Annotated in this window: 48 protein-coding genes and 1 tRNA gene (2 of these 49 cut by a window edge); 32 read left to right on the top strand and 17 right to left on the bottom strand. The window is 47.6% G+C overall.

The annotated features are described in order from the left end of the window. Both WC647_02195 and WC647_02190 read right to left on the bottom strand, forming a co-directional pair. On the bottom strand, positions 1-677 hold the 5' portion of the coding sequence (locus WC647_02195; GenBank protein ID MFA6221105.1) for a YkgJ family cysteine cluster protein. It extends 115 nt beyond the left edge of the window; 677 of the gene's 792 nt are visible here — the first part of the coding sequence; it begins with the start codon at positions 675-677; its stop codon lies beyond the left edge, outside the window. 33 nt (positions 678-710) lie between these two features. Beyond that, entirely contained in the window at positions 711-1,250 is a 540-nt protein-coding gene (locus tag WC647_02190; GenBank protein ID MFA6221104.1) for an HAD family hydrolase, read from the bottom strand. Positions 1,251-1,743: 493 nt separating this feature from the next. On the opposite strand from WC647_02190, the gene WC647_02185 reads away from it, so the two are divergent. Then, positions 1,744-2,904, top strand: a complete 1,161-nt coding sequence (locus WC647_02185; protein ID MFA6221103.1) for a hypothetical protein — start codon at positions 1,744-1,746, stop codon at positions 2,902-2,904. Positions 2,905-2,935: 31 nt separating this feature from the next. Here the strand turns inward: WC647_02185 and thiS are convergent, their stop codons facing one another. The 5 genes from thiS to WC647_02160 all read right to left on the bottom strand — a co-directional run bounded on the left by thiS (position 2,936) and on the right by WC647_02160 (position 8,048). Then, a complete protein-coding gene (gene thiS / locus WC647_02180; GenBank protein MFA6221102.1) occupies positions 2,936-3,151 on the bottom strand; it encodes a sulfur carrier protein ThiS in 216 nt (71 codons plus the stop codon). Between the two features lie 195 nt (positions 3,152-3,346). Further along, on the bottom strand, positions 3,347-5,701 hold the full coding sequence (locus WC647_02175) for a molybdopterin cofactor-binding domain-containing protein (protein ID MFA6221101.1): 2,355 nt from the start codon (positions 5,699-5,701) through the stop codon (positions 3,347-3,349). 1 nt (position 5,702) lies between these two features. Beyond that, on the bottom strand, positions 5,703-6,185 hold the full coding sequence (locus WC647_02170; GenBank protein ID MFA6221100.1) for a (2Fe-2S)-binding protein: 483 nt from the start codon (positions 6,183-6,185) through the stop codon (positions 5,703-5,705). Between the two features lie 99 nt (positions 6,186-6,284). Next, complete coding sequence (locus WC647_02165) at positions 6,285-7,172, bottom strand: xanthine dehydrogenase family protein subunit M (protein ID MFA6221099.1); 888 nt, start codon at positions 7,170-7,172, stop codon at positions 6,285-6,287. Between the two features lie 153 nt (positions 7,173-7,325). Beyond that, complete coding sequence (locus tag WC647_02160) at positions 7,326-8,048, bottom strand: hypothetical protein (protein MFA6221098.1); 723 nt, start codon at positions 8,046-8,048, stop codon at positions 7,326-7,328. A gap of 198 nt (positions 8,049-8,246) precedes the next feature. Between WC647_02160 and WC647_02155 the strand changes: the two genes are divergently transcribed. After that, the gene (locus WC647_02155; protein ID MFA6221097.1) at positions 8,247-9,035 is read left to right on the top strand and encodes an IclR family transcriptional regulator; all 789 of its coding nucleotides are present in this window, start codon (positions 8,247-8,249) and stop codon (positions 9,033-9,035) included. Between the two features lie 36 nt (positions 9,036-9,071). Here WC647_02155 and mobB read toward each other — a convergent pair whose 3' ends face one another. Further along, on the bottom strand, positions 9,072-9,575 hold the full coding sequence (mobB, locus tag WC647_02150; GenBank protein MFA6221096.1) for a molybdopterin-guanine dinucleotide biosynthesis protein B: 504 nt from the start codon (positions 9,573-9,575) through the stop codon (positions 9,072-9,074). 184 nt (positions 9,576-9,759) lie between these two features. Between mobB and WC647_02145 the strand changes: the two genes are divergently transcribed. Next, on the top strand, positions 9,760-11,016 hold the full coding sequence (locus tag WC647_02145) for a glutamate-5-semialdehyde dehydrogenase (protein ID MFA6221095.1): 1,257 nt from the start codon (positions 9,760-9,762) through the stop codon (positions 11,014-11,016). A gap of 80 nt (positions 11,017-11,096) precedes the next feature. Beyond that, the gene (locus tag WC647_02140) at positions 11,097-11,612 is read left to right on the top strand and encodes a hypothetical protein (GenBank protein MFA6221094.1); all 516 of its coding nucleotides are present in this window, start codon (positions 11,097-11,099) and stop codon (positions 11,610-11,612) included. Positions 11,613-11,707: 95 nt separating this feature from the next. Here the strand turns inward: WC647_02140 and WC647_02135 are convergent, their stop codons facing one another. Genes WC647_02135 through WC647_02125 form a run of 3 tightly spaced genes read right to left on the bottom strand, consistent with a single transcriptional unit; the run spans position 11,708 to position 15,154 of the window. Continuing rightward, positions 11,708-12,442: an ABC transporter ATP-binding protein gene (locus WC647_02135; protein ID MFA6221093.1), complete on the bottom strand. Its 735-nt coding sequence runs from the start codon at positions 12,440-12,442 to the stop codon at positions 11,708-11,710. Further along, entirely contained in the window at positions 12,443-14,275 is a 1,833-nt protein-coding gene (locus WC647_02130; GenBank protein ID MFA6221092.1) for a branched-chain amino acid ABC transporter ATP-binding protein/permease, read from the bottom strand. It abuts the gene before it with no gap. Beyond that, on the bottom strand, positions 14,276-15,154 hold the full coding sequence (locus tag WC647_02125; protein ID MFA6221091.1) for a branched-chain amino acid ABC transporter permease: 879 nt from the start codon (positions 15,152-15,154) through the stop codon (positions 14,276-14,278). It lies immediately after the preceding gene. 439 nt (positions 15,155-15,593) lie between these two features. Between WC647_02125 and WC647_02120 the strand changes: the two genes are divergently transcribed. The 19 genes from WC647_02120 (at position 15,594) to yqeB (ending at position 39,963) form a co-directional block, all read left to right on the top strand. Beyond that, complete coding sequence (locus WC647_02120; protein ID MFA6221090.1) at positions 15,594-16,736, top strand: saccharopine dehydrogenase NADP-binding domain-containing protein; 1,143 nt, start codon at positions 15,594-15,596, stop codon at positions 16,734-16,736. A 20-nt stretch (positions 16,737-16,756) separates the two neighbouring features. Further along, positions 16,757-18,004 carry an aminotransferase class III-fold pyridoxal phosphate-dependent enzyme gene (locus WC647_02115; protein MFA6221089.1) on the top strand — a complete coding sequence of 416 codons (1,248 nt, stop codon included), beginning with the start codon at positions 16,757-16,759 and terminating at the stop codon, positions 18,002-18,004. A gap of 343 nt (positions 18,005-18,347) precedes the next feature. Continuing rightward, entirely contained in the window at positions 18,348-19,535 is a 1,188-nt protein-coding gene (locus tag WC647_02110; GenBank protein ID MFA6221088.1) for a CoA transferase, read from the top strand. Between the two features lie 49 nt (positions 19,536-19,584). After that, a complete protein-coding gene (locus WC647_02105) occupies positions 19,585-20,376 on the top strand; it encodes an electron transfer flavoprotein subunit beta/FixA family protein (GenBank protein ID MFA6221087.1) in 792 nt (263 codons plus the stop codon). Positions 20,377-20,474: 98 nt separating this feature from the next. Beyond that, positions 20,475-21,674, top strand: coding sequence for an electron transfer flavoprotein subunit alpha (locus WC647_02100; protein ID MFA6221086.1), 1,200 nt, complete (start codon positions 20,475-20,477; stop codon positions 21,672-21,674). Positions 21,675-21,710: 36 nt separating this feature from the next. After that, positions 21,711-22,844: an acyl-CoA dehydrogenase family protein gene (locus WC647_02095; protein MFA6221085.1), complete on the top strand. Its 1,134-nt coding sequence runs from the start codon at positions 21,711-21,713 to the stop codon at positions 22,842-22,844. Positions 22,845-22,931: 87 nt separating this feature from the next. Beyond that, complete coding sequence (locus tag WC647_02090) at positions 22,932-23,627, top strand: GntR family transcriptional regulator (GenBank protein ID MFA6221084.1); 696 nt, start codon at positions 22,932-22,934, stop codon at positions 23,625-23,627. Positions 23,628-23,654: 27 nt separating this feature from the next. Beyond that, positions 23,655-24,050, top strand: coding sequence for a cobalamin B12-binding domain-containing protein (locus tag WC647_02085; protein ID MFA6221083.1), 396 nt, complete (start codon positions 23,655-23,657; stop codon positions 24,048-24,050). An 11-nt stretch (positions 24,051-24,061) separates the two neighbouring features. Then, positions 24,062-25,690 carry a methylmalonyl-CoA mutase family protein gene (locus WC647_02080; protein ID MFA6221082.1) on the top strand — a complete coding sequence of 543 codons (1,629 nt, stop codon included), beginning with the start codon at positions 24,062-24,064 and terminating at the stop codon, positions 25,688-25,690. Positions 25,691-25,784: 94 nt separating this feature from the next. Continuing rightward, positions 25,785-27,887: a hydantoinase/oxoprolinase family protein gene (locus WC647_02075; GenBank protein MFA6221081.1), complete on the top strand. Its 2,103-nt coding sequence runs from the start codon at positions 25,785-25,787 to the stop codon at positions 27,885-27,887. 104 nt (positions 27,888-27,991) lie between these two features. Beyond that, positions 27,992-29,716: a hydantoinase B/oxoprolinase family protein gene (locus WC647_02070; GenBank protein MFA6221080.1), complete on the top strand. Its 1,725-nt coding sequence runs from the start codon at positions 27,992-27,994 to the stop codon at positions 29,714-29,716. A gap of 86 nt (positions 29,717-29,802) precedes the next feature. After that, positions 29,803-31,095: a phenylacetate--CoA ligase gene (locus WC647_02065; protein MFA6221079.1), complete on the top strand. Its 1,293-nt coding sequence runs from the start codon at positions 29,803-29,805 to the stop codon at positions 31,093-31,095. 70 nt (positions 31,096-31,165) lie between these two features. Beyond that, complete coding sequence (locus WC647_02060; protein ID MFA6221078.1) at positions 31,166-32,056, top strand: xanthine dehydrogenase family protein subunit M; 891 nt, start codon at positions 31,166-31,168, stop codon at positions 32,054-32,056. 172 nt (positions 32,057-32,228) lie between these two features. Further along, entirely contained in the window at positions 32,229-32,741 is a 513-nt protein-coding gene (locus tag WC647_02055) for a (2Fe-2S)-binding protein (GenBank protein ID MFA6221077.1), read from the top strand. 103 nt (positions 32,742-32,844) lie between these two features. Beyond that, complete coding sequence (locus WC647_02050) at positions 32,845-35,211, top strand: xanthine dehydrogenase family protein molybdopterin-binding subunit (GenBank protein MFA6221076.1); 2,367 nt, start codon at positions 32,845-32,847, stop codon at positions 35,209-35,211. A 29-nt stretch (positions 35,212-35,240) separates the two neighbouring features. Beyond that, positions 35,241-36,269, top strand: a complete 1,029-nt coding sequence (locus tag WC647_02045) for an FAD binding domain-containing protein (protein ID MFA6221075.1) — start codon at positions 35,241-35,243, stop codon at positions 36,267-36,269. Further along, positions 36,266-36,745, top strand: coding sequence for a (2Fe-2S)-binding protein (locus tag WC647_02040; GenBank protein ID MFA6221074.1), 480 nt, complete (start codon positions 36,266-36,268; stop codon positions 36,743-36,745). Before WC647_02045 ends, WC647_02040 begins: the two co-directional genes overlap by 4 nt. A 5-nt stretch (positions 36,746-36,750) precedes the next feature. Continuing rightward, complete coding sequence (locus tag WC647_02035) at positions 36,751-39,090, top strand: xanthine dehydrogenase family protein molybdopterin-binding subunit (GenBank protein MFA6221073.1); 2,340 nt, start codon at positions 36,751-36,753, stop codon at positions 39,088-39,090. A gap of 12 nt (positions 39,091-39,102) precedes the next feature. After that, positions 39,103-39,963, top strand: coding sequence for a selenium-dependent molybdenum cofactor biosynthesis protein YqeB (gene yqeB, locus WC647_02030; protein MFA6221072.1), 861 nt, complete (start codon positions 39,103-39,105; stop codon positions 39,961-39,963). Positions 39,964-40,050: 87 nt separating this feature from the next. Here yqeB and WC647_02025 read toward each other — a convergent pair whose 3' ends face one another. The 4 genes from WC647_02025 to WC647_02010 all read right to left on the bottom strand — a co-directional run bounded on the left by WC647_02025 (position 40,051) and on the right by WC647_02010 (position 44,912). Further along, on the bottom strand, positions 40,051-41,406 hold the full coding sequence (locus WC647_02025; GenBank protein ID MFA6221071.1) for a secretin N-terminal domain-containing protein: 1,356 nt from the start codon (positions 41,404-41,406) through the stop codon (positions 40,051-40,053). A gap of 413 nt (positions 41,407-41,819) precedes the next feature. Further along, on the bottom strand, positions 41,820-42,119 hold the full coding sequence (locus WC647_02020) for a hypothetical protein (protein ID MFA6221070.1): 300 nt from the start codon (positions 42,117-42,119) through the stop codon (positions 41,820-41,822). A gap of 44 nt (positions 42,120-42,163) precedes the next feature. After that, a tRNA-Leu gene (locus WC647_02015) sits at positions 42,164-42,249 on the bottom strand. Between the two features lie 107 nt (positions 42,250-42,356). After that, positions 42,357-44,912: a DNA internalization-related competence protein ComEC/Rec2 gene (locus WC647_02010; GenBank protein ID MFA6221069.1), complete on the bottom strand. Its 2,556-nt coding sequence runs from the start codon at positions 44,910-44,912 to the stop codon at positions 42,357-42,359. Positions 44,913-45,201: 289 nt separating this feature from the next. Here WC647_02010 and WC647_02005 point away from each other — a divergent pair, with 289 nt between their 5' ends. From WC647_02005 to phoU, 9 genes are all read left to right on the top strand, one after another. Next, the gene (locus tag WC647_02005) at positions 45,202-45,951 is read left to right on the top strand and encodes a RodZ domain-containing protein (GenBank protein MFA6221068.1); all 750 of its coding nucleotides are present in this window, start codon (positions 45,202-45,204) and stop codon (positions 45,949-45,951) included. Between the two features lie 34 nt (positions 45,952-45,985). Beyond that, the gene (locus WC647_02000; protein MFA6221067.1) at positions 45,986-46,324 is read left to right on the top strand and encodes a hypothetical protein; all 339 of its coding nucleotides are present in this window, start codon (positions 45,986-45,988) and stop codon (positions 46,322-46,324) included. Positions 46,325-46,609: 285 nt separating this feature from the next. Then, a complete protein-coding gene (locus WC647_01995; GenBank protein MFA6221066.1) occupies positions 46,610-48,145 on the top strand; it encodes a hypothetical protein in 1,536 nt (511 codons plus the stop codon). A gap of 54 nt (positions 48,146-48,199) precedes the next feature. After that, positions 48,200-48,979 (top strand): A24 family peptidase, encoded by a 780-nt coding sequence (locus WC647_01990; protein ID MFA6221065.1) that lies wholly within the window; start codon positions 48,200-48,202, stop codon positions 48,977-48,979. A gap of 171 nt (positions 48,980-49,150) precedes the next feature. Further along, a complete protein-coding gene (locus WC647_01985; protein MFA6221064.1) occupies positions 49,151-50,119 on the top strand; it encodes a phosphate ABC transporter substrate-binding protein in 969 nt (322 codons plus the stop codon). 145 nt (positions 50,120-50,264) lie between these two features. Next, positions 50,265-52,859 (top strand): ABC transporter permease subunit, encoded by a 2,595-nt coding sequence (locus WC647_01980; GenBank protein ID MFA6221063.1) that lies wholly within the window; start codon positions 50,265-50,267, stop codon positions 52,857-52,859. 10 nt (positions 52,860-52,869) lie between these two features. Continuing rightward, positions 52,870-54,591: a phosphate ABC transporter permease PstA gene (pstA, locus tag WC647_01975; protein ID MFA6221062.1), complete on the top strand. Its 1,722-nt coding sequence runs from the start codon at positions 52,870-52,872 to the stop codon at positions 54,589-54,591. A gap of 10 nt (positions 54,592-54,601) precedes the next feature. Next, positions 54,602-55,414, top strand: a complete 813-nt coding sequence (pstB, locus tag WC647_01970; protein ID MFA6221061.1) for a phosphate ABC transporter ATP-binding protein PstB — start codon at positions 54,602-54,604, stop codon at positions 55,412-55,414. A 91-nt stretch (positions 55,415-55,505) separates the two neighbouring features. Then, positions 55,506-56,183: a phosphate signaling complex protein PhoU gene (gene phoU / locus WC647_01965; protein ID MFA6221060.1), complete on the top strand. Its 678-nt coding sequence runs from the start codon at positions 55,506-55,508 to the stop codon at positions 56,181-56,183. Between the two features lie 55 nt (positions 56,184-56,238). Here phoU and WC647_01960 read toward each other — a convergent pair whose 3' ends face one another. Both WC647_01960 and WC647_01955 read right to left on the bottom strand, forming a co-directional pair. After that, entirely contained in the window at positions 56,239-57,288 is a 1,050-nt protein-coding gene (locus WC647_01960) for a prolipoprotein diacylglyceryl transferase family protein (GenBank protein ID MFA6221059.1), read from the bottom strand. A 73-nt stretch (positions 57,289-57,361) separates the two neighbouring features. Next, on the bottom strand, positions 57,362-57,671 hold the end of the coding sequence (locus tag WC647_01955; GenBank protein ID MFA6221058.1) for a phosphatidylserine decarboxylase. It continues 434 nt past the right edge of the window; only the last 310 of its 744 coding nucleotides appear in the window; its start codon lies beyond the right edge, outside the window — the gene reads right to left on this strand; its stop codon occupies positions 57,362-57,364.

Genomic DNA, 57,671 nt, shown 5'->3' with positions numbered 1-57,671 from the left:
TGTCCCTCAGGTAGATCGAACCTTGCCAGGAATGACGAGTTGAAAAGAAAGTCACGGAATTTAGTAAGGTTGTAACAGGCCATCATGAACATCTGCAACTGTTGGGTTGACAGTTCAACGGATCCCCTTCGGAATCCAAGCATGTACAATTCCATGAGCAAATCGTTAACCCTGTTATACTGGTCCAAGTCCTGGCCAGAAACCCATTCCTGGACATCCCAGGTCTTCGCCTGCTCGAATCCCTTGCAGTGATCTTCCTTCACCAGAAAAAAGAACTCTTCATTAAGATTGGTGGATCTATTCTTTGACGCGGCTCTCCCGAGAGGGTAAATACGGCAGGCTCCGGGCCGGTCCTCGTACACAGAGCAACCACTCGGTGAAACAAAAGGGCAGAGACGTTCTCCTTCGGCCTGCATTTTAAGAAAGACTTCAGGAAAGCCGTGACGAGATCCGGGTTTTATGTCTGTGTAATCTTCGAGGAATTCTTCAGGAGTCTTGCGCAGCCTTTTACAGAGCTTCAAGACATCATATGGAGTCAATGAGAGTTCAAGTTTTCTGCAACATTCCGTAAAACAAGGGACACTAGGGCCGCAGTAAAACTTGAAGCGGTCCTCTCTGGACATCCGATCATCCGTATTCAATGACATTCTAGGGTCCGAACCGCTACCTTCGGTCATGTAATCTCCATTATTTTTTATTCTAATATACTCCTAGTCATGACGGAACCCCTTTTTCTGAAGAAATTCCGCAAAATCGAGAAGAGAAGAAAAAACCGGCGCAATATCTGACGCTTCTCGAACCGGAGATATCTTCACCGGCTGTACTCCCGCGGTTCTTGCGGCTTCAACATCAGACAGGGAATCTCCAGCCATGAAGGACTTCGCCAGATCAATGCCCAAGTCGCGCTCGGCCTTGAATATCATTCCAGGGGCAGGTTTCCGACAATCACAATAATCTGTTTTGTCATGAGGACAATAATAGAGTCCGTCCAGCTCCATTCCATCGTTTCTGAATAGTGACCTCATAAAATCGTGTACATCCGAGAGATCGTCCTCGGTCATAATTCCTCTCGCTATCCCTCGCTGATTGGTAACAATTACAAGCAAATATCCTAATCCCTTAAAAATCCTCAAAGCTAAAGGCACTCCAGGTAAAAGCTCAAACTCGCCAGGATTTCGAACGTACCTGTCCTCAGGGAGTTTTCGGTTGATAACTCCGTCCCGGTCCAAAAAAATGGCTTTTTTTAGCATGCTATAGCCAGTCTCCGAGGCCTTAACAAGTCTTTTAGAATGTGAAGCAGAAAAGACCGCGCGGTCCAGGCTATTTTATCACAAACTGCCAACAAAAAGGTCAAAGAGCAAAAAATTATGGAATCAGTCCAAGCCATGACAAATCAGCCACATAACGTTTAACGAGCGCTACCTCTGCGTGGATACATATATAAAAATACGTGATAACTGAATGTTGTGACCGCGCGTTAGTGTAAAGTCTGCGATCATAACTAAATTTAATCTGAATTAAATCCAATTAGATAGTGTTTTAATTAGATTCTAAACACTAATAATAATAGTAGTTATATATCAATATGTTATGTAACATAAACCCCATTAGTAGGGTATGTTGATATTAACCACCTTAAAATTAAAACGAAAGTTTTTGCAATCATACTTAATAAATCACTTGACAGAAAATTCGTTTTGAATCATTAGGAGAATCCAGGACATTCAGTGAAGGAGGGAGGGCATGCTTACAATAAAGCGCCTGAAGGTATTGGTTTGTCAAATAATATTGGTTTGTGTCGCAACAACCGTGACCTGGGGTTACACGGGACCGGATATCTCCGGCCCGGGAGTTCAAGGAGACGCTCTTTCTGCAGACCCGACTTATCAAAATAGGTCGGTTCCAAAGCAGCAGACGTACCCGGCTCAACCTCAAACCGGCTCTTCTTACACCTCTCGTGGGCATAAGGGATCTGTTCGTTCAAATCCCAGCTATCCCGCCTACCGTGGGAATGCGCCGATGGTGTCACCAACACCACCTATATGTGGGCCTCAGGGCTGCCCTGTGCCAGGAGTGGCTGCAGGAAATCCTGTCCCTGTACCTGCGCCCGGGATGTTTGGCCTGTTTTCGCAGCAAGGTATGGGATTCGGACCTTGCGGAGGCGCATTTTTGCCTCACGTGGGCGCCAAACAGTTTCAGGTGAGCGCCCAGGTTTGGTACCCGACTCTGTATCGAAGTGACGTCATTTGGGGTACGAATGGGGCGTTCGGAGCAGGTACGCAATTGGACCTGAAAGACGATTTGGACCTGGGGCCAAATCAATATCTCGGGGTCTACGAGGGTAGGTGCCAGATAAAGTGCAATTGGGGCTTACGGTTCACTTTCATGCCTATCAATTACAGGGCCAACACCATGCCGAGAAACTTCTTTTATTTCGGCAACACGACATTCTCCGCTAACATAAACACTTTGACCATCTGGGATAGATACGTATACCGCGCCGAGTTGGTATATGACTGGTTTCACAGACCCAACGCCGTATCGAGTCTGTTCGCCGGATACGTCATGTATGATGACAAGCTGACTATTAGCCAGCCTAACTTTAGCCGGAGCCGCTCGCGCACTCAGGGATTGTACACGGCAGGCGCAAGTATTGAGCGGCTTATCAGAGATATAGGCTCAGCCACAGTTAGTACCGAATGCAGAGGGTCGGTGAATTTTGACAACGACCATTTCGGCTGGGATGGAGTATGGTTAGGCAGAGTATACATGCCTATGAATTGTGGACGGTATGGTTACCTGGAAGGTGGGTATAGATGGTACGTTATGGAGACTAGCCAACCTACCGACTATGACAAAATAAATTTGGCAGGGCCTACCGCTGGGATTGGTTTGATATTCTAAGGTTTACAGTCAACGAGGACGCCGGGTCCTGTTAACCGCCAAACGACGGATGGATGATTTCGACTCGGTCTCCCTCGTTAATGAAACGACTCGCAAAATCGTGTCTATGAATGAATTGACCGTTAAGCTCGACTATCACCCCAGGGTCATCTTCCTGGAGTGTTTCAAGAAGAATCTGGATGGTGAGAGTCGCGTCTTTAAAGTCTTCGGGGTATCCGTTCAATATGAATTTCAGGCTACCGTCCATGATTAACGTTAGTCTCCCACGAGCTCGGCGCTTTCATCAGATAATCCGGGCCCCCTCGTGGCTTCTGAGTGTCCTCCGGATTTGATTCTTTAGAGTTAAGTCACTGCATTCTTCAAAACAACCAAACACGAAAGCCGGATGTAGAAATAAATCGTTATTCTGCTCCGGCTTTCGAATTCCAGGGAATTTGTCGCCTCAGACGCCTTCCGACTTCTTTTTCAACGCCATAAACAATCTCTCCGATGTCACGGGGAGTTCGTTAACCCTGACGCCGGTCGCGTCATAAATCGCGTTGAGAATGGCCGGTATTGTGGGCATTATCGCCCCTTCCCCGACTTCTTTAGCTCCATAAGGGCCATTAGGCTCATTCGATTCGACAATGATCGATTTTACGTTCGGCATATCGAGCGCTGTCGGAATCTTGTATTCACCAAGCGACGGATTAATGACTCTGCCTCTGGAGTCGAATTTGACTTCTTCGAAGAGACATTCCCCAAGCCCCATAGAAAGTGAGCCTTGCATCTGGCCTTCAACGGACATCCTGTTTATAGCCAGCCCGCAATCGTGCGCATCCGTCATATTGTCAACCGTTATCTGTCCGGTTTCCAGGTCCACCGAAACTTCGACTATCTGGGCCGAGCATCCGTAAGCTGGAGATGTGCCCACTGCTGCTCCTTTATATGATCCGCCAAGTCTGGGTGGTTTGTATTTCCCTGTCCCAACGAGTGTTCCGGCTTTTAGATAAGCCACTCTGGCGGCTTCCCTGAATGTTAGGTATTCCCCCGATGGAGGGTCTGTCCAGCCTCTGTGCTCTTTTATGAAACTGGATCTTATCTTTTCAAAATTGCCCGGAGCGCCGTCGAATTTTACGAGTCCGTCCACAAAAGTTATGGCCGCTTTTTCTACATTCATTTCTTCCGCGAGAAAACCTGCAATTTTGTCTCTTAACTCTTCGGCTGCTTCCTTTGTAGCATGGCCTGTCATCAGAGTCTGCCTGCTCGAGTATGCGCCGAGATCCACGCTGTAATCAGTATCTCCAGAAAAGACATGGACATTTTCCAGAGGGATTCCCAAAGTCTCGGCCGCAATCATTGCCATGGCCGTATCTGATCCCTGTCCAATTTCAGCCGACCCTGTAAGGAGATTTGCCACTCCACCATCTTCACTCATTTTTATCACAACAGTTGAATGATAAGTGTCTGATCTGTAGATAGGGTAGCCGGCGCCGGAAACAAAGAATCCGCAAGCCATTCCAATACCTTTGCCTTTGGGTAGCTTCCCTTTCTTGTTATTCCAGTCGCTTCCCTCTCGAATGGCTTCGATGCACTCCTTCATTCCTAGACTCGACATATCCAGCTCGTTTACTGTCATGTCACCGGCGGTCATGATGTTTTTTAGACGCATTTCCACTGGATCAATCCCAAGCTTTTCAGCCGTCATGTCTATAAGCTGTTCAAAACATGCCCTGTGAGCCACACCTCCGTGACCGCGTTGGGCTCCACATGCCGGCTTGTTCGTGTACGCGCGATGACCGTCATATTTCATGGCCTTTAGCTTATAAGGGCCTCCCAAGAGCGAACCCGAGTAATAAACGGTCGCAATGCCGAAGCTTGTGTAGGCTCCTCCATCGAGCACCGCCTTGTTCTTCAGGGCCACCATTGTTCCGTCATTCATGACCCCAAGAGACATCTCGGCGTAAAACTGGTGCCTGGCCCGACTGTGCAAAAAGACCTGCTCTCTGGAATAGGTCATTTTGACTGGTCTTCCCGTGATCTTTGACAGGAGGCCGCAACTCATCTCAAGAGGGGTAGCTTCGCATTTTGGTCCGAAACCTCCACCAACATAAGGTTTGATAACTCGAACGTTTCCCACCGGAATTTGCAATGTCATGGCAACGGTACGCATTACGTAATGGGGAACCTGGGTGGAGGTATATAGAGTCAGCCTTCCCGCATGATCAAATACCGCTACACACGAATGAGGCTCGATAAACGCAGCGTCCTGACGCTTGTTGAGAAAAGTATGATCCACTACAAGGTCGCAAGACTTGAGCGCAGCTTCGGTGTCTCCGAACTCCTGATGAACCTCAGCGTTAATATTACCCGGAAATGCATCGTGTATTTGAGGAGCGCCGTCTTTCGTGGCCTCGAACATGTCAAACACCGCAGGAATTTCCTCATAATCCACCTTTATAAGCGACAGCGCCTCCTGGGCTGTTTCCAGATCCACTGCCGCCACCGCCGCAATTTCATCACCTACATAACGAACTTTATCGTGAGCGAATAGTGTTTCATCATACCTGGCGGGAGATACTCCATATCTGATCAACCCGGCCTCTTTTGATGTGACTACGTTTTTTACGCCTGGCAGTTTCTTGGCCTTTGATGTGTCAATGTGCAAGATTCGGGCATGCGCCACTGGACTTTGCAATATCGCGGCATAAAGCATTCCCGGCATTTGGAAGTCATCAGCGTACTTGGCCTGGCCTGTCGCCTTGGCCGCCGCGTCAACTCTCGGGGCTCTGGTGTTCAGAACTCTATAATTGCCCATCTTACGCCTCCTCTTTTCCTCTGATGACTTTCGCAGCCTCATCGACGGCCTGAACAATTTTCTGGTATCCCGTGCATCGGCATAAATTTCCTGAAATGGCGGTCCTTATTTCCAACTCTGAGGGGTTAGGCTTCTCGTCTAAAAGGGCCTTGGCCGACAGAATCATCCCCGGAGTGCAAAAACCGCATTGGATCGCTCCTTTATCCACAAAAGCCTGCTGCAACGGATGAAGGTTTCCGTTTTCCGCAAGGCCCTCGATGGTCATTATTGCCGTCCTATCTGCTTGGATTGCGAGTACGAGGCATGAATTAACAGCCTTGCCATCCATGAGGACAGTGCATGCGCCACAATCTCCGAGGCCACAACCGTGCTTGGTCCCTGTCAGACCCATATCTTCCCTCAAAAATTGAACTAACGTCTGATTCGTAGAAACAGCCGCTTCGACAGGTTCACCGTTTATAGTAAGCTGAATTGTTTTCTTCATTATTCATTCTCCGGAGATACAGGACTTCTTAATAAGAAAAATCCCGTAAATTTAAATCTGCCCGTATGGAACTGTGATCGACAGGCTCGGGATCAACTGTTATGGTTTCCAGGCGATCGCCCGCTGATATGCCTGGTTCAGCGCTCTGGAGGTCAGCGTCTCGATCATGAGGCATCTGTATTCCATTGTTCCCCTATGATCGGTTATTGGTTGGCACATTCCCACTCCGATTGCTCCAGCCTCAAGGAAAACCTGTTCAGAAGGTTGACGCCCGATAAGGAATTCTTCCGCCGCAAGCGCTCGGACTGGTGTAGGAGCCACAGCTCCCAAAGCGATTTTAACGTCGACTATTGGACCTTCGGGTTCCTGCAGCGCCAACATCACAGCGACGTTAACCATTGATATTTCGAGTGTTTTACGAGCGCCAAGTTTAATGTAGGCGCCTCCACTCCAAGGGGCAGGTCTCTCCATGAATACGCTTACCAAGAGTTCATTGGGCTCAATGACGCTTTCCCCGGGACCGACGAAAAAGTCTCCGACCAGTATCTCCCGTTCCGATGAAGCGCTTTTCAGTTTCAAGACAGCGTCAAGAACCATGAGCGCTGGAGGCAGATCCGCCGCAGGTCTGGCGTTAACAATGTTTCCCCCCAATGTGGCTCTATTTCGCACCCCCGGAGCGCCAAGCCTTCCGGCCGCTAGCGCAACCGGCGCAAATCTGTCCGAAATCAGTTCGTTTTTGGACAAATCAGCGGCTGTGACAAAAGGACCGACTGTGACGCCGTGATTTTCCCTAGGGATGATCGTGTCTAGCCCCGGAATTTTACGCAATGATATCAGGTGACTCGGCTTTTCAACTTTTAGTTTCATCCGAACCAGGAGATCCGTCCCTCCAGCCAGTATCCTTGCGTTTCCACCTAACTCCGAAAGCAGACGCAATGCTTCTTCCAGCGTAGTAGGCTCATGATAGTCAAACTTGGGCAGGATCATGCTTTTTTCCTCCCGTAAGAAATTAGGAATAATTTGTTAAAGATCAAGAAACTCGGCTATATCAAAACGATAACAGGAAACACCTTATTAAGGATATGGAACGCCTATCAAATTAGTCGCGCTAGCGCGACGGAATTTACAGATCGAGACCTCTCAACGTTTATGATTGTCGCGTTTCACAATCTTACGCGCTATACGACGGTAATAGGCCCCTTCACAAAAGGCTGGACACTCCTGAGTCGAAAATTCATAAGAGCAAAGACCCGGACACGCCGGTAAACCCGCCAGATTCTTGTTCACGAGCGGCTTTTTCATAAAACTGGAGACAGGTATTTTAACCTGGCCCCCGCAATTATGCTCAAATACGTATATTCCCTTCGAAAAATCGCTTACGCAAGCTCGATAGAATTTAAAAAACAACTCAGGATCCTGGAGAACCTTAACGATTTTGTTCCATCTCTTTTGACACTTTGAACAGACAAAATCGGCTTTGCGTAATTCCTTCCCGAAGTCTGTTTCATGGTCATCTCTGGCGGAAGCGGTTTCCTCAACAATCGCCTGGATTCCAAATCTTTCGAGTTTTTGGATCAGTTCTTTTGCATTTGATTTGGCTTGTTCTATTTTAACAGATTGGGAATCATTTGCCTCCGAAATAAAGGGAGGTATACGAAAATAGACCCATCCTCTATACCCCCCAAAAGGGGTTCCATCCGTTGGACGATTGCACGCCATAATCCCTTTCGCAATCTGCGTGTCAACCGGCGCGACAATGTGATAAGAGGATCCGTCAGGGGCAATCCCTATCCAACCTTCGTTACCTGATCTAAAACTCAGAGTGGCTCTCAAAATATCGCCCAATTTTATTTTAAGCGTCATTGAAAAAGAAACGTTCCGTATTCAGAACTCTCCAACATTAAAATAATCCGTACCCCAGGATAGTGTCAAGCTATAAAACATTACGATAATTCCGTTGACAAGATACACTCAAAAAGGTAAAAAATGTCAATATAGTTCATAATAATGAACATATTCACGTGTGAAAACATTAATCACCATCGAATGTGGGGCCTCGGTATGAATTCGAAGCAAAAAGCTGTTTCAGTATCTTATTCGGCGCCAATTGTTTCAAAAGCCATGCGTGTCCTAAGAATGATACTTTCAGAATCCGAGAATCCGGGAATAAGTGAAATCGCTTCCAAACTGAAACTGGCCAAATCCACCACCCATGGGATACTCGCCGCTTTGGAAGAAACCGGTTGGGTATTGCGGGATCCAATTACACGAAAATATACCTGCGGATTTACAACGAGAAAAATAGCCGAAATTGCGGCTGTCAGGATCCCTCTGGTTGAGATGGCCAGACCTTATCTGGAGACCCTGAGTATGCGACTCAATGAGGATGTTTTCCTCGGAATGTGTGGAGGGTCTAATTTATTGATTCTTGATCAGATTGAATCAGTCAAGGATCTGCGGATAACAGCTAGGCCAGGGACGCGTCTTTCACTCTTTGCGGGCGCAGTGGGGAAAATCTTTCTCGCGTATCACGACCCTGATGATCTTCAAGAAATCTTGAAAAAAAATCCTATCCCCCGTTTCACTCCTCATTCGGTAACCGACCCTGTATTGTACGTCGAACAGCTCAATGAAATCAGGGAAAGAGGAATTGCCTTCGATCATGAAGAATATCTTATGAATGTTTCCGCAATAGCGGCTCCTATATTCCATGGGAAGAAAAACCGCAGGCGCATGGTAGCCGGCTTCTGGCTGGTAGGTCTGGACTTGGCTCAATCTTCCGAGAAAATGGAGACGGCGAAATCCTTGGCGCTGGAGACCAGTGAAGCGATATCCAGAGCTATAAGCTAAAGTAAATCCTTCAGCCCAGAGTAAGGTCCCCAGAGATTAGCGGCAAGCCACAAGGAATTTGTTTTCTATAAAGTCGGCTAATGGGGCCGGATTATTAAGATCGAATATCGGGACACCGACTGGGGCGGTCTCAGGATCTCCAGCTATCGCAATCAGGTTATCATCTTCCGAGCACAGTAACTCCCTCCGCATCTCGCTTCTAAACACCTCTATTTTAGGGAGGGTTTCTCGCTTGAAGCCTTCGGTCAGGACAATGTCCACATCTTTGATAAATTTGTCGCGTAACTCAGTTAGTGTATGATCGTGGTCTGAATCCAGAACTATGGCTATCTTTGAAGGTGATGATATCAAGGTGATCGTGGCTCCAGCTTTTTTGTGACGCCAGGAGTCTTTCCCCTCATGATCTATTTCGAAAGAATGGGCGTCGTGTTTGATAGAACCAACTTTATATCCTCTATTAGCAAGTTCTCGTATCAATTTTTCCAGTAATGTTGTTTTGCCGGAATCTGATTTACCTACGACAGAGATTATTGGAATCATATAACAGCCCTTTCAAAGTCCTGAATTGTCGCCACTCATTTTGGTCGGTTCAGGATCATGTGGTATATCGGTTGATAAATCAATAACTCAGTGATAATCATAATCTTCTAAAAAACGAATGGTCTTTACAAGGTTATCATCGAAGATTAACCTGGATCAAGAGACAATGTAGTTGGAGACAGCCATGTCCATAAGAGAAGAAGTTTTTCAGTTGGCGAAAATCACTCATGAGGCGGCGGCAGACGCGGCTAGGCTTTCGATGTCGCTAAAGAGTTCAATTTTGAATGACGTAGCCGAAAAGATAAAATCCCGAAAAGAAACCTTGCAAAAAGAAAACCTGAAAGACGTCGAGTCAGCAAGAAGCGGAGGCTTATCCGCAGCTATGATAGATCGTCTTACACTGTCAGATAAAGTAATCACTCAAACGGTCGATGGTCTCCAGGAAATCGCCGCGTTTCCGGATCCGGTAGGAGAAATCACGGGGATGTGGGTGAGACCCAACGGAATGAGGGTCGGAAAGATGAGGATTCCTTTAGGTGTTGTCGGCATTATCTATGAATCCAGACCCAACGTGACTGCCGACGCTGCTGCGCTTTGTCTCAAGGCTGGGAACGCCGTGATTCTTCGAGGGGGATCTGAGGCTTTTAATTCAAATTTAGCCATCGTGAAGATCTTCAAGGAGACCCTGAAAGAATCAGGAGTCAACCCGAATGTTGTGAATTTAATGCCGACGACTGACAGGGAAGCCATCACGCATTTATTGAAGCTCGAAGAATTTATAGATCTCATAATACCCAGAGGTGGTGAAGAACTCATAAGGTTCGTTTCTCAAAATTCCAGGATTCCTGTAATCAAGCATTATAAAGGTGTGTGCCACCTCTACGTGGATCAATTCGCCGATCAGGAGATGGCGGTCAAGATAGCGCTAAACGCCAAGGCGCAAAGACCCGGAGTCTGCAACTCGCTGGAAACAATGCTAGTTCATGAAGCAATAGCTTCGGAATTTCTTCCGAAGGTGTCTGCTGAATTCAAGAAAGCCGCTGTTGAACTAAGAGGATGTCCAGACAGCAGGGCCATCGTGGAATGGATGGTCCCCGCCACTGAAGAAGATTGGTACGCGGAATATCTAGATCTTATTCTCTCGGTAAAAATCGTAAAAGACATGGATGAAGCAATTAGGCATATTGCCAAGTACGGGTCATTGCATACAGAGGCCATTGTTACCAAAGATTATGATTCAGCTCAGAAGTTTCTGCGGGAAGTCAATTCTTCAACAGTGTTGGTAAACGCGTCCACAAGAATGAGTGACGGTTATGTATTTGGGCTTGGAGCGGAAATAGGTATCAGCACTACCAAAATTCACGCTTATGGACCTATGGGAGTCCAGGACTTAACCACAACGAAATTCATAGTGCTTGGGGAAGGGCAAATAAGGGAGTGAACAATTCTCACTGATCTTTAGTCCGAATATTCTCAAACCTTGCCCGCCTGGTGGGATCAGTAATATTTCGAGGTAACGAATTGACAGAGATTCGCAGCACAATTGATATCATGATGGAACGAACGAGGGGCATGCTCCTGTCCGACGAAGAAAAAAAACGGCTAAAGAATGAAGAACTTCAAAAAAAGGCTAAAGGCTACGCCGTGAAGTTTCTTGAACCCGCAGGCTCTAGGCAAGCTGCGCTTTCAAGCTTAAATGGGGAACCTCAGGAATACAGGTCTCTTCTCGAAAAGCTGGTTTGGAAGGAAATTGTCACAAAGATCTCGACGGAAGCGGACGTGAACACTCTCTTTGAGAGATTCGAAGAGTGGCCGTTCGCCACTTCAAAAAAATCAGAAATTGAGAGCTTTAGAACAACCTTCAAAAATCAGGTGAAAAACAAGAATAAGGATAAAAAGACGATTCTTGAACGCGAAAAAAAGAAACTGGCGGATGCGGGAATTTCCGGTTCGGCGGTCGTCCCGAAATTCTCCAAAGAAATGGAAACCGCGGGTCTAACGGAACTGATAGAACAATTCAGAAACGCCCTTTTATAAACTGAGTAAAATTACCGTAAAAACAAGCTGATTATCGTTTTTGAAAGATCGCATATTTTCGTGCCTAAAGATCCCTCAAAAATTTGTCACCAACATCAGGAAGTTTTTACTTCAAGATCATTTCCCAGGTAAGCTCGACGGACCCTCTCGTCTGTCATGAACACATTCGAGGGTCCACTAAACGTCACACGCCCTGTTTCAAGAAGATAAGCCCTGTCTGAAAGAGCCAAGGCCGCTATAGCGTTCTGTTCAACAAGGAGTATGGTCCGACCTTCATTTCTCATCTCCTTGATAATACGGAAAACCTCTTGAACAATTATTGGAGCTAAACCTAAAGATGGTTCATCCAGCATTAGCAATTTTGGGTCAGACATCAGGCCACGCGCAATTGCGACCATTTGCTGTTCTCCGCCCGACAGGGTCCCTGCTGATTGTTTGCGTCGGGACTTCAATACCGGAAATCTTTGAAACACATCTTCCATTCGTTTGTTGAAGGCCACACTCCCAATTTTGGCCGGCCAAAGATAAGCTCCCATTTCGAGGTTTTCCTCGACAGTCATAGGACCAAATAGCTGACGATTTTCCGGGCACTGAACGAGTCCCTGCTTCACAAGCTTATGAGCAGGCGCCCTGACAATGTCGGCGCCTCTGAATGATATACGCCCCACCATATCGGTGTGTAAGCCCGAAATACAGTTTAGCAAAGTGGTCTTACCGGCTCCGTTGGCCCCTATGAGCGCAATTATTTCACCTGGGTTTACTTCAAGGGAAACGCCCTTAAGCGCTTCATTTCCTTGGTAATAGGCGTGCAGGTTTTCCACCTTCAACATTTACAGAGAGCCTCCAAGATATGCCGACAAAACCGCCTGATTCTTTTGCACCTCTATTGGGGGGCCTTCGGCTATTATCGTTCCGTAGTTCAAGACGACGACCTTGTCTGAAATACTCATGACAACATTAATATCATGTTCCACAAGTAGCACGGTAGTCCCTTTCGACCGGATTTTCATCATAAGTCCGGCTATTTCGATGGATTCAGCCCGGTTCAACCCGGCGACAGGCTCATCAAGTAATATAAGTTCAGGGTCGGACACGATGGCTCGGGCCATTTCCAGTCGCTTTTGCTCGCCAAACGATAGTTGGCCTGCAGGTAAATCGGCTTCCTGTTCCAAACCGAAGAATGACAAGGCTTCCATAGCTTTTTCACGAATGAGTTTCTCTTCTCGCCGGAAAGATGGAGGATGTAACATCGAAATGAAGAATTCATTGTGGGATATGACATGCGCTCCCACCATCACATTTTCCAGGACCGTTATGTTATCGAATATCTGAAGATTCTGAAAAGTTCTTGCCATACCCATTGCAGCTATTTGATAGGGACGCAACCCCTCGATCCGATTGTTCCGAAAAACAATTTTACCCCGGTTGGGTCTGTAAACTCCAAAGATCAGATTGATCGTTGTTGTTTTGCCTGCTCCATTTGGTCCGATCAAAGAAGTGATGCTCCCCTTCTGAACTTCAAATGTCACTTCCGAAGCAGCCGTAATCCCCCCGAAGCTCTTGGCGATATCGTATATCCCCAGGATAATATCATGTGGTCCTTCATGCCTTGTTGTAAAAGAGAGATCCGAAAGCGGAATTGCTCCAATGGTTTCCAGGCAGGATCTATCTGAGCAATCATCAAGTATGTTTTTATTTCTTTGCCGTCTATTCTTTCTGTAAATATTCAGTTTCTGTAAAATTCCAGAAATGAGACCCTCTGGAGTTAGAATCAGAATCACAACCAGGATAAATCCGTAAAATATGTCCTTATACTCATCAAAAGAACTTAGAATGTTCGGCAGAGAGGTAAGAAAAGCAGAGCCGAAGAGCCCTCCCCATATACTGCCCATCCCGCCGACTATTACCATGGTCACCAATTCCACGGAAAAGAAAATATCAAAAGTCTTTGGACTTACAAATGATAAATAATGGGCGTAAAGACTTCCAGCCACAGAAGCGAAGACAGCGCTAAGAACGAACATTTTGACTTTATACTTGTTGGTGGGAACTCCCATACAATTCGCCGCAGATTCGCCGGAACAAAGCGCTCTTAATCCTCTTCCAACTCGAGACTTCGAGAGGTTCAGGCCGAGGACAATTCCGATGAAAGCCGTTGACCAGATCAAGAAGTACATCTTTATATCTGAATCAAAAGCCCAGTGACCTATTGCCAGAGGAGGGACACCGGGGAAACCCGAAGGCCCACCTGTAACCGAATCGCATTGCACTATTATTATGTTTGTTATCAGGTTGAACCCGAGAGTCGCCATAACCAGATAGTGGCCGTGAAGCTTGAGCGTTGGGATTCCAATGACTAGAGCTATCGTGGCGGTAATTAGAGCCGCTAGAACTAGGGCCAACCATGGAGAGACACCGTAGGTCACGGTAAGAATTGCTGAAGCGTACGCTCCAATGCCATAAAATGCCGCATGCCCAAGTGAGACTTGTCCGGCATAACCGATCAACAGAGTGAGCCCTACCACAATGATCGTGTTAAGACCTATGATATTGGCTACATTTAGATAGTACGGATTGGAGAGCAGTAAGGGGAAAAGAACGATAAAAACAGCAAGAATAACCGGGCCCAAGAGCGATTTGCCACCGAATGATCTGATCCTCATCTAAAGTCGCTCCGTGTTGCCATGGCCCAGTATCCCGCTTGGTCTAACAAAAAGTACTAGGAGAAGTATACCGAATGCAATTACATCCTTGTAGGTTGATGAAATAACGCCGGCCCCGACTGATTCCAGCACACCCAGAAGGAGTCCCCCAAGAACTGCCCCGAGACTGTTCCCATAGCCGCCTAGGACGGCAGCGGCAAAACCCTTTAATCCCAACATAACGCCAATATCATAGGAAAGAGTGGTTATGGGAACGATGATTATTCCGGCGATCGCTCCAAGCGCTCCGCTGAATGCAAAAGAAAGCATAACCATTGAATTGACGTTTACGCCCATCAACAAGGCAGCTCTCGGGTTACAGGAAGCAGCTCTCATGGCCTTCCCCAACCTGGTTCGGCTGAAAAAATATTGAAGCCCTATCACTGACAAAAATGTTATGCCAAAAATCCAGAGATTTTGGGGCATAAGTGTAGCCCCAGCGAAGTTTATAGGGGTGTCGCCTGAAAAAGGAGGCAATCCCATCTGGTTCTTTCCCCATAAAATTTTGAACACACCCCTGAGAAAAATTGAGACCCCTATAGTAATAAATACAAGGATGACAATACTGCGAGATCTTGCCGGACGAATGGCCACTCGTTCCACCAGAGCCCCGACGACCGTGACCGCTAGGACAGACAGTGGAAAAGCCACGATCAATGGCGCTTTAAGGCTCAACAGTAGCGAATAAATGACCAATCCACCTAGTGAGACAAAATCACCCTGGGTGAAATTAACAATTCCTGTCGCGTTATGAATGATGCAAAATCCCAAGGCGATTAGGGCATAAATGCTTCCGGTTGTTAAACCGGCGACTATGAATTGGGCTAGGTGGTCCGTCATTGGCCTCACCAATTTGATCCAATTTTCGGCGAAAGGCGGACATCAGCCATCGGGTAAAGTTCAAACTCCAGTATCCGGCCGAAGTCAGCTATCGATGTTTCTCAGCGTTTCAAGCACATATGTCAATCAGTGTGATGAAAAAAGTTTTGTAATGGTCATATTTCTTAGATCTTTAATCTTGTATACAGTATACTAAGGTCGGTCGTCAATCCATTATGCGTTGCTCTCAACCATGGGTTGGCATATTCCGCTTTTTACCGTTTAACTTGAATCCCCCTGGCGCGCTCCACGGTGTCCTGTCTCACATACAGGACGGAGAATTCATCGCTCCTGCGCTGGGGGAAATGACGGAAAACATTCAACGGTAAAACGCGGGTCCGAGAATCCACGAAATGTGGTGGACGCGGGACGATTCCCGAATATCAAGGAGGAATGATACATGCGTGCATTTGTACTAGGAGGAGCCGGTGGTATGGGTCAGGGTGTCGCGCGGGACCTGATTAAACAACAACAGATCTCGGCCGTTGTACTGGGAGATTTATTCCCTGACCCGGAACGATTGGCGTCGAAATTGCGCCAAAGCGAAAAAGTTAATCTGATCAAGATGGATGTGAATAATCATGCAGGTATGGTTAGCGCCTTCAAGAATATTGATGTGGTGATTAACTGCGCCGGCCCCTTTTATAAGACTGCTGTTCCCGTCGCCAGGGCGGCCGTTGAGGCAAAGGTAAACTACATTGATATATGTGACGATTATGAAGGAACAGAGGTTCTTTTCAATTCTGAGATAGATGGACTCGCCAAAGAAGTGGGCATCACCGTTCTCACCGGGATGGGCTCGGACCCCGGAACTAACAACGTTCTTGTGAAGTGGTACGCAGACCATCTGGACAGTGTTGAGGACATTTATCTCTACTGGGTAGTGAGTATTGCCGAACTTGCAGGAGCTGCTTGGGACCACAGCCTTCATATGACCCTTGGGCAGATACCCCAATATATGAATGGCGAACTGGTCCAGGTGGAAGGCGGCGCCGGAGAAGTGACCGCTGACTTTCTGGAGCCCCTCGGTACCTGCAATCTCCGCTACGTCGGCCATCCCCAGCCATTGACCATCCCCAAATACATCAAAGGTGTGAAGAACGTGATAATCAAAGGCGCTCTTATTCCCCTATGGGTGGATGAGTTGATAAAGCAACAGAAGGAAACTGGCTTCTTGGGGACAGAATCCATTGATGTGAAAGGCGCCAAGGTAACGCCTTATGATCTTGCGCTGAAACTTTGGGAAACTATTCCTGAAGGACGGGACAATGGCCCCCAATCCTCTGGGCTCAAGGTCATTGTTAAAGGACAAAGAGACGGCGCCAACGTTACTTACACCGCCGACATGGTCGGAAGAATGGCTCCAGGGACCGGCCTTCCCGCATCCATTGCAGCGCTTATGATGGATGAAGGTAAGGTAACCGAAAAAGGGGTGGTCGCCCCTGAAGGCTGCATCGATCCGGCGACATTTCTTGCGGCGTTCTTAAAAAGAGGGGCAAAAATCCATCAGTCGGAAACCATTTCGTCGCTGGTTCATGTTTAGCGCAGGACAGGAGACTCCCCATGAAAGAGATAAGCAAACTCAACATAACAAATAGCCGAAAACTGTTTGAAGAAGCCATCGAACTTATACCTGGAGGCGTTCTGGGCGCGAGAAAGCCGGCCGACTTTATCGAAGGAGAATATCCGATTTTTCTGGAAAGCGGCAAAGGTTGCAGGCTGACCGACGTTGATGGCAACGAGTTTATTGATTTCCTTTGCGGTTACGGCCCCATCATCCTGGGTTACCGCGAAGAAGAAGTAGATGAGGCGGTTTACAAGCAGATAAGTGAGAAAGGATTCTGTTTCACCCTGACACAGAAATACCAGAATCTGCTTGCCGGGAAGTTGACTGAACTTGTGCCTTGTTCTGAGCGAAGCGTCTTCTTGAAGACAGGTTCTGACGCCACTACAGCGAGTATTCGTATCGCTAGGGCATACACAAATAAACTCAAGGTGATGCGGTGCGGGTACCATGGATGGCATGACTGGTGTGTGGAAATGAAAGGCGGGGTTCCAGCAAAGTTCTATGAAGATGTGTTTGAATTTCAATACAATAACCTTGATCAGCTCGCGGACCTAATGGCAAAGCATGGAGACCAGACTGCCGCTATCATCATGACTCCTTTCGGTCATCCCAACCATCAAGAGATGCAGACCCCAAAACCGGGCTTTCTTGAAGGGGTTAGAGAGATCGCTGACAGGTACGGCGCCGTGTTGGTATATGATGAAATCCGTACCGGTTTCAGGCTTTCAATGGGAGGGGCGCAGAAGCTTTATGGCGTCACTCCAGACCTTAGCGTTCTTGGGAAAGCGATCGCCAATGGCTATCCTATCTCTGTTGTGACCGGGAAAAAGGATGTCATGATGTCGGCCGCTCACAAACTTTTCATTTCATCGACCTTTTTCCCAAATAGCGATGCCTTTGTCGCAGCGCTAAAGACCATAGAAATCCTTGAGCGGGACAATGTGCTGGAAAACATCTGGGAAAAAGGCGAAAGGTTCATTAAAAAGATCCGCTCATTGATAGATAAACATGATGTGGGAGCTGAACTGACCGGGGTGGCGCCCATGTTTTACATCACATTCAAGAAGGAAGATACCGGCGCATACAAAGGCAAGCGCAAGGATTTCTACACTCAGATGATCCGCAGGGGATTCTTTTTTTCTCCATACCATCATGCGTATATCAGCTTCCGGCACGCTGAAAACGACTTGGAACTGACTTTGGAGGCAATTGACAAATCTCTGGCCGCCATAAAAAGAAACTAGGCTATCTGCGCAAGTTCGTGGCGGCGCCGGCCTCAAAACAGGGACATGATTTCGTGGCTTTTTCAGGCTTTTCGAGAAACCTGAGAATGCTGGGAAGTCATGTCCCCGACTATGCTCTAATTGAATAGATCAGCAAATCGCAAATAGCGCGCTCTCGCAAATATCTCTGATCTTGTTGTGGGAAGTCACGGGTAAAAAAACAGTTGACAGCTAGTTCGTCTGTGACATAATTGTTGTATACTGTATACAAAGCCTTTCCAGGGATTGACTACAGTTTTATTCGGCGAGTTGCTAATTAAACGCGCCTCACATCCATGCTGGTGGGCAAACCGAGGAGACAGTGATGAAAACCTTGTACGATTTAAAAGTTCTTTCTCTGGAGCAGGCGATGGTGGTGCCGTACTTGACTTATCGGTTGGCCATGGATGGCATGCAAGTCATTCGTCTCGAAAATCCGGCGCAAGGTGACCCTAATCGTATGGTAGGGGACAACGTTCTGAATGAAGAACGCATGAATTCCTATTTTCTTTGTATTAACGCCGGTAAAAAGGCTATCACGCTCAACCTTGCTCAGCCTGCCGGACGGGAATTACTGCAGAAGCTCATCAAGGAATTGGATGTCGATATATTTGTTACTAATCAATTACCCCGGAATTATAAAAAACTCGGTATTGATTATGAGATCCTTAAAGCCGTCAAGGAAGATATAATATGGATGGGCATTACCGGTTTCGGCCCAAACAGCGATGAAGGCGCCTATGATCCAGTTCTCCAGGCCCGGTCCGGATTAATGGATCTCACAGGCGAACCTGACAGGGAACCTCAGGTCCTGGGCATCCCGCTGGCAGACCTTGGCACAAGCGAACATGCGTACGGTTTGCTGATGAGGGCGATTTTCAACAGATCAGTTACCGGGCAGGGTTGTCGGATTGATTTGTCCATGTTTGACTCTTCAGTTTCCTGGCTGACTGTCCCTATCACTATGACGGCGTCCTTTGGAAAACATATTTCCCGTTGTGGTAATACACACGAATTTTTTGCTCCAGTTTCTGTTTATCAAACCAAGAACGGATTCATCTATCTGGCGGTGGGAAATGACCGCCAATGGAAGGCAATGGTTGCGGAGGGACTCTTCAGTTCTCTAGATAAGCCGGAATATGGGAATAACGCAGGACGTATCAAAGATGTTACAAGTTTAAATGTTGCCTTGAACTCAATAACAAGCGAACACACTTCAGAGGAGTTGATTACATTTTTCACAGCAATCACAGTGCCTGTAAGCAAAATTAACTCTATCTCCGAGTTGATTTCCGAACCCTCTGTTCAACGGCGGTTACTGTCGACTCTAGATCCCAAAACGAAAATGAGCGTCACTTTGACTCCGCCACCGCATATGACCTCATTTCTCGAGAGCAATAATCTCCAAATGACATTTCCCCCGCGTCTTGGCGAGCACAACGAAGAATTTTACGGAAAATTGGGGTTTTCAGACCAGAATTTGACCAAATTGAGAGAAGACGGAGTTATCTAGTTCCAGCGGGAAACGCTCAAAATAAAGAGCGAGCCAGAGAGATATTATCATGAACATTATAGTGTTGATCAAACAAGTACCTAGCATTTCCGAAGTCAAGCTTGACCCTAAGACGGGCAACCTGATACGTGAAGGTATTGATACGATTATCAATCCCGACGATGTTCAAGCGCTTGAAACAGCAATCACTTTAAAGGAAACCCTTGGGGCCACGGTTACTGTCCTGACCATGGGGCCGGTCCAGGCAATTGACGCTCTTTCCGAAGCTATAGGAATGGGCGCCGATGGGGCTATTTTGCTTTCGGATCGCGCGTTTGCCGGCGCAGACACTTGGGCGACATCTTTTACTCTTGGAAGAGCGATCCAACGAATTGAAAAATTCGATCTCATATTGGCAGGTCGTCAGGCCATCGATGGAGACACTGCGCAAGTGGGGCCACAGGTGGCTGAATATTTGGATCTGCCTCAAGTTACCTATGTATTTGATATCGAAACAGTTGAGGCCGGCTACGTTCAGGTTAAACGTCGGCTCGAAGACGGATACGAGCGCATCCAATGCTCATTACCCGCTCTTTTGACCATAATAGCCGGCCCAGTTAAGCCACGCTATCCTCAGGTATCCAGGCTGCTTTCGGCTTGCCGCGAAAAAGCGCCTATTCAGGTTTGGAATGCCGCCGACATTGGCGTTACAACCGCCGAGGTCGGCATGAGCGGGTCTTTTACGCAGGTCGTCAAAACATTCGCTCCCAAGTTTGAACGTCAGAGTGAGTTCCTGGAAGGCAGGGCATCTGATGTTGTTCAAAACCTTATAGAGCGCTTTAAACAAAACAAGCTTATCTAAACGCCTGTATATAAATTTTCTTGTCGGACAAGACCAGCGCCTTCCAAAATGACAGGGAGTCAGTTTGCAGATTGGACGAATGAACATACGAGGTAATAATGGCAGTTTGGGTCGAAATCGATCTGTGTGACGGATGTCGCCGATGTAAGAGAGAGTGTCCGTATGACGCGATAGAGTTGAAAGACGGTAAGGCGCACATAGTGGACCGGTGTACTTGTTGTGGCGCATGTTTGGAGGTATGCCACCATAAGGCCATCCACACTGATGTTCAACCAAAAACCATACCGGATTTTAGCGAATACAGGGGTGTATGGGTATTCGCAGAACAGCGTGGAGGCCACCTCAACAGGGTGTCCGTGGAGTTGTTGGGCAAGGCCCAAGAATTGGCCAAACAGTTAAACGATAAGGTCTCGGCAGTCTTGATCGGCCACAATGTAGCCGACCTCGCAGATACTCTAATTCAGTTCGGCGCTGACATTGTGCATTTATCAGATGGCGAAATCTTTAGTAACTACCGTTCAGAGCCTTATTCATATGTCTTTGACGAACTCATTACAGCGTACAAGCCCAGTATTCTGCTAATGGGCGCCACCCATATCGGACGCGATCTCGCGCCAAGGGTCTCCAGGCGCACAGGTTCAGGACTGACCGCCGATTGTACCGAACTCTCCATTGAGCCTGAAGAAGGCATCCTTTTGCAAACCAGGCCGGCCTTTGGCGGTAATGTCATGGCCACTATAGCCAATCGCTTTTCACGTCCCCAAATGGCTACCGTTAGACCCGGGGTCATGGAGTTACTCCCTACTCCAGGCAAAGAAGGTGTTGTAATCGCCCACGATTCTAAAGTCACAGAAGCTCAGGTCAGGACCAAAATTCTGGAGTTTGTCAAAGAAGAATCTCCACATGTGGATCTGTCAAAAGCCAAGATAATTGTAGCTGGTGGACGTGGTGTTAATGACTTGGCGGGATTTGGGCTCCTTCAGGAATTAGCGTCTGCGCTGGGAGCGGAAATAGCCGGTACTCGCGTTGCGGTTGAGGCTGGATGGATCTCCGCTTCTAACCAAGTGGGACAGACCGGTGTGACAGTTCGGCCGGAACTATATATTGCGTGCGGAGTGTCCGGAGCTATTCAACATCGGGCTGGAATGATGGATTCCAGGTTCATTGTGGCGATAAACAAAGATCCCTACGCTCCTATATTTAAGGTAGCCGATTGGGGAATAGTCGGGGACCTGGTTGATATCGTCCCCGAATTGACGAAGCAGTTGCAAACGTTATGCGAGGTTATGTGTGATTAGCCCCAAATCCATGCGCTGCGTAGAAGGGTCCTTGAAATGATTAGATCAAATCCCGAAGAACTGATTCGAAAGAATATAGCCAGATTTGTCGACAATGAAATTATTCCCATTGCGCAGGAATTGGACAACAAAGGCGAATTCCCTCGAGACATTTTTAAAAAGTTGTCCCAGATGGGGATTTTCGGAATTCGCTATCCACGCAACAGAGGCGGCGCAGGTGGCAATACCACATTATTCTGCATAATATGTGAAGAGATTAGTAGGGGATTATTGAGTGTGGCCTCAATTGTCGCCATGCAAAGTTTGATGGGTACCAATTTCCTTTTCCATCACGGAACAGAAGAGATGTTTAAGGAATATTTTTTACCTGCAATGCAGGGCGAGAAAATAGGGTGCTTCTGTATGACCGAACCCGAAGCGGGTTCCGATTTGGGGGCGATAACCACAAGGGCCACCGAAGTTGACGACGGGTATCTGATAAACGGGATGAAAACTTGGGTCACTGACGGGCCTGAAGCCAGTTTTTACACGGTCATGTGTCAGACCGACCCGAGCAAGAGGCTCCGAGGGATTGGGTATTTCTTCATTCCTCGTGATTTTCCCGGCGTTTCGCTCAGTTCGCCATTCAAGTGTTTGGGGACGCGCACGACCCCTATTTGTGAGGTGGCCTTCAAAGATGTTTTGATTCCAAAGGAATATCGGTTAACCCCGGAAGGGGAGGGCCTAAATGCGTTCCTTAAAATCATCGCCGAGATTCGGACGATGACAGCCGCACTGGCTATTGGGTTGCAACGCGCCGCAATGGCCGATTCTATCAAGTACGCCAATGAGCGCCTGGCTTCCGGTAAACCTATCGGAAAATTTCAACTCGTTCAGTCCAAGATTGCAAACATGGCCACTAATCTGGAGGCTTCCAGATTGATGACCTACAGGGCCGCCGCCATGATAGACGCGGGCCAAGAAGCATTGAAAGAATCGACCATGGCAAAATACTTTGCCACGGAAGCGGCTTGTAGCGCGGCCGACGAGTGCACACGCATTTTCGCCGGCTATGGTTATTCTATGGAATACACCGCCCAACGTTATTTCCGGGATACACGGTTTTTGCTCAACGGCGGCGGTACCCATGAAGTGTTGCAATGTAACATCGCACGTTGGGCTGGAATTTGATTACAAATTGTATGCCAATCCTTAAGGCGTCCCTTTGTTATTCCCAATTGACGCGGTTGAGTTAAGGGACCGAAAGTGTTTAACAGGATGGACCAGTTAGCAAATGCTTTAGAGCCATTGGAGGAAAGAAGATCCTCAGGCCAAATCGTATTCGAGCGTTTATGGCAGGCCATTACCTGTGGGGATATACCGAATGGCAGCCGAATAATCGAGAATGAAATTGCTTCACGAATGGGAGTGAGCCGTACACCTGTTCGCGAAGCGATTCATAAACTTGAACGAGAAGGCCTTTTGGTACGACGTCCGCATGGTGGGTACGCCGTTACAGGATTAGTCAGAGAAGATATTCAGGAATCTTTTGAAATAAGATCGGTTCTGGAAGGGTATGCGGCAAGGTTGGCGACTATCGAGCACACGTCCAAGGATTTGAAGCCTTTAGCGGATAAAATTAGTGACTTTGAAACGTGTCTTAATGCCGATGATCTGGAGTCGTTGCCTGAAATTAACACCGGATTTCACGATATGCTTTACTCGTTGAGCGATAATCGCCGATTAATCAAAATTATCAATGACTTTAAAAATCAATTTCTTGGTTTTAGAAAAATAATTCTCAAGGATCGGGCACTGGCCCGGGTTAGCCACCAGGACCACCTAGAAATGTTGGCTATGATGCGTGAGCGGCGCGAGGAAGAAGTGGAAAAGCTGGTAAGGGAACACATTTTGAGAGGAATGGCGGCTGTCCTTGATCAATATGACGAACACCAGTTTGATCCATTGACCTAAATTCTGGTGAATGGAAGGGAATGCATTATGGAATACAAAAAAAGAATACGGGTTCTTGTCGCCAAACCGGGTCTGGACGGTCACGATCGTGGAGCCAAAGTAATTGCTCTAGCCTTAAGAGACGCTGGGATGGAAGTTTTGTATTCTGGACTTCATCAAAGCATTGAGCAGATAATTTCCACAGCGGTCCAGGAATCGGTTGATGTCATCGGTTTGAGTGTGATGACCGGGGCTCATCTGCCCATTTGCGCACGATTGATGAAAATGCTGCAAGAGAAAGATTTGTCCGACGTTTTTGTGGTAGTTGGCGGTGTAATCCCCCAAAACGACATTCCTAAACTGGAGAAAATCGGCGTTAAAGGGGTTTTCCCGGGAGGGACCCGGTTCGAAGTAATAATTGATTCCATTCGGGCTTTGTTTTAACGGAGGGACCAATGGGTGTTGCAAAATACATAAAAAACCAGTCAGATGGCATAGATAAGGTTATCTACCAATCGGGAATAGAAGTCAAACCGTGCTACGGGCCCAAAGACCTGGAGGACATCGGTTTCGACTATGATGAGGATTTAGGAGACCCTGGCCAATACCCCTTTACACGTAGCATTCACCCCCAGGGCTATCGCTCCAGAGCATGGACCACACGCCAATATACCGGTTTCGGGACGCCTCAGGACACAAATGAGCGTTTCAAATACATGATAGCTCACGGGCAGAATGGCCTGAATGTAGCCTTCGACCTACCTACCCAAATGGGTTATGACTCCGATAGTCCACAATCTGAAGGTGAAGTGGGACGAGTCGGTATGGCGGTCGATTCTCTCCAGGACTTTGAGATTGCCTTTAAGGATATCCAGTTCGACAGGATAGGCTCTGGACTAACCATAAATGCAGTGGCCAGCATAATGCTGGCAATGTACCAGGCCACCGCAGAGAAGTATGGCTATCCCAAAGAAAAAATCAGCGCTACACCTCAAAACGACATACTTAAAGAGATGATCGGAAGAGGGGCCTGGATTTTCCCGGTGGAGCCGAGTGTGCGGCTGGTTTGCGACACTATCGAGTACTCAGTCAAAGAGCTTCCACGCTGCAATCCTGTGAGCATTTGCGGCTATCACATTCGTGAATCCGGGGCTACGCCAAGTCAGGAAGTCGGTTTCGCGTTCGAGATCGCGAAGACATATATTGATAATCTTGTCGGCCGTGGTCTTGCGCCGGACGATTTTGTGGGCCGCTTTTCTTTCAACCTGAATGTCTTCGGTAATCTGTGGGAACAAATCGCTAAATTCCGTGCCGCTCGCAAACTGTGGGCCAAGATGCTGAAGGAAGAATACGGCGTGACTGATCGGAAGAACCTGTTTTTACGAGGCCTTTTTGGCGGTGGCGGCAGTGGATTAACCAAAGAGCAGCCGGAAAACAACATCATCCGTGGCGCCTACTATGCGCTGGCGGCAGCTCTCAGCGGCGCTCAAACTACGGCGCTATGCTCTTTTGACGAAGCTTTTACGATACCAACCCCAAGGGCCGCTCTGCTGTCTCTACGCACACTAGAGATCCTGATGGAGGAAGTTGGATTACGAGATACTGTTGACCCACTTGCGGGATCTTACTTCGTGGAAACCATCACGAAGGAGATGGAAGACAAGATTAAGGAAGAAATGCTGCGTGTCCAGAAGATTGGGGGTATGACAGACGCAATTTCGTCAGGGTACATCCAGCGTGAGGTGGCCAGGCAGGCTTATGAGTTCGAGAAAAGCCTCCAAAACGGCGAGATCATTAAAGTCGGTGTAAACAAATATACCGAAGGTGAGCAACCGGATGTTGAACTCCACGAATACGACGATTCCTGGGTCAATACACAAATTTCCGGACTGAAAGAGTTACGACGAACGCGTGACAACCGCGAGGTCAATCGTTCATTAAAAGCGCTTGAAAAAACGGCCAAATCCGAAAACAACGTTATGCCTGCCCTGGTGGATTGTTGCCAGGCTTACGCGACGGTTGGTGAAATGACGGGTGTATTTCGGGATGTCTTTGGCGAGTGGGATGAGCCTTGCTTATTCTAACTCGTATCCTGTTGCGATTTTTGCTCTCGGCAAACCATAAGACTTCGATAGCGAGGCGCAATTTCTTTTAGTTCAGGTCAACATTGGAGAACTCATGAAAAACAGCGCATTCCGGTTGGGGTGTGATATTGGTGGCACATTTACCGATTTCGTGCTCGTAGACGATAATACAGGAGCGTTTTCCATATACAAATGTTTGACCACCCCGGCTGATCCTTCAGATGCTGTTGAGACAGGAATAAAGGCGCTGGAAAGCCAAGCTCCAGGATTTATACCGGATTTGGCGGAGGTTATCCACGGCACTACGCTGGTCATCAACGCCATTATTGAGAGAAAAGGCGCCCGTACCGGATTAATAACCACGAAAGGATTTAAGGACGTCTTGGAGCTTGGCCGTGAAATACGGTATGACGCATACGATATTTTCTCCGAATACCCCAAGCCGCTTGTCCCCAGAGCATTACGAACTGAAGTGGATGAACGAATGACCAGCGATGGCCGTGTTCTGCAACCTCTGGACCCAAATGAAGTCAAATTGGTTATACGGTCTCTCCTCGACACTGGTATCGAGTCGCTGGCGATCTGTTTGATAAATTCATACGAAAATCCTGAACACGAAGCAATAACCAAAATGTTGGCGGAAGAGCTAGCTCCAGGCTTGTCTGTGTCGGCGTCTTACGAAGTGCTACCGCAAATTAGAGAGTATGAACGAACTTCCACTACCGTCACAAACGCATACGTAAAACCCATCACGGTGAAGTACCTTCACAAACTCTCCGCCCGCTTGCAATCACTGGGCTTCAACGGAAAGCTCTTTATTATGCTTTCCAGTGGAGGGATCACCACAGCTTCTACCGCCGGTGAATTCCCGGTGCGGATTATCGAATCAGGCCCCACGGCGGCGGTGATAGCTTCCAAACACTACGGCCGTATGTTTGGAATCAAAGATATTTTTTGTTTCGACATGGGCGGAACTACCGCCAAATCATGCCTTATTCAAAAAGGTGAGGCCGGATTGGTTTCGACTTTTGAAGTCGGACGCGTGCAACGTTTCAAAAAAGGCAGCGGACTGCCTATTCAGGTTCCTGTAGTTGATTTGATGGAAATTGGAGCTGGAGGGGGCAGTATTGCCCGTATCAGTAAAATGGGTCTTTTACAGGTCGGTCCTGACAGCGCTGGGGCCGATCCGGGGCCGGCCTGCTACGGACTGGGCGGTGAAAACCCTACGGTGACGGACGCTGATTTAACACTAGGTTATTTAGACCCGAACTACTTTCTGGGTGGCGCTATGCCGCTTGATTTGGACGCCGCTCATAGAGCAATCGATGGAAAGGTCGCGAAACCACTAAATGCGACGTTGATCGAAGCGGCGTTTGGTATCCATGATTTGATAAACGAGACCATGGCGGCTGCCGCAAAAACCCATATAGCCGAAAAAGGCGGCAATCCCAACACTGTCACATTGACCGCCTTCGGCGGGGCTGGTCCGGTACACGCTTACGGGTTGGCTAAGAAAATCGGAGCGCCTAGAATAATCGTCCCACCCTTGGCAGGCGTTGGCTCAGCTTTAGGTTTTTTCACCGCTCCTGTGGCGTTCGATCTGGTTCGGAGCCACCGAGTCGAATTAGACGAAGTGGACTTCAACAGCATCGAAAAGCTTTTTGCAGAATTGGAAGAGGAGGCCGCAGCTATCCTCAAGCAAAGCGGCGCCGTGGACGGTATCGAGTTTGCTCGCTCCACTGATATGCGATTTGTTGGACAGGGAGCGGAAACGAATCTGCCTATTCCCAACAAGGCTTTCAATGAGTGGCAAAAAAGTGAAATTCGCGACTTTTTTGATGAGAGCTATAAACGGCTTTATGGCCGTACCTACCCGGATACACGGGTGGAATTCATATCCTTCAGGGTGCGAGCCAGTCTCCCGCAACATCCCTTTCAAATCCCGCGCATAACCTCCAGTAAGGGAACGCTACAAGATTGCGTTAAAGGAAATCGCGAGGCTTTCTCCTTGATCCAAAAGAAATTTATTCCCTTTACTGTCGTTGATAGGTTGAAGTTATTTCCAGGGGCCAGGATAAAAGGCCCAGTCATTATTGAAGAAAGAGAATCCACTATCGTTGTGGGTGAAGACGCGAACGCAGAAGTTGATGACTATGGCTTTGTGTGGATCACCTTTGTGGGGCATGGCCAAACCTGATTCCTGGGTTGTCCTCGATTAGAATTTATTAAATGGGATCAAGAGGCTCGATGTGTTCGTCATGAAACAACTGATTGGAACTAATTTTGGACGGAGAAATTAACATGCGGGAAAAGTTCGATCCAATTACCCTTGAAATTCTCTGGCGCCGATTAATTTCCATTGTGGATGAAGCCGACGCCTCAGTGGCCCGGACGGCCTTTTCCAGCCTGTTGCGAGATGCCCACGACTACACGTGCATGTTCACCGACAGTCAGGGTAGGGAACTTGTGCAAGGTACCCTTTGCACCCCGGGCATGGCTGGCGCAATGGCGCTCGGGGTAAAGAAAATTATCCATTCTCTGTCACATGCTGAATGCAAACCGGGCGATGTCATCATTGTCAATGATCCATGGCTACTAGCGGGGCATTTGAATGATGTATGCGTATTAAGTCCCATATTTTACAAAGAGCGCATAGTAGCTTTCACCGCTTGCGTTTTTCACCACTCTGATATTGGAGGCCGTGTCGCTTCCGACAACCGGGAAGTCTATGAAGAAGGCCTCTTTATTCCTCCGTTGAAACTTTATGACGCGGGCGTATTGAATGAAGCTGTGTTAAATCTGATCCGCTGGAATGTAAGGACACCCGAGCAGGTAATTGGTGACATTCGGTCACAGGTAGCCTCCAATCACGTTTGCGCCGAAAAAGTTGTAGAGATGCTCTCTGACGAGGGGCTTGATGACCTGGAAGATCTTGCCGAGGAAATTATTTGCCGAACCGAAACAAGTATGCGACAAGCTATCGAAAAAATTCCCAAAGGCCAGTATTGTTATAAAGGGCTTATAGAAGGCGCTGGTACGCGGGAGGACATAAACATCAATCTGGCTGTCAATGTTATGGACAGCGACATTCTTGTAGATTTTGAAGGCACTTCTCCGCAGGTCAATTGGGGAGTAAACGTAGTATACAATTTTACCTACGCATATGTGTTCATGGCCCTGAAAAGCTCTTTCGACCCCGATATTCCCATTAACGAAGGTTCTACAAGACCAATTCGAATGGTGGCTCCCGATGGTTGTGTAGTCAACTGCAGTTTTCCTGCCGCAGTAGCGGCCCGGATGCAGGTAGGTCATTTCATGACTGAAATGGTATTTCGAGCGCTTTCCCCGGCTGTGCCGGATCGCATAATCGCCGGTAGTGGAGGGACTCCTGCCCAAACGAACATTTTTTACGGTCGGGATCGCAACGGAAAACCCTGGCACACCATGATCATACGTGGGGGAGGAATGGGCGCAAGCAGCTCAATGGATGGACACCATTGCGCAATTTTCCCCGCCAACGGAGCCAATACTCCCGTGGAAATACTGGAAAGCGATACCCCGCTAATCGTAGAGGAACGATCCTTGCTACCCGATTCGGGTGGTCCAGGGGAAAAACGTGGCGGTTTGGGTCGAAAAATGGTCATCCGTGTGCCAAATGGCGAGCTAGCGTCTCAATATCCACTTACGATCGCTGTCCAGGCCGGCCGATTTCGCTATCCACCCGAGGGGCTTTTCGGTGGAGGTGATGGCTCGAAAGCGCGTTTTCTCAGGAACGAAGCGCCAGCGGACCCTAGTGGCCTAACCTTTGCCATGCCCGGTGATCGGATCGCCTTTTACAGCGCCGGTGGCGGCGGTTACGGAAATCCGTTTGAGCGTGATCCTAAAGATGTCGTTGAGGACGTCCAAAACGGTTATATAAGCGTTGAAAAGGCTTACGAAGATTATGGCGTTGTCATTTTACCGGACAGCTATATGTTAGATGAAGTGGCGACTGCTGAATGCCGCGAGGGACGTCGGAACAGATGAAGTGACGGGAGTAGTTCCTGATTTGTTACAAGCATTAAGCCTGTCAGACAAAGAGTTAACCATGTAATTTCCCGAGGTGATTCTTGATGCCCAAAACTTTTATGCCGTCTTTTGCAAATATTTCTGAACTGCGAGACCATCAACTGGAAGGTCTCATATGGACAGTACGGCACGCCTACTCTGGTTCACAACATTATCGAAGCGCAATGGAACAGGTCGGGTTGAAGCCCGGCGATATTAAGTCCCTAACTGATATTGAAAAATTACCATTTACAACAGCGGACGATTTGAAATCGGGGTACCCTTTTCCCCTCTTGTCAGTCCCCTTATCCGACGTAGTCCGTATTCACGCATCCTCTGGAACCACTGGTAAACGCAAAATCCTCACTTATACACAAAATGATCTGGACGACTGGGCCAATTTCTTTGCAAGGTGTTATGAAATGGCTGAACTTACAGTAGCCGATCGGGTTCAGATTGCAGTGGGCTATGGTGTTTGGACAGCCGGGGTAGGCTTCCAGTTGGGATGCGAGCGTTTTGGCGCTTTGGCTGTGCCTGTGGGACCAGGAAACATCGACATGCAATGTGAATTTTTGGTCGACCTGCAGTCAACGGTTTTGTGTTGCACTGCATCCATGGGACTTCTCATGGCCGAGGAAGTGAACCGCAGAGGACTAAGGGATAAAATCGCTCTCAAAAAAATGATTTTTGGGTCGGAGCGTAGCAGCGACGCCATGCGCCAACGGATTGGGGATTTGCTGGGTTTAGAGCATATGTTCGATATTCCAGGAATGACCGAATTGTATGGTCCGGGTACGGGACTGGACTGCACGCGTCATGAAGGCATTCATTATTGGGCCGATTACTACATATTGGAGATCTTGGACCCGGACACTCTGAAACCTGTGCCTCCGGGTGAAATAGGAGAAATGGTCGTTACAACTCTGAAAAAAGAGGCAGTCCCATTGATTCGCTATCGCACGCGAGACCTTAGTCGCTTGATCGAACGACCGTGCTCTTGTGGCAACATTATGCCACTTCATGATCGCATCCTGGGGCGCTCGGATGACATGATTATTTTTCGGGCAGTAAATGTTTATCCGGGTCAAATCGATTCAGCGCTTTCAGTAATTGACGACATAGGTTCTGAATACCAGATTTTAGTTGATCGTGGTGATGATGGTCGAGATTACATGACTTTACGTGTGGAGAGTCACGAGAGCGTTGACAAGGCTAAGAGCCCAGATCTCAAGCGCAAAGTGGAAGCCGCCATAAAAAAGGCCCTTTTGGTAAGTTGTAACGCCGAAGTCAATGATTATGGCTCTTTGCCCCGCTCCGAAAGAAAATCCAAGCGAGTGTTTGATAACCGCCCTTCGTAGAGATTCTCGTCTCTGATTTGTGTCGAGCTTATATTCGCCTGTCTTAGCCGAAAACCATCTAGGCGAGGTAATGATGAAAAAATTTAAATACCTAATCCCTAAAACGCTTGATGAAGCTGTTTCATTAAATCAGTCTCACGAGGGTTCAGCTATGTACGTGGCCGGTGGGACGGACGTAATGGTCAAAATTAAGTCCGGCAAACTGGCTCCCGATTATCTGATCTCTCTGAAACACATTGGTGTGGGATCTCAACTCGGGGTGAATCGGGAAACCGGCGCGTTGCACATAGGTGGTTTGGTCACTCACCGCGCGCTTGAGACGTCTTCACTTATCAGACTCCAATACCCCATCATACATGATGCCGTACAGCGGATCGGATCAACACAAATACGAAATGTCGCCACAATTGGCGGTAACCTGGTTAACGCCGTTCCCTCCGCTGACGGCGCTATTCCATTAATTGCGCTGGACGCTCGGGTAAACATCTACGGAAGCGCAGGAGAACGCACTGTCGATTTAGTTCATTTTTTTGAGGGTCCTGGTCAGACAGTAATGGACCCGGGAGAAATTGTTACAGAAATTGTTGTTCCGAAACAACCTTCTCGAACTGGTGGAGCTTACCAGAAATTTGGCCGTCGGGCGGCCATGGAACTTCCCTTGATTGGTGTCGGTGTTCTGATCACTCTTGAAGAAGGTTCAAACCGATGCGCCAAAGCCAGGATAACTTTAGGGGTGGCGGCCCCTACACCTATTCGGACTTTGACTGCGGAACGATACCTGGTTGGAAAGGAAGTTACTGAAAACACGTTGAATGAAGCCGGAAAGCTGGCGGCGGAGGAATCCCGAGTTCGAGACAGCGTTCGCGGCTTGGCCTGGTATCGCCGTGAAATGGTATTGGTCTTTGTTCAACGTATGGGTGTGAAATGTATGCAGCGGATCAAAGAGACAGAAGCGCTATAAAAGGCGCGACGCCAGGACCTGATTTGAGGCAAAGCCTTTTAGTTAGCCCGGCTGGATCTACAGTTTAATACTGGTCCGCAAAAACCGTTGATCGTGTCTCTTGATTCAGGTTTCCTACAATCCCGTAAATAGGCTCCAGATTGGAGTTTTCAACACTAGTGGAGGCTTCTGTATGTCCAGAGAGATAAAATTCTTGTTAAACGGCGCTCAAACATGTGTAGCGATAGAGGACGACTGGAATCTCCTGTACCTATTGCGTGAAAAACTTGGTTTGACAGGGGCAAAGGAAGGTTGCGGCCGCGGCGAATGTGGGGCCTGCACGGTTATTGTGGATGGTCTGGCCGTCAATTCGTGCCTTTACTTTGCAGTAGAGATAGACGGAAAGGAAGTCTTGACCATAGAGGGGCTTGCTGCCGCTGATGGAACATTGCATGCTCTTCAAGAATCATTTGTTAAAAATGGAGGCATTCAATGTGGCTTCTGCACCCCAGGTATGATTTTGTCAGCAAAGGCCCTGCTAGATGAAAATCCACAGCCCTCTGAGGCGGACATAAAGCAGGCATTAGCTGGAAATTTATGCCGCTGCACTGGGTATGTCCAGATTGTTGAATCAGTCGAGGCAGTTGTCGACAAAAGTTCTGGAGAGATAAATGCAGCGGTCAGGGAATCTGGAGATTCTGACTAACTTTCATGACTTACGGGGCGATGACCGAAGATGAGTGTGAGTAAATTGGAGTCACAATTTGTGGTTCAAAGAACAGGCATGAATCTCAAACTGTTACATCCTAATGCAACCTGCTTATATGATCGACGACCACGAAAGGAATGGTAAGAAAGAGATCATGGAAGAGTTCACGGTGATTGGGAAACGGATCTCAAAGGTTGACGCCGTAGATAAGGCCACGGGACGCGCACTATACATCCAGGATTTTAAACTACCCGGAATGCTGTATGGAAGGATTCTCTACAGCAAGTACCCACACGCTCGAATCATAAGGGTTGACACTGAAAAGGCTAAAGACTTGCCCGGCGTAATCACGGTTTTAACGGCCGCAGATATCCCTCCGGTTCGCCTTGGTTTTTACAAGGACAATCCTCTCCTGAAGGCTGGGAAAGTTCGGTCCTACAGGGATGAAGTGGCGGCAGTTGCGGCCACGGACCCGGAAACCGCTAGAGAGGCGATTAGTCTTATTGATGTTACTTATGAGGCCCTTCCAGCAATTTTCGATCCTGAAGAAGCCCTAAAACCTGAAGCGCCTCTGGTCCATGAAAACCACAAGACCAATCTTCTTAAAATGCCTTGGAGTCTCCATTACGGCGATGTAGAGGCAGCCAAGCTTGAAGCGGCCTTTAATGTTACGGAACGCTTCTCCACCACTTGGGTTACACACTGTTGTATGGGAACAAGTGGAGCTATTGCGGATTTTGATCATTCCGACAATTTGACGGTTTACACGAATACACAAATTCCGTCACTTGCGCAGAAGGATTTTCAGGAAACCCTGAAGGCTCTCGGTGTTAAAGACAAGCGTGTTCGAGTCATAAAACCTTCTATTGGTGGAGGTTTTGGCAGCAAACTGGACACCTACGCTTATGAACACATGGCCATTCTTCTTGCATGGCATGCTCGCCGCCCAGTCAAAATACTATTTGAACGCGAGGAAGAATTTATCGCCACATCGCCACGGCAACCAACAGTCACATATATCTCCATGGGGTGCGACAGGGAAGGAAGACTGCTCTACCGCGACATGTCAATGGTCCTGGATAATGGAGCATATACCTCATGGGGGGCCACCACGCCGTCGGTCATGATGATGCCGATCACCTCGCTCTACCGGGTGCCGAATGTGCGATACTCAGCTAAATGTGTTTATACCAACAACACTTACAGCCAGGCTATGCGTGGCTACGGCAACCCGCAAGCCACCTTTGCCATCGAAAGCGCTATGGATATGCTTGCCGAAGCTGCGGGGATCGACCGTGTTGAATTTAGACGGATAAATTCAAACCAGCCCGGTGATGTAACACCCCAAGGTCTGCGCATAACAAGCTGCGGGCTTCCGGAATGTATAGAAGCGGTCTCGAAAGACCTTGAATTCGGTAGAACCAGGGAAAACGGTGTTGGCGTTGGTCTAGCGTCATTGATACACGTTGGTGGAGGGGCCAGGATTTATAAATCCGATGGCTGCGGCACGATCATCAAAATGGATGATTACGGTAAAGTGGATGTGTTCACAGGCGCTTCGGATATGGGCCAGGGAGCTGATACAATAATAGCCCAGATTGTAGCCGAAGAACTCGGGGTTAAAGTGGAAGATGTCCATGTATTCCACCAAGATACTGATATCTGCCCCTGGGATGTAGGGGCCCATGCCAGTCGCACTACGTTTGTGGCCGGTAATTCTGCTCTAGGCGCAGCCAAGAAAATTCGGAGCCGTCTTTTCGTTATGGCCTCCAAGGCCACCGGGGTCGATGAAGACAAACTGGTGTTAAAAGACAGGGCTTTTTTTGTAGAAGGTAAACAGGTTTTGCCGATTGCAAAACTGCTGCGAGGGTCCCATTTTACTCCTAGAGGCGAAATGATGATGGCCGACAATTTTTATGATCCACCCAACGAAAACATGGGCCGTGATTTTCGTGGTAACATGTCGGCGACCTATTCATTTGGCACTCATGGCGTTCGGGTGAAGGTGGACGAGGCGACCGGCAAAGTCGAAATTCTTGATTACATCGCCGCTCATGATGTTGGACGGGCGATCAATCCCCTGTTGCTCGACGGCCAGGTCCATGGCGGTGTTCTGATGGGAGTAGGTTACGCTCTAACCGAAGAGGTTATATTGCAGAACGGGCGAAACATGAACCCAGATTTTCGGGACTATAAGATCTTGACGGCAATGGACGCAATTCACTCGAAGGCAGTTGTCATAGAAACCGTTGACGATCAAGGCCCGTTTGGGGCAAAGGGCATTGGTGAGCCTGGATGTGTCCCGACAGCCCCTGCCATAGCTAACGCCATCTATGACGCCATCGGCGTTAGGATAAAGGACCTGCCTATAACCCCGGAAAAGGTCCTCGCAGCCATCAAAAAGAAAAATGGGGCCGTTAGCTGTGGAATTGACGTGTTCACCCAAAAAGAACAGCCATGTGAATAAAGCGTGAGAGGACCATTTCGGAGGATAGTATGCGCTTACCACCTTTTGCTTATGATCGACCTCGGGACCTATCCGAGGCTCTGGAACTTTTAAACTCCTATGGCAACGACTGCAAGGTTCTCGCCGGCGGAACAGATCTTTTGGTTAGAATGAAACATGGTCTCGTTGCGCCGACGCATTTGATAAGTTTAAAGGCATTATCAGAATTGGCGGAAATCAAGGAAACTGGTGACGGTCTCCAGATCGGAGCTGCCGTTAAACTGTCGGATATTCTGGAATATCAGCCGGTTCGTGACCGCTGGCCCGGCCTCTTTGAAGCTGTTAACGCAATTGGAGCTCCTTCCATTCAGCATTTTTCCGGGACTATTGGGGGCAACCTGTGCCAGGATAACCGCTGTCAATTTTATGACCAGTCCAAATTTTTTCGGGCAGCGAGACAAACCTGCAACAAAGCCGGCGGGAGTACATGTTTCGCGTGGAAAGGCGGATCAGACAAATGTCATTCCGCATGCCAATCAGACTCTGCTCCAATTCTGATTGCAATGGACGCCAAAGTCGTCATTAAGTCCAAGGACGAAACTCGGACCATGCCTCTTGAGGAACTGTATTCTTCTGTAGGAGAGCGCCCATTAACCCTTGCCGACAACGAGATGCTCACTGAAATTCTTGTTCCGGCTCCGGTTCCGGGCGCTGGGACAGCTTTCGAAAAGCTTGCCTACCGGTCTTCTATAGATTATGCGATGGTTTCGGCGGGCGCTTTTGTACAAACTGAAGGTGGTAGAACAGTTCGGGCCCGCCTTGTAATAGGCGCTGTGGCTAGAGGCCCACTCTCAATCGCTACTGTCGAGAAAACTCTCAAAAACAGGCCCGCTGGAGATCAACAGGCAATCAACGAAGTGGCGATTGACGCCATGAACACGGCCGAGGCTTTTATTGCCAACAACATGACGCAACCTGTTGAATACAGGACTAAAATGGTTTCGGTAATAGCCAAACGGGCCCTAACACGGGCTACAGAGAGGGCGGTTTCTCAGAAAGGCTTTTTGGAGGCAAAATGAACAAACAGCCATTAGAAATTACGATTAACGGGGAAAGCTGTTCCCTGGCGGTAGACCCAAATCGCACACTCTTAGAGCTTCTTCGAGAGGATTTGGACCTGACCGGAGCGAAAGAAGGGTGCGGAGAAGGGGTCTGCGGTGGCTGCACTGTCCTGATGGACGGCAAGCCTGTCCGTTCCTGTTTGACACTGGCTGTTGAGGCCTCGGGAACCCACATTACGACCGTTGAGGGGCTCGCTCAAAATGGCGAAATTGATCCCCTGCAGCAGTCATTTATTGATCATGGCGCTGTTCAATGCGGGTTTTGTACGTCCGGTATGTTAATGGCAGCCAAAGGATTGGCGCTCAACAACCCGCACGCTGGAAAAAAAGAAATCATAAACGCTATGAGCGGGCACATTTGCAGATGCACTGGATATACAAAAATTATCGAGGCAGTGGAAGCCGTGGTGGATAGGTCAAAGGAAAAGAGGTAGAGACAATGCCCAACTATGCGTTCGTTGGAAAGAGTATGCCCAGGGTAGATAGTAGGGCCAAAGTCACTGGCGAAGCCCTTTTTACGGCCGACATCAAACTTCCCAAGATGTTGGTGGGAAAGATCCTCCGAAGCCCCCACCCTCATGCCCGAATTGTCAATGTCGACATTTCGGAAGCGCTTCGAGTGCCGGGAGTAAAGGCGATAATTACCGGACGGGACGTTCTCCAGAGAAAATGGGGGGTGTTCGGTTATACTCAGGATCAGCAGTTTCTCCCAGCAGACAAAGTAAGGTTTATTGGGGAAGAGGTAGCAGCCGTAGCGGCTGTTGACGAGGACTCGGCGCAACGAGCCATAGATTGTATTCGTGTCGATTACGAGATTCTTGAAGCGGTCTTTGACGCTATGGAATCACTATCTCCGACCGCTCCGCTCCTTCACGACGACTTTCCGCAGAATATAAATGTCCACGTCCCTATCAATGTAGGAGATGTTGAAAAAGGCTTTGCCGAATCCTATTACGTCCGGGAAGATACTTTTACAGCATCTGAGGATTCATATTTTCAGGGTGAGCCATATGCCGTGGTGGCCCGTTTCGACATGGACAACAACCTTGAAATCTGGATGCCGAACGCTGGTCCTCATATGAAGGCCAAGCCTTTGTCCAACGCCTTGGGTATCCCACTCAACAAGATACGGGTTCGAAAAATCACCATTGGGGGCGCTTTTGGCGGTCGTAGTGAAATAGCGCCTGCGGATCTTATATGCGCCCTGTTGGCCCGCAAGAGTGGCAGGCCTGTGAAAATCGTTTATACCAGGGAAGAGAACTCCATAGCGACTCGCCAGGGACACGCTCTGATCACCACAATAAAGACAGGTGTCAGAGAGGATGGTAGAGTAATCGCACGGGATGTGACCTGCTATATGGATGGTGGGGCTTACAGCTCGACAGGTCCAATCGCTGTCAGTGTGCCTTTCTTGTGCATGGAGCAGGCCTACAAAATGGATCACGTTCGATACAATGGGTACAGAATTTATACCAATAAACCCCCACGCGGTATGATTAGAATACATGGCAGGGCCTTCGCCAGTGGGGTAGATACCCAACTGGACATGATCGGCGAGCATTTGGGGATTGATCCGGTCACCATGCGACTTATCAATGCCCGGGAACCCGGGGAATTTACCAATACCAAATCTCATGTTGCAAGTTGCGCCATGAAGGAAACCATTACTAGAGCCGCTGAAAAATCAGGTTGGAATGACAAATGGGGTAAACTTCCACCTTTGCGCGGAATTGGCATCGGTTGCAATTCCGTTCAGACTGGATTCCCCATGGGTATTCGGGGCGGGTCTCTAGCCATAATCAAACTCAACGAAGATGGAGGAGCTACTGTCATTTCTGGAGTGGTGGATAACGGTCAGGGAAATGACAATATGCTGGTTCAAATTGCCGCCGAGGAACTCGGCATTCGCACTGAGGATGTTCAACTCGTTACAGCGGATACCGAGGTTACCCCCTCTGACCCGGGCGCCTATTCGCAGGTTTCTACCTTCATTGGTGGACATGCGGTAAAGAACGCGGCCGAAAATGTTCGAAGACAGTTATTCGAGACTGCGGCTAAAAAACTCAATGTAAAGGTGGACGACTTGATAGCGCGAGACCGCATGATTTACGTCAAAGATTCCCCAGACACAAGCATTCCCCTGAAAAAGGTAGTCAGGATGCTTTTAGCCCAGGGGAAATCGGTCAGCGGGCAAGGGGACTACTGGCCCAAAGTTGATCCTAAGAGAGAGTGGGTCAAGAATCCTTTCGGACAGATGTGCGGAGCTTTTTCGTTCGGAACTACGGTGGCAGAGGTTGAAGTGGATCCCGAAACCGGCAAGGTAACTGTCCTGGAAGTGACTGCGGCCCAAGACGTCGGTTTTGCTCTGAACCCGCTTGTTCTCGAAGGCCAGTTTCAGGGGTCCATTGCCATGGGAGGCCAGGGCGGGATTCTAACTGAAGGACACGTTTGGGACGGAGGCTCGGTATTAAATCCTACACAACTGGATTACAAAGTGCCTTTGGCTTGTGACATGCCCAAAATTAATACCATCATAATTGAATCCAATGACCCGGAAGGTCCGTACGGATCCAAAGAATCCGGAATGTCAATCGCTATGTCGGCGGCTCAGGCTTATGCGGCAGCGGTCAGTAATGCAATCGGAGTTTACATGACCGATTTTCCTTTAACTCCGGACAAAATTTTGGAGGCATTGCAAAACAAAGTGGAAGGTGAGATCCCAAATCAAGATGAAGGTGTACCGGAAAAAGGCCTCGAAGTGATGGTTCCGGCGGTTTAGGTCTGTATCCATATGATCAAAAGCCATGCAAAACTGTTGATGCTCTCTGATTTGAAAATACTGATTCGTGGGGCAGGGGAAATGGCGACGGGGTCCGCCTGCCGCCTCTACAATTCGGGGTTCTTCAGAATCCTGATGACTGAAATCGAAAAACCTCTCGCAGTCAGACGTGCGGTCAGTTTCTGTGAGGCTGTATACGAGAAAAGCTGGACAGTAGAGGACGTAAGGGCGGAACTGGTAAATCATGTCGAAGAAGCTCATGAACTTTGGGCAAGGAAAAGCATTCCGGTTCTTGTGGACCCTCCAGCCTCCTGTTTGAATGCGTTTCAGCCTGATATCCTTATCGACGCCATACTTGCCAAGAAAAACACAGGGACTTCAATGCAGGACGCTCCTTTGGTGATAGCGCTTGGCCCAGGTTTTTCTGCTGGTAAAGACGCTCACTACGTTGTGGAGACAGCAAGAGGCCACCAACTGGGCCGGTTAATTTCTAGCGGTTACTCCTTGCCTAATACCGGTATACCCGGCGACATAGCTGGACACACAGGGTTAAGAGTGCTAAGGGCACCCACAAAAGGGGTTTTCCTCTCTGAGTTATCTATAGGGGCGCATGTGGAAGAAGGCCAGTTGATAGGACTTGTGTCCAATAAACCCGTAAATGCCAGGTTGAGCGGTGTTTTGAGAGGATTGATTCGACCTGGGACCTCAGTGGCGCCAAATCTCAAGATAGGAGACATAGATCCTCGCGGCGAGGCGTCTTACTGTGTGACAATTTCCGAAAAAGCTAGAGCTATCGGGGGGACAGCGCTCGAAGCGATACTTAGGGCCTACAACTCAACCCTGGCTCTAACTAACCGGGACAGGTTTGAATAGAGGCCAATTCTACCTGCTGCTGAACAACAATTTCCTGAGCTAGTTGTTTCGATTTGTAATTTGACCAACTGCAAAAGTGAGTTCATCCTATTTCGGCTTGAAAACTACCTTTGGACTGATAAATACCAACAATTCGTCCGTCTCTTTGGACTTTGTTTTGTTGCTGAACAACATTCCTACTATGGGCAGGTTCATCAGGCCTGGCCAACCCTCACGACGTCCTATGACCGTATCCCTGATTATTCCGCCTATTACGCATGTCTCTCCATCGCCGATGGTCATGGTGGTATGAGCCTCCCGTTCCAAATATAATTCTCCCGTTGTGGGCAGAGGGTTCGGCTCGTTATCAGTCACCGTGATTATCAGTTTTATTCTTTTGTCTGCGAGAATTTTGGGTGTTACCTGGAGTTTTAGGTCAACTGGAACCAGATGCGAGTTGGTGCCCCACTGTGGTGAAGAAGTCTGAACATTGAGCACTGAACCACTCTTTATGACAGCGTTAGATCCATCCGAGACTTGAATGTTGGGGCGAGCCACTGTCCTGGCCTGTCCCTGCGCCTCTCCGATCTGAAGGCGAAAGTCAAGTTCAGTAATATATTGATTAGCCAGGAGTCCAAATTGCATTCCCAACCCCATGATGTCACCCAGGTTCGCGACGCTCGCCGGAAGATTGACGGCAAGTCGGGAGGGTATTTCACTCGATGTTATGGTCCTGCTGGTAGGCTGCTGCGTTCCGTTTACGAAGATTGTCTGTTTGAGGTTAGCCCCCGTGGCTGTATTGGCGGGATATCCGGATTGATTTCCTGTTATGCCCCAATAGCTTGATCGATCTGTTTTAACACCCCCGAATTGGTTGTTTCTACCGCCCCAAAGAATCCCAATGCCTCTGCTCCAATCCTTGTTGGCTCGAACAATGCGGCTTTCAATGCGAATCTGGGCTTCCGGCTTGTCCAACGATTTGATGATCTTTCTTATTTGTCTGATCCTGCTGGCCGTATCTCTGACAAAAATCAACGACTTTCTGTCGTCCGGCCAAATCAGAGGTGATTCGTTATCGGGTCTTTCAGCCCTAGGTCGTGCACGGTGGCGAGATCGCTTTTTATCTGGTTCTTTTCGGTAAAAGGTTTCTTCTTCCTTCTTTGGTTCAGTCGATTGTCTAATCGCATCATCCACCGTGAAATTATTTTCACTGGCGCTCTTGTTGTCATTTGTGATTTCACGGCCATGATTGAAAAGACCTCTCAGAATCTTGGTAATTTCAGACGGCAGTCCATTTTTGATTCGGACGGCTTCATACAAGAAAACCCCATTCTCCGTTGCCCTCTCGTTATAACCTTCGAGAGGATTAACTCCCACAAGGATTAGAACGATCACCGTAATGAAACGCGAAAACCTGGGAATCTTTTGGATTACAAAACAAGCGAAAAACAAAATGCGAAACATTTTTGAACGGCCCCCCGAAAAATTGTAAGTTTGAGCCGGATTTATATTTTTAGTAAGGATTCAGTAGCAGTATACTTAGGGATATGTCTAACCGAACGCTGATGACCAGCCTTTTTGACCTGCATCAGTCCATAATTAAAACACTATGATCAGTGGGTTATGCCGATTAGCTAATAAAACGGTTTACCATAAGCGTTCATAAACTGCAAGAACAAATCTGCTTAGCCTTTTTATTTTTGTTAAGCGCTTTTCACTTCTAAAAAATTTCATCCCGAATATAATGCATTCATGGAAACATATATTCTAACAAAAATAATTGCGGTAGGCGCTCTTATTGTAGCTGTAGGGCTGTATTACTATCTCTACGAATTCTGAATGACCCCTGGGTTTGAAGAGAATCGAGAAAGTTTTTTTCAAAAGGTTCTGAGCATGTACTCAAGGTCCGATTCGCGGTTCAGCGGACTACGGATCGACTGTTGATAATCTTCCCAGCGGTTCTTCCTGTCCCACCTCCAGGATTGGTACGGGTCCGGCATCATGCGAAAGTAATATGGTGTGACAGGAGCGCTCTGCTTTGTTGGAGGAGGGGGGTAATACCCCGGAGGGGCGTAATAATAGGGGTAATAATAAGAGTAATACTGGGCTGGAGCCTCAGAATATTGGGAAAACACAAACGCGCAGCCTAAAACGGCTATGAACATAAGCTTTTTCATTGTATAACGCTCATTTCCTGTTTGTTTTCATCATTTCGATCAAATGGTGCGAGAGGGGGGACTCGAACCCCCATGGGTTACCCCGCCGGATCCTAAGTCCGGTGCGTCTGCCAAATTCCGCCACTCTCGCTCTGAACCAACTCAATAATTGTTTTCAGGCGCAATTATATACTGAAACGTCGTTTCGCGCAAACTTTGATGGACCACGACCATTCGTCTCAACTTGGTTCATTCTAGCTAATTCTTCATGGCATTCGGGAAAGACAGTTTTTTGTTATCTTTCCCTGTAATAACCTTTAACGAGTTGATTCCATCTGTCTCTATGGTAATAGCCCCATCTTTACCGGTCCAATAAACTGAGGCTCCCGCGTCAGTTAAACGATCAATTACATTTACGTCGGGTAAACCCCCTTTTGGCGGATATTCGGCAGATATTACGGCGATTCTGGGATGGACCGATCTTAAGAAGTCCCGAGATGTCGCGCTCGTTTTTCCGCCGTGGTGAGGTACTTTCAGGACAGTTACTGAAAGCCTTGTTCCAGTTCCCAACAGTTCGTTCGCTCCGCCTCTCTCGAGGTCTCCTGTGAACAGAGCCGAGAAGTTTCTGTAGTCCAGTCTCGCCACAACGGATATGTCATTAATTTTGGCGCTATTCGCCAGTCCCGCAGACGCTTTGGGGTGGACAAAAGTTATTCGGGTAGAGCCGACAAGGATCTCTCCTATGGAGGTGTCTGCGAAGGTAGTTTTTGTTCCGAGCGAACGAGCAAAGGACGTTAGGTTGGTAACTCTTGAGTCTGATTCTCCGGCTGGATTTATGAACAAAGTTTCGGTCTTGAAATTCTCCAGGATTGTTCCTGTCCCTCCCATATGATCGGCCTGTGGATGGCTTATTATTATAGCCTCAAGTTTACTTACGGCCTGCCACAGAAGAAATGGGGCGATGATTGAACGGCCGGCGTCGAAATATGGCGTTCCGGGACCCGTGTCTATAAATATCCCCGACGCTCCTGGTGGCTTGATAAAGGTAGCGTCGGCGTTACCTACATTAAGGAAAACTATTCTAAGAATAGGGGAATTTTTCAGAACGACCTGACCTACAAGCAAAGACCCAATCAAGATCCCCCAGCTCGATAAGGCGATCAATCCAACCTTTTTGGTTGGCTTCAACAGAAAACAAAAGGTCACCAACGTAGTGGCGCAGGAGACTAACAATCCCCAATACCCCAGGTTTGGAATTTTTAGAGTCGCCCATGGTAATTTATCGGTAAACACGGCTATTTTTATCACAATCCACACGAAAACATCCGCCGGCGCCAATAACCATTGGCCTATTTCAGGAAAGAACGCCCCGAAAAAAGTCGAAATTAACCCAAGAGATAGCCCGACAGTCAAAGCGCAATCAGCGGCCAGATTGGCCGGTATTGAATAAAGAGGAACAGAATGGAACATGTGAACTATCAGCGGCGTGATTGCCATGGTGGCCGCAAAAGAGGACAAAACTATGGCCAAGATTGGGCGTTTTATAGCGCCAATCGAGAAGCCGGGTTTTTCTTTCGAGCCGATTTTTTCCAAACTGGATGCTGAGGCTGAATCCAGATTCGGATTGGAAATTCTTAAGAAAAATGGGCTCTTGATAATAATCAATATTCCCGAGACAGCGGCGAATGATAGCTGAAAACTGGGTGTAAAGATCGAAAAGGGATAAAAAAGAACGATCAACAACGCTGACAACGCCAAACTGTTTAAGGAATCCCATTTGCGCTCTGAAATCAGAGCAAGCGCCAACGTAACCCCAACGATTCCAGCGCGCATCGCTGGCGGTTTCAATCCCACCAGAAAGCAATAGACACTGATTGTAGGAATGCAAAAAAACGCAGCGATCTTTGGCAAAGGGATCCATAGCAATAGATAAGGAAAGAATCTTAAGAGGAGTTTGGTTGAAAAAAATGTCATGGCCGCAACTATAGTTACGTGCGAGCCCGATGCTGAAAGCATGTGAACGAGGCCGCTGTTTGAAAAAGCTTTGTTCAATTCACTGTCGATTTCAGCGCGATCCCCCAATATAATTCCTTTGTGAATCGCTTTGATCGCTGAGGCGTCGGCAGGGCTGAAGAAACGGCCGGAGTACTTCTCGAGAAATTTGGACATCGATTGACGTAGCCTTGAAAGGAGAGCATACGGACTGACCGGCGATCCAGTTCGTAAAATGACAACGGATTGAGGACCGCGAGCGTTTACCAACCAGTTTATAGACTCGCTCTTGCAGTCCATCTCCCAATCATATTCGCCTGGGTTTCCGCGGTTGGCAGGAATACGGACGCTTGACCGAAACGATATCAGATCTCCTGCGATCAGCGGCGCAGAGTTCTCTCGAAGACTCAACCGGCCACGACCAGGGAGTTCAAGATTTTCATCTACAAATTGTCCTGACTCAAGTAGTATGATTCTGTAATCAGAGCTATTCGCTAAAACGCGCGAGACCCTGGCTGTGATTACTCGTTTCTTTGATGATAAGATGTTCTCAGGAGTAACCTTCGAAGAATCAGTCGCCAGAGAAAAGCCCAGGAGAAGAAAAGCCGAAACGAGGAACGACCATACAAGGACCTGATTCTTTGTGGCCTGAGTGGCAATTCCAAGCCCTAAGGCAAAAACTAGGAATAAAGTGATTATTTTTTCATCAATTGGTTTGGACCATAGGCGAGCCAGGAGAATACCCACTACCATGGCTATAAATGCTATAGACGCCGGCCGCGCGATGATCCATTCCCCTAAAGAACCGTATTTTTTGATCATTGAAATGTTTCTGGAATTAGGGCGTAGCGTCCTAAATTAAATGCCGAGAAAAACTTTAAGCGCTTTCAAGAATTTTTCCCCGATCCTTACGCGGAGGTTGAATAAATCCTTGATCAACACAATACGTGATGATAATCGAAATGTAACGATTTCTCACGAACAAAAAAGTCGAGTGTTCAGGAAATCGCTAGAGTTCAGCTATATCACATCTTCTATTCAATGGGACCGGAATCTTGTTGGTCTTAATGTGATAGTTCTCATTTCCCAATCCGGACAGGTCATATAAGTTATGGAATCTTTTGGACTGTACCTCAAAGAACTTAGAGAAGAGAAAGGTAAGAGTCTGGAAGATATCTCCCTCAGCACAAAAATAGCTATGACAAATCTGGATTTTCTGGAGAACGATCGATACGATCTATTGCCCCCACTGGTTTTTGTAAAAGGTTTTGTAAGATCTTACGCTCGTGAACTTGGGCAGGATGTTGACGACACTGTCAAGAAACTTGAGGATTTCATTGGCGAACAGCAGCCCCATAGCCTTGTAGAAGAAAAGAGCCTGGTCCCCGTCGAATCGAGTCAGCATGGGCTATCATTTGTTCAGAATGTATGGTTCAACAGGGTATTGACAGCCGTTGGCGCGTTGTCCCTGTTGATCCTGGTTCTGACAGGAGTTAGTCGAGTTTTTTTAGAGGGAGATCACAAAGCCAATGATACAATAAGCAAAACAGGAACTCCTGTTAGCGCGCAACCTGGCCGTCGTGAAAAGTCTCGACCTTCTCTAACAACGGTTAAACCAACCCAAGCTGGAAAGAAAGTCCTTGAAATAAAAGCCATAGCTAACGCTTGGGTCCGCGTGGAACCTGATAATGGCCCAGCAGAAGAAATGTTGATGTCCCCTGGGGACATACAGGTTTTTACCGCAAAAAATAATTTTAGAGTTATAACAGGAAATGCGGGTGGGATCAGAATGAGATTTGACGGTCGAGTAATGCCAGTGCTCGGGAAACCGAATCAAACCTTGGCGTTGACCCTACCTTAATGATTTGACAGGCATTTGTTAATCAGGAGTATTAATGTCCGAAAAAGAAATAAAACTTCTCCTCGTTGTTCCCATAGGTTCGCAGGAGGATTTGACGTTTGTGGTGGAGTCTGAAGAGTGGCACACTGTGCAGGATATTTTTAAGAAAACGGGAACATCTTTTCTGCGCGACTGGAACGGAAATTACGTCGTGGATCTGGATGAAATTCCGTGGAAGGCCACTCCTGAAGAAGTTGGATCTCTCAAGGTCATAGAAGGAAAAGTGGTCGCAGTCAATGACTCCAAGTACAAGATCTCCCAACCAAAGAAACTCTATAAAGATAAAGAATCATTCTATGTTTTGGAGAGTGATGTGGTGGATCTTTTCATCTAACTTGATACAGGTTTAACGGTTAGCCTATAATCATTAGATTGAATCGGCTCTGATGGTCGTCCGTTCGCCGTAAACGGGGGAACAGAAACGATGAAACGAAATAGGGCTAGGATAAGGCAGAAGAAAAGGCTCTCGGCTCTGACAAGAAGACGCAAGATGACTGAGGCGTTCCGAACCTTGGATGGATCAATTGAACCGGGAGCAATGTCTATTTGGGAGAAAAATGCGCTAAATTCGCACATATCCCAAACGCCTACGACTGAAATATCGACGAACAAAATATAATTGAACGAGAACAATCAAATAAGGGGGCTATTCGCGACAGCGATTCTTTCAAGAATTCGAGCGCTTGATTATCTTAGGCGCTCTGAGTTGATTGCGTCAGTGTGTGTCAAACAAATCCCGACTGAATCCGTTCCAGAATATCTGCAGTCAGAGATTTTGGAAAAAGATCGCACGAATTATTCAAAGCCCAACTTCGCAAAGAATCACAGGCTGATTGAACGTGCCATGCTGGAGGCTCAACACTGGTACGACAGGGGGATTCATGTCAGTAGCCCAACAGAGTCTCAGATGTTTCGAACGTGCGTTGACATTTCCTCTGTGATTTTCACATTAGGAGACTTGGGCATCTTGAATAACCCAACCGCAATGATACTGAATTCACGAAAATCAAGGTCAATAGGCTCAAATACACCCTGGCTCAAAAACACTGTTAAATTGACTCGATACGCCATGAAAAACCAGTGGACGATGATTTCCTCCTATGGTTCGATTTCCTATCTCATGGTCGCGTGGTTGGCTCGATTCAGTGGCCTGGTCATGGTGTGTGACTCTCCATTACCGTTCATGATCGATGGGATGCATAAAGATGAATTCCTAAAAGAGTTTGAAGATATTTTTCGAATGGAAAAGTCACTCTTTTTATCAGGATTTTCTCCGGGTCGCTTACCGGAGATCAAGCAGCGATGGAGATTAAGAGACCAACTTGCCGCTTCGCTCTCCGACATCCTGATTCCCTGTGAAATCACACCGTCGGGTAACATGTCAGAGATACTTCGTGTAGCTAGAGTTTCCGGCAAAATTGTGGTCAAGAATTTCCCGGGTCATGAACAGGAACCGTCCCTGGCAAAAAAATCGACCAAAACCATAACAACGGGCCCTGTTGCTCAACAATCGGAGGTTGTTCCAAAACAAAACAAATTTGATCCTTTTAGCGTTTCGGGGGCAGCCAGGCCCAAAGAAATTCTTCTCACACATTACACCAGAGCCTGTCACGGGCCATGGCCCGGTCAGACGTGGTCGGATTATTTGAGAAGTCTGGAATACGGAGATTCTGGTTGTTCGCACACTGCCTTTGACACATTGAGACGAATCATTCAGGAGAAAAGAATCCGGTCCAGTTCAAAATGGGTTAGAGGAAACTCACCCGTGGTTTGCCTTACGGAGCAAAAGCCTGAGCAGTTCCATGTAATCTGTAAATGGCGAAGAGGGTTAATGAGAAAGACATTCGAGCCTTACGGAATAGCGTTCAGTAGAAATTGTTTGCTTAGAAAAGGGGCTAGAAAGGTGACTTATATTCGTGAGGACAAGTTCAAGAGTCTGCCGAAAGAATCCAAGGTCTTCTTCCAGTTGATCTCATGCTCCGATTTGAACTGGTTTGAAGAAAAAGAATGGCGTATTGTAAATGATCTGGATTTTTCCACCATTGATTCATCGGACTGGTTCGCCATTGTTCCGGACGAGGAGGAAGCTCGCGGTCTGGTTAATCAAATTGGTTCAGGCGAAATTCGTGTTTTAGTAACACATTATAAGCGCTAGTTGGTTAGGCCGTGGTCCCAATCCGAATGGGTCAGAGAAAGGCAGAATTCCCTAGTGAATACCGCTGAAAGAATTTTAACTTCATTCATCGTCTTGGGATTTGGTGTTTTCATAGGTTCTGTCGTGAATCGGATCACGCGCTATTTTCTTAATGAAATATCCCGGGTAGATGAAAGAACGCTAACTTCATCGAAATCAGTCAGTTCGATCCATCTGGCAAGAATTTTTCTCTGCAGGACCCTTGACTCACATGATTTAAAGCATGAGATCCGTAAAGAAATTATGGTGGAACTCCTCTGTGGCATTGGATCGTTGTCAATATTTTTAAAATTCGGTTTAAGCCCGGTTTTCTTCACGCTGATTCTGTTCCTTGCCATGTTAATCGCCATTTTCAGGATAGACATGGAAAAGATGATTATCCCTGACATCATTTCTCTGACCGGCGTAGTATTTGGTTTTCTGTTTTCGAGCCTTGAGTTTTTACCTGACATGAACTGGAAATCATCTGCTGGTGGAGTTTTGCTTGGAGCCACAATCCTATATATTCCGGCGTACCTGTACAAACTGATCAAGGGCGCGGATGGTCTGGGAGGCGGAGATGTGAAGCTCATGGCGATGGTCGGAGCGTTCACTGGGGTAGAAGGGACGATATTCACTTTGTTCGTGGCCTCATTCACCGGATGCCTTGTAGGACTTATCGGCGCTTTGTACAAGAGGATATCGTCAGATTCATTGATCCCGTTTGGTCCATTCATATCCTCAGCGGCAATTCTCTACGTGTTGCTGGGGAAAATCATTATTACGGATTTTCTCCGTTTCCCTGAATTTTTCTAATAGCGAATCGTATCAATAATAAACGAAACGTCATTGTCCAGGCCATTAGGCGTCTTTTCCAGGGCTCATGAATTTCTAGCAATGCGCTAACACTATGCTAACAATTCATTGAGACCTTACCAGCAACATGCGAAAAATCTGCCACGGGACTATTTCTATCGGAGGAGCAAAATGATGTTGAAGTTGTCATCGTTTCTTATAGCCGCAGGGCTGGCTTTTACTCCAATGGCCTCAGCAATGGATCTTGATCCAGGATTGACTTCGTATCAAAAGGTAAGCGGCGTCTCCGGCTCCGTCAAATCAGTCGGTTCAGATACATTAAACAACTTGATGACTTTTTGGGCTGAGGGTTTTAGGGCCGCCTATCCTGGAGTAAAGATCTCAATAGAAGGCAAGGGCTCCTCTACTGCGCCGCCTGCTTTAATAGAGGGAGCGTCGCAATTCGGTCCTATGTCGCGTGAGATGAAATCCAAAGAAATTACCGATTTTGAAAAGAAATTTGGTTACAAACCTTCAGTTGTTAGAGTTGCTGTTGATTCTCTGGCGGTGTTCGTCAACAAGGATAACCCTATCAAGTGCCTGACCATGCAGCAACTTGACGGAATCTTTTCAAAAACGCGCAAGAGCGGCGCCAAAGACATAAAAACGTGGGGAGACGTTGGTTTGACGGGAGAATGGGCCGACAAACCCATTTCGACTTACGGTCGTAACTCTGCAAGCGGCACTTACGCTTATTTTAAAGAAATTGCGCTGTTCCACGGCGACTATAAAGACACAGTAAAAGAGCAACCCGGGTCTTCGGCTGTTGTTCAAGGTGTGGCTAATGACAAGTATGCGATAGGATATTCAGGTGTTGGGTACAAAACACCGGATGTCCGCACAGTTCCTCTTGCGTCCAAAGACGGGGCCAAGTGTTACGAAGCGAACGCTGAAAACGCATATGACGGAAATTATTCATTAGCGAGGTTTCTGTACATATATTTCAATAAAAAACCGAATGAAGCTCTAAATCCGTTGATGGCCCAGTTCTTGAGGTACGTTTTTTCCAAAGAGGGCCAGATGATAGTTGTTAAAGATGGTTTCTATCCTGTTTCTAAAGCGTTAGCCGAAGAGGATCTTGGTAAAGTCGGATTGAAATAGACTTCATAATATAGACTGAATTATTATTCGTGAGATGGGTGACCTGGTATGTGGTCACTACGTCTCACGTTTATTTTTTCTGGTTCATCAATAAAACAGTGAATCACTTCCCAATGGCGAGCCGGTAAATTCAAAGGATATTGTGATGCGAAGATTTGGCGTAGAAGGCCGAAAAGAGACCAGCCCATGGGTCCTGTTTGCTGACAAATTGGCGGATAAGACCATAACAATTGGTGGCGCCCTGGTCATCGCAGCGGTTATGGGCATGACGATTTATCTCGTCTATGAGGTCCTTCCGCTGTTTGGAGGGGGCAAAGTCCTTTCGGCCAATGAATATAACGCTCCCTTGAAACCCAAAGACGTCGTTGATTTGACGATTGACGAACATGACACTCTTGCCGCCGCTGTTTCAAAAAACGGTCTGGTATATATATGGCATACTAAAACTGGGGCGCCCGTCCAAAATCTCTCCTTCGATTTTGGAGGTAAAGAACTCACTTCTATTGGAAAAACCATTGATAATAATCATCTTGCGTTCGGGTTTTCCGACGGAACAGTTAGGTTGGGCGAAATAGACTCCAGAAACGAAATCCTGGCGCCTGAACAAGCGCCCAAAGATACTATAGAATTAGACGCCAGAGATAGTTCCGGACCAGGGACGATTTTTTCAAAGATCCCAGGGAAGGGATTGAGGAAAGTTTATGTCGAGCTAAAGCTAGACCCTGAAATAAAAGTTTCTGAAACAGGAAGTCCAATTGTAGCATTGGACTATCGTCTGGTGGATTTTGGTGATCGGCCCAAGAGTTACCTTGCAGTGGTCGACGCGTCAGGGGCCGCACATTTCCTCACAACCGAGACAAAGACCAATATGCTCACCCGGAGCCGCGCTACTAGCGTCAATAAGATTGCTTTGCCCATTCCAAAAGAAAAATTGAATTTTAGATACGCCATCATTGACGATACCGGCGACAATGTGATGCTCGCGGACAAAACGGGGCGGATGTTCAGATATAATGTTCGGAATGAGTCCAAGCCGGAACTTGCGGAGACCCTTCAATTAACTCCTCCTGGACATGAATTAACGGTGTTCAGTACTTTGCTTGGGGCGAGGTCAATAGTTGTCGGCGATTCAGCGGGAGATCTGTCAATCTACTTTCTACTGAAGAGAGCTGACGCCAAGTCGACTGATGGAATGACATTGGTTCAAACGCGGCAGTTTGCTCCTCAAACCTCGGGTGTAACCGGATTCAGCGCAAGTCAAAACGGAAAGACATTTGCTACACTGGATGGGAATGGCGCAATCTGGTTACGTCATGGTATCAGCCAAAAAACGCTTATCCAACTCGGGGGCGAGAATAATAACTTTTCAGCAGGTGTGATTGCGCTTTCTCCACGTCTGGATGGTTTACTGGCCATTGGGCCCGACGGGAAAACCGCATTCTGGAGACTCTCCGTACCGCATCCGGAAATTTCCTGGCGAACATTGTTTGGAAAGGTGTGGTATGAGGGTTACCCCAGTCCCTCGTATTCTTGGCAATCTACAGGAGCTACCGACGCTTTTGAGCCAAAACTCTCTCTTGTTCCATTGATATTCGGCACATTAAAGGCGACTTTCTATTCCCTGCTTTTTGCAGCGCCTCTTGCGCTGCTTGCGGCTATTTACACATCCGAGTTCGTGCCGAGCCACATTCGTGGGAAGATTAAACCGGTTATGGAAGTTATGGCCTCATTACCATCCGTCATTCTCGGTTTTGTAGCGGCCATGGTCCTGGCTCCGGTGGTAGAGTCCTGGATAGCCGCCGTAATTCTTGCTTTTGTAGTAATGCCTTTGACTCTGGTTTTATCGGCTTATCTCTGGCAATTGCTCCCGACAAGGGTCGCGTTGAGACTTGAAGGTTTGCCGAAAATGATTCTTATGAGCTTGTCAGTGTCCGTGGGTGTTACCGTGGCATATTTTCTCGGACCTCTATTCGAAAAAGTGTTCTTCGGCGGGAACCTAAAAGCTTGGTTAAGCGGCCACCAGGGTAGCGGCCTGCCCTTTCTCTTCCTGATGGTATTACCTTTAGCAGGATTGACGGTTAGCTACCTTGTTTCCAAGACCGTCGGACCTGCGCTGAACAACTATATAAAATCCCTGAAAATGCCTTATGGAGCGATAGTCGATTTCTTGCGTTGGCTGACCTTGGTATTGGTCACAGTGGTCGTTTCATATCTTCTGTCAGCCTTACTGGCTGCAATTGGATTAGATCCCCGGGGATCCATCGTAGGCGCTTATATACAGCGAAATACCCTGGTTGTCGGTTTTGCGATGGGATTTGCCGTCATACCGATCATATACACTCTCGCTGAAGACGCCTTGAACGCGGTTCCCGATCAACTCCGTTCAGCCAGTCTCGGCTGTGGGGCGACCCCGTGGCAGACGGCGATGTGGGTCGTGTTACCAACCGCAATCAGCGGCGTTTTTTCTGCAATTATGATCGGAATGGGGCGAGCTGTCGGTGAGACGATGATAGTAGTGATGGCCACAGGTAACACCCCGGTCATTGACCTAAACATATTTAGCGGGCTTAGGGCGCTCTCGGCCAATATTGCGGTGGAACTTCCCGAAGCCCCAAAGGATGGCACGCTTTACCGAACTCTTTTCCTAACGGGGCTGGTTCTTTTTGCGATGACTTTTGTCATAAATACGTTGGCGGAAATAGTTAGGCAGCGATTTCGCAAGAGAGCGCTAAAGCTTTAAGATAACTAACATGGAAAATCAAACCGAAGAAAAACCAAACATTAACTTGACCCGCCGACGCAATCGAGATTTCAAGGCGAAGGGGGAGCCGTTCATATGGATACTGGGTGGGGCGTTGGTGATCGGTTTGGTGATGATTGTCGGGTTTGTCGTCCTGATTTCTTACCATGGGTTGTTAACTTTTTATCCGGATAAAATTCAGGTCGTAAAACTGACAAACGGCTCGTCAGTGGCGGGCGAATTGATGCGACCGGACCTTTATAAACCCGAAAGCGACAACGTTGCGTCATTGCCCCAAAAAGCGACTAACGAAATGGAAAACAATAAGGGTTTTCTCAAGAGGCTGCTTTTCAAGACGGGCAATTTTGACCTCTACAACGAAGATTATAAGTGGGTGCCGGCTTATGAAATTGAAAGCGTCTCCGAACCAAAAGACATGGTTTATGTCGAGAGAATGGAATGGGGACCCTTTATAGGCAGAATAGGATCGCTTGATCTTGATGGTAAAAAGATTGGTCCTAAAGGCATGTCCTGGGATGAACTCAAAAAATTGCATCGCGAAGCTGAAAAACGCCGACTGAGAATCAAAGGGATCGAACAGGGCGAAATTGCGACTGTAAACCATTATCTTGAGAAAGATCGGTTAAGTCTAAAGAAGGTTGAACTTGAAAATGGACTTGACAGCCAAGCGTATGCCAAAGCCGAAAAAAAATACAAAGCCGCTGAAGGGAAACTCGAAACCCAATATCGTGAACTATCCAACGAAGCCGAAGCGCTTAGGCGGGTAGACTCCAAGTACACAATTACGATGTTGGATGTTAACAATAAAGAAAAGCGGATGAAAATCTCCGACATCGTGAGATTCTATCCTGCAAATCAGCTTTCGTTCGGGCAACGCCTAGGTGTTTATTTTTCAAGATGGGTAGAATTTCTGACTCAGGAGCCTAGAGAGGCGAATACAGAAGGCGGTGTCTTACCGGCGATTTTCGGAACTTTTTGCATGACGGTTCTTATGGCTTTGCTAGTCGCTCCTTTTGGGGTCGTGACCGCCCTGTATTTGAGAGAATACGCCAAACAGGGACGCTTGGTTTCAATAATACGAGTATGCGTTAATAATCTGGCCGGGGTTCCTTCGATAGTCTATGGAGTCTTCGGCCTTGGCTTTTTTGCTTACGTCCTTGGGGTTAGCATAGATCAGATTTTCTTTCCGGAGAGGTTCCCAAACCCTACCTTTGGGACGGGAGGTTTGCTTTGGGCCTCCCTTACTCTTGCCCTCCTTACTGTGCCTGTCGTGATCGTCGCTACTGAGGAGGCGCTGGCCGCTGTGCCACAGTCCATGCGGGAGGGTTCCCTGGCATGTGGCGCGTCAAAGTGGCAAACGATTAGACGCATAGTATTGCCAAGGGCCATGCCCGGTATCATGACAGGGTTGATTCTGGCTATGGCTCGAGGCGCAGGTGAAGTTGCGCCGCTCATGCTCGTGGGAGTAGTAAAAATGGCTCCGGAGTTGCCAATCGATCAGTTTCCTCCTTATATACATCTGGAAAGAAGTTTTATGCATCTTGGATTCCATATTTTTGACCTTGCGTTTCAATCACGAAATTCGGAGGCCGCAATTCCAATGGTTTATGTCACGACATTGTTATTGATTACACTGGTATTTGCGATGAACGTGGCTTCGATTATTGTACGAAACCGCCTGAAACGAAAGTTTTTCACCGGGCATTTTTAGGAGACCCTTTATGACCTCCAGATATGAGACAACAAACTCAACTGTGTACCATGAAAGGAGAGGTCAACAGGGGAGGTTGCTCTCGATTGAAGATTTCAACTTGTGGTACTCCAAATCACAAGCGCTTTTTGACGTTAACATGACAGTAGAAAGAGGGTTGGTAACCGCCCTTATAGGTCCGTCCGGTTGCGGAAAATCAACTCTGTTGAGATCTATAAATCGCATGAATGACTTGATTGACGGATTGACAATAAGCGGAAAGATTGTCCTGGACGAAGAGGATATTTACGGATCCGGAGTGGACGTAATAGCGTTGAGAAAAACCATGGGAATGGTTTTTCAAAAACCAAACCCGTTTCCCATGTCTATTTGGGAAAACGTGGCATATCCTTTGAGGGTGGATGGAGTTCGAGACCACAAAGTCCTGGATGAGGCGGTTATACAGGCCTTACAGAACGGGGCTCTTTGGGACGAGGTTAAAGATAGACTCAAGGCCAACGCCTTGGGCCTGTCCGGCGGACAGCAGCAACGACTGTGCATAGCAAGAGCGATTGTTGGGGAGCCGGAGGTTCTGTTAATGGATGAACCCTGTTCTGCCCTTGACCCGGTAGCCACCGCTAAAATTGAAGACTTGATCGATGAACTCAAAGGCGCCTACTCAATAATAATTGTTACCCACAACATGCAACAGGCAGCCCGTGTCTCGGACAACACGGCTTTTATGTACCTCGGCAAATTGATTGAATATGGTGAAACCACTGCAATGTTCACCAACCCAAAAGTTAAAAAGACAATGGAATACGTCACTGGACGTTTTGGGTAATTTCTGTAGGTGACTTCTCGGAATAATCTGATTCAATGATCCAGGGAAGGTCCAAGGGTTTCTAGTCCGATGAATAGCGGAGGAACAATTAATGACCAATGTGCCGCGTGTCAGGCTCCATCGAAAAAGCGAATTACTTAAAGAACGACTCATTTCATTAGCCGTTATAGTTGAGGAAAGCGTCGTATCGGCGATAAAAGCCATTAGAGATAGAGACCAGGAACTGGCGAATTCCATTATACAAGGTGACAAGGAAATTGATCGAATTGAAATAGAGATTGAAGAAAACTGTCTGGAGATCCTCGCTTTACATCAGCCGGTAGCCTTAGATCTCAGGCTGATAACCGGGGTTCTGAAAATAATCAACCAGCTCGAGCGTATTGGAGATCTCGCTGTGAACATAGCTCAAACAGCGCTTATCCTCGCTTCTGAAAGCCCGCTGAATGTGCCGGATGATTACTATATAATGGCGAAGAAAGCCGAAAACATGCTGAAACAGTCCATCGACTCCTTCGTGAATGAAGATGAAGCTTTGGCTACTCAAGTCTTAGCTGAAGACGACGAGGTGGACATGATGAAACACAAATTACACCGAGACTTCGAAGATAGGGTCAACGTGGAGTTGGAGAGACGGAAGGCTCTTACCCATTTATTTCTGGTTTCAAGACACCTGGAGAGGATTGCGGATCATTCGACAAATATTGCTGAAGATGTCATCTATATGGTGACTGGCGATATAGTTCGCCATGGCCATGGCGCCTCAAAATAATTTAGGGTCAGCGAAATTTTGACGCCAGGTTTTAGCAGGATTTACAGTATCATTATCAAATCCTGTCTCTAACTATATGAAAAGAAATGGTCGCCGCTGTAACCATACTTCGCCCAGTGTACAAAAAGACCACTAACCCAACGACTTGAAGAAAAATAATGACAGCGGGGTTCCATAAAGAAGCCAACCCCATTCCCAAGCTCGCGTCAGGATTAGCGCCGCTACCCAGTAGATAGGCCACGATTACGACATAAGCCATTGAGACCGAAGCCATGATCTGATACGCGGTAAAATTTCCCGGCCCCCTGTAATCTGCCCTTAAGGTTTCCGATAAAATTCGCCACGATTGGGTAACAACTATCGTCAATATGAGCGCCACTGAATAATAGTTCTTTAGAAAAAACAAAGTCGCAACTAAGCCTGCCGTAACATATAAGACGGCTGTAATCGCTTGGACAGGCGCAACGCATTTACCGTCAAGCCCCCCTTCATAAGCTATTTTCTTAAGTTTTCCAGTAAATACAAGGCCATATCTACCCAAGAAACGTCCCATAATCGGGTGACATTCAGATAAAGGCTTTCCATAACAGCAACCGAAGCTGATACAAGCTAATCGCCCTATACCTTCCCCAATGGCGTAAGCAATAGCGAGAGAAGCCAAAACTGGAATGACCGGGAGATGATTTTGCTCCGGAATAATGAAACGATCAAGAATGAAAACAATCGGAGGGACAATAAAAACTCCTGCAAAACACGCCCCTGCAATAGTAAATGTATGCGGTTTGTGTTCTACCAGTGATGCGACGGCTCTTGACGCGACCAGTCCGATCAACAGAACAAACGCCACGACAAGGAAGGTCAACGTAATCGGCACAAGAACAGCCGATGTAAGAACCAGTAGGATGGATACACTGATAACGGTGGCTATGGCTATGAAAAGGCCATAGTATGTCAGGTTGAGCCCCTTCCAATTTTGAGGTCCCTGTTTAGTTAAAGGAACCGTTGCGAGAATTTGCCAATTTTCTTGAGGTAGGGCCTTGAAAGCCCAGCCCAATAGTGAAATGAAGACCATGCCTAAACTGAGGACAAAAACTACTTCATACATCCATCTTTCTCCGAGTCGATTTATTATATTTCATGAGGAAATGGAACGTTGGTTAATTAAGCTGGCCACACGTTTAACACTCCAACTCAAAAATCGCTTTACCTATGGTAGCCCTGACTTTGATGTCCGTTTCTACCAACGGCTTTCCAAAACCTGCCGAGAATCGGCTCTTCACATTTGTAAGAGTAAGATTTCTGAGCAGATCGTCAGAAAATCTTATTCGGTTGGGCTGAAATATCAAAAGATCAGTACTGCTACCCGGACGATAAAGACTTTTAGGGGCCCCTTTTTTCAAGAACATCCCCGGGATTATCTTTTTCGGATTGTCATATTGTGTTTCGCTATATGCCGGAACTACGTCACCGATCATGAGCGCCACAACT

The sequence above is a fragment of the Desulfomonilaceae bacterium genome (genome assembly GCA_041662605.1).
Classification (GTDB): domain Bacteria; phylum Desulfobacterota; class Desulfomonilia; order Desulfomonilales; family Desulfomonilaceae; genus CAJBEZ01.
This window is presented reverse-complemented; position numbering and strand designations above follow the sequence as displayed.

What these genes read in the sequence shown, in the direction of transcription:
- WC647_02075 (MFA6221081.1), top strand. Translation starts at nt 25,785, where the DNA reads ATGAAAAACAGCGCATTCCGGTTGGGGTGTGATATTGGTGGCACATTT.
- WC647_02090 (MFA6221084.1), top strand. Translation starts at nt 22,932, where the DNA reads ATGGACCAGTTAGCAAATGCTTTAGAGCCATTGGAGGAAAGAAGATCC.
- mobB (MFA6221096.1), bottom strand. Translation starts at nt 9,575, where the DNA reads ATGATTCCAATAATCTCTGTCGTAGGTAAATCAGATTCCGGCAAAACA.
- WC647_02060 (MFA6221078.1), top strand. Translation starts at nt 31,166, where the DNA reads ATGATGAAAAAATTTAAATACCTAATCCCTAAAACGCTTGATGAAGCT.
- WC647_02035 (MFA6221073.1), top strand. Translation starts at nt 36,751, where the DNA reads ATGCCCAACTATGCGTTCGTTGGAAAGAGTATGCCCAGGGTAGATAGT.
- WC647_02155 (MFA6221097.1), top strand. Translation starts at nt 8,247, where the DNA reads ATGAATTCGAAGCAAAAAGCTGTTTCAGTATCTTATTCGGCGCCAATT.
- WC647_02115 (MFA6221089.1), top strand. Translation starts at nt 16,757, where the DNA reads ATGAAAGAGATAAGCAAACTCAACATAACAAATAGCCGAAAACTGTTT.
- WC647_02110 (MFA6221088.1), top strand. Translation starts at nt 18,348, where the DNA reads ATGAAAACCTTGTACGATTTAAAAGTTCTTTCTCTGGAGCAGGCGATG.
- pstB (MFA6221061.1), top strand. Translation starts at nt 54,602, where the DNA reads ATGACCTCCAGATATGAGACAACAAACTCAACTGTGTACCATGAAAGG.
- WC647_02045 (MFA6221075.1), top strand. Translation starts at nt 35,241, where the DNA reads ATGCGCTTACCACCTTTTGCTTATGATCGACCTCGGGACCTATCCGAG.
- WC647_02055 (MFA6221077.1), top strand. Translation starts at nt 32,229, where the DNA reads ATGTCCAGAGAGATAAAATTCTTGTTAAACGGCGCTCAAACATGTGTA.
- WC647_02065 (MFA6221079.1), top strand. Translation starts at nt 29,803, where the DNA reads ATGCCCAAAACTTTTATGCCGTCTTTTGCAAATATTTCTGAACTGCGA.
- WC647_01960 (MFA6221059.1), bottom strand. Translation starts at nt 57,288, where the DNA reads ATGTATGAAGTAGTTTTTGTCCTCAGTTTAGGCATGGTCTTCATTTCA.
- WC647_02025 (MFA6221071.1), bottom strand. Translation starts at nt 41,406, where the DNA reads ATGTTTCGCATTTTGTTTTTCGCTTGTTTTGTAATCCAAAAGATTCCC.
- WC647_02010 (MFA6221069.1), bottom strand. Translation starts at nt 44,912, where the DNA reads ATGATCAAAAAATACGGTTCTTTAGGGGAATGGATCATCGCGCGGCCG.
- WC647_02160 (MFA6221098.1), bottom strand. Translation starts at nt 8,048, where the DNA reads ATGACGCTTAAAATAAAATTGGGCGATATTTTGAGAGCCACTCTGAGT.
- WC647_02135 (MFA6221093.1), bottom strand. Translation starts at nt 12,442, where the DNA reads ATGTTGAAGGTGGAAAACCTGCACGCCTATTACCAAGGAAATGAAGCG.
- WC647_02175 (MFA6221101.1), bottom strand. Translation starts at nt 5,701, where the DNA reads ATGGGCAATTATAGAGTTCTGAACACCAGAGCCCCGAGAGTTGACGCG.
- WC647_02185 (MFA6221103.1), top strand. Translation starts at nt 1,744, where the DNA reads ATGCTTACAATAAAGCGCCTGAAGGTATTGGTTTGTCAAATAATATTG.
- WC647_02005 (MFA6221068.1), top strand. Translation starts at nt 45,202, where the DNA reads ATGGAATCTTTTGGACTGTACCTCAAAGAACTTAGAGAAGAGAAAGGT.
- yqeB (MFA6221072.1), top strand. Translation starts at nt 39,103, where the DNA reads ATGATCAAAAGCCATGCAAAACTGTTGATGCTCTCTGATTTGAAAATA.
- WC647_02085 (MFA6221083.1), top strand. Translation starts at nt 23,655, where the DNA reads ATGGAATACAAAAAAAGAATACGGGTTCTTGTCGCCAAACCGGGTCTG.
- WC647_02100 (MFA6221086.1), top strand. Translation starts at nt 20,475, where the DNA reads ATGGCAGTTTGGGTCGAAATCGATCTGTGTGACGGATGTCGCCGATGT.
- phoU (MFA6221060.1), top strand. Translation starts at nt 55,506, where the DNA reads ATGACCAATGTGCCGCGTGTCAGGCTCCATCGAAAAAGCGAATTACTT.
- WC647_02105 (MFA6221087.1), top strand. Translation starts at nt 19,585, where the DNA reads ATGAACATTATAGTGTTGATCAAACAAGTACCTAGCATTTCCGAAGTC.
- WC647_02095 (MFA6221085.1), top strand. Translation starts at nt 21,711, where the DNA reads ATGATTAGATCAAATCCCGAAGAACTGATTCGAAAGAATATAGCCAGA.
- WC647_02125 (MFA6221091.1), bottom strand. Translation starts at nt 15,154, where the DNA reads ATGACGGACCACCTAGCCCAATTCATAGTCGCCGGTTTAACAACCGGA.
- thiS (MFA6221102.1), bottom strand. Translation starts at nt 3,151, where the DNA reads ATGGACGGTAGCCTGAAATTCATATTGAACGGATACCCCGAAGACTTT.
- WC647_02130 (MFA6221092.1), bottom strand. Translation starts at nt 14,275, where the DNA reads ATGAGGATCAGATCATTCGGTGGCAAATCGCTCTTGGGCCCGGTTATT.
- WC647_02070 (MFA6221080.1), top strand. Translation starts at nt 27,992, where the DNA reads ATGCGGGAAAAGTTCGATCCAATTACCCTTGAAATTCTCTGGCGCCGA.
- WC647_02190 (MFA6221104.1), bottom strand. Translation starts at nt 1,250, where the DNA reads ATGCTAAAAAAAGCCATTTTTTTGGACCGGGACGGAGTTATCAACCGA.
- WC647_02020 (MFA6221070.1), bottom strand. Translation starts at nt 42,119, where the DNA reads ATGAAAAAGCTTATGTTCATAGCCGTTTTAGGCTGCGCGTTTGTGTTT.
- pstA (MFA6221062.1), top strand. Translation starts at nt 52,870, where the DNA reads ATGGAAAATCAAACCGAAGAAAAACCAAACATTAACTTGACCCGCCGA.
- WC647_02050 (MFA6221076.1), top strand. Translation starts at nt 32,845, where the DNA reads ATGCAACCTGCTTATATGATCGACGACCACGAAAGGAATGGTAAGAAA.
- WC647_02170 (MFA6221100.1), bottom strand. Translation starts at nt 6,185, where the DNA reads ATGAAGAAAACAATTCAGCTTACTATAAACGGTGAACCTGTCGAAGCG.
- WC647_02145 (MFA6221095.1), top strand. Translation starts at nt 9,760, where the DNA reads ATGTCCATAAGAGAAGAAGTTTTTCAGTTGGCGAAAATCACTCATGAG.
- WC647_01985 (MFA6221064.1), top strand. Translation starts at nt 49,151, where the DNA reads ATGATGTTGAAGTTGTCATCGTTTCTTATAGCCGCAGGGCTGGCTTTT.
- WC647_01980 (MFA6221063.1), top strand. Translation starts at nt 50,265, where the DNA reads ATGCGAAGATTTGGCGTAGAAGGCCGAAAAGAGACCAGCCCATGGGTC.
- WC647_02000 (MFA6221067.1), top strand. Translation starts at nt 45,986, where the DNA reads ATGTCCGAAAAAGAAATAAAACTTCTCCTCGTTGTTCCCATAGGTTCG.
- WC647_02040 (MFA6221074.1), top strand. Translation starts at nt 36,266, where the DNA reads ATGAACAAACAGCCATTAGAAATTACGATTAACGGGGAAAGCTGTTCC.
- WC647_02165 (MFA6221099.1), bottom strand. Translation starts at nt 7,172, where the DNA reads ATGATCCTGCCCAAGTTTGACTATCATGAGCCTACTACGCTGGAAGAA.
- WC647_02120 (MFA6221090.1), top strand. Translation starts at nt 15,594, where the DNA reads ATGCGTGCATTTGTACTAGGAGGAGCCGGTGGTATGGGTCAGGGTGTC.
- WC647_02080 (MFA6221082.1), top strand. Translation starts at nt 24,062, where the DNA reads ATGGGTGTTGCAAAATACATAAAAAACCAGTCAGATGGCATAGATAAG.